Source organism: Bacillus sp. LR_5, from assembly GCF_042709275.1.
Map to the genome: position 1 here is coordinate 1 of NZ_JAVAXX010000006.1, position 57,671 is coordinate 57,671.

Here is a 57,671-nt window from a genome sequence, read left to right on the forward strand (position 1 = left end):
ATTGCCAGCATGAACAGCGCTGCGTATAATTTCAAAACATCATCTGTCATTGCTGTTGTACTGTATGTCTTAATCATGGTTTTAGCGGAAATCATGCCTATGAACAAAAATGCAAGCCAGCATTAAAAAGCCAAAAACCCAAAACATTTATTGTTTTGGGTTTTTTCTTGATCACGGCTTTCTTTTATATGTCCACAGCCGATTGTGATTTGATGTTTCAGGGAACATTTCTCCTGCTGACAGATGGATCTTTTGAGGGTTTTTAACCATGCTCCCCGTCTCGCCGATTTCTACGTAGACACCGTTATTAGGCGCTTTCTGCCCGGGCCGGAATTGATGCTGCTGTCCCACTGTTTTTCCTCCTTTTCCTTTTTGCTGTAGTATGCGCCTAAGCGGCTGTGAATATGTTGCCATCAAAAAAACTGCTGAGTCTGGCTCAGCAGTTTTTTGATGATTCCCCTTTGTATAAAATGGCCTTCAGCAATGCTTTTTGCACATGGAGACGGTTTTCCGCCTGCTGGAATACTGCAGAATTCGGTCCGTCAATAATCTCCGCAGTCACTTCTTCCTCACGGTGCGCAGGGAGGCAATGTAAAAATGTATAGTCAGGCTTGGCATGGCTGACAAGCGCCGTATTCACCTGATAAGGTGCAAAGACAGCGAGACGCTCTTGCTCTTCCGCTTCCTGTCCCATGCTGGTAAACACATCAGAATAAATCACGTCCGCCTCTTTTACAGCTTCAACCGGGTCAGCTGTAAGCGTGATAGAAGCGCCTGATTGAAGTGCAGCTGATTTTGCCGCTTCAACTGCTTCATCTAACACTTCGTACCCCTTTGGCGAAGCGATCAAGATATCACAGCCCATTTTCGCGCAGCCGATCATTAATGAGTGCGCCACGTTATTTCCGTCACCGATGTACGCGACTTTCACGCCTTTAAACTTCCCTTTCATTTCCTTAATCGTCAAAAGATCCGCCAGCGCCTGGCATGGATGGTATTTATCCGTAAGTCCGTTGATGACCGGAATGTCAGCTTCTTTGGCAAGCTCCTCTACCTTTTCATGCTCAAAGGTCCGAATCATGATGGCATCCACATAGCCTGACAGCACTCTAGCCGTATCAGCAACAGTCTCACCGCGTCCCAGCTGCAGATCTTTTTGGCTTAAGAAGAGGGCGCTCCCGCCCAGCTGCGCCATGCCGGCTTCAAATGAAACACGGGTCCGCGTTGATGACTTTTCAAAAATCATCGCCAAGGTTTTGCCTTGAAAAATAGGCTGGATTTTGTTTTGTTTCAGTTCACCGGCCTCTGCGAGCAAGGCGTTTATATCCTGTTCACTAAGATCCTTTAACGTTAATAAATCTTTTCCGTATAAACTGGTTTGCGTCACTGTGTGCATGATGCCACTTCCTTTTTATAGAGATCTTTGAGAGATACAGGCTGCGGATGGCCTGAACCGCTTTGTAAAAACGCCCGCACGGTTTCTTCTTCTGTAAAGACGGTGATGCCGTGCGTCATGGCTTCCAAACGTTCTTTGCGCGCTTCTTCAGAGCCGCACAGATTGATGTGGAGCGTTTTCCCTTCCTGTTCCATCCATGAGGTAAATGTCCCTTCATGAACCGTAAAACCGGCGTTTTCCGCTAACTCCTTCACATCGTCCGGCCCGTTTTGCAAGTAAATGCTTCCTTTTTGATTCCAGGCACGTGTATAGATTTTTTTCAAGGCGCTGTCGGCATCATATGCAACACACATGCCTTCTCCCGTTGATTTCATTTCCGGCCCTAGCTTGACATCCACATCCTGAATCGCATGAGAAGAAAAAACAGGGAACTTCACGGCAACCCCATGATGATTCTGAACTGCCGGGTTTACATCTTTTAAAGATGCCCCCGCCAGCAGACGTGTGGCGAGCGGGATCATCGGAACGCCCATTACTTTGCTGACAACGGGAACCGTGCGACTCGCTCTCGGGTTCACTTCAAGAACGAGAATGTTTCCATTGTCGATCACAAATTGGATGTTCATGATACCTTTAAATGAAAGCTTTCGGGCAATTTTTTGCGCGGCATCTTTTATGCCCTGCTTTAGCCCGCTTGTGATGGACGGTCCGGGAAGGATGGCAAAGCTGTCTCCCGAATGGACACCTGCCCGTTCAATATGCTCGGTATATGTTGGGATAAAGACATCCTCACCGTCGGAAATCAAATCAATTTCGACTTCCTTTCCTGACACATACTGATCAATTAAAATCGGGTACGGCATGCTGTCCTCACCGTTCAACAGCTGAGAAAGCTGGGCTTGCGAGCCAACAATGATCATGCCCATTCCGCCGATGACGTAAGATGGGCGGATTAACACCGGATAGCCGATCTCATCAGCTTTTTCAGCGGCCTCTTCTTTTGTATATGCGATTTCTCCTTTTGCGTGGTTCAATCCAAGCTCATCAAGAAGCTGATAGAATTGATCCCGATCCTCTAACACATCGAGCGTTTCAAACGAGGTGCCGAGAAGGGTAATGCCGGCTTTTTCAAGCGCTTCAGCAGCATTGATCGCGGTTTGGCCGCCGAATTGCACGATTGCAAAATCAATGTTTTCCTGCTCCGCTACGTTTAAAATGTGCTCCGTTGTCATCGGTTCAAAATACAGGCGGTCCGCAATTTCATAATCGGTGCTGACCGTTTCCGGGTTATTGTTGATCATGATGGTTTCGAACCCAAGCTCTTGCAGTGTCAGCACGCCGTGAACAGCACTGTAATCAAATTCAACACCTTGGCCGATCCGAATCGGGCCTGAGCCGATAATCAGCGCGCGTTTTTTCTCTTTGCGGCTGATGTCCCCATCGGTCTCTCCGAAATATGTGGAGTAAAAGTAGTTTGTTTTCGCATCAAACTCAGCCGCGCACGTATCTACAATTTTGAAGGAAGGCGTAATGCCCCTCTCCTTGCGAATCGCGCGCACCTCTTCTTCTGTTTTGCCGATCAGTGAGGCAATCGTTGCGTCTGAAAATCCCTTTTCCTTTGCTTTTTTCAATAATTCAGAGGAGAGATCGCTGCCCGCTTCCATCATGCGGTTTTCCAGTTTGATGATGTTGTCAAAGGTATGCAGGAAAAACGGATCAATTTTTGTTTTCTCATGAATGTCTTCAATCGACACGCTGCGGCTCAATAGCTCCATGACAACGAAAAATCTGCGGTCATCCGGAGTAACTGCCAAATCCCACAGCGCTTCAATTGACAAGCCGCTGAGCTCTGGAAGGTGTGTGCCGATATTTTTCAATTCTAGGGACGCGGCTGCCTTTTGTATTGCCGCTTCTAAATTCCGTTCAATCGCCATCACTTCACCGGTGGCTTTCATTTTTGTGCCAAGCTTGCGGTCTGCGTTTTTGAATTTATCAAACGGCCAGCGCGGAAATTTGACAATGACATAGTCCAGCGCCGGTTCAAAGCTTGCGTAAGTCGAGCCTGTAAGCGGATTTTTCAGCTCGTCAAGAGTATATCCTACGGCCAGTTTTGCAGCCATCTTCGCAATCGGATAACCGGTTGCTTTAGACGCGAGAGCCGATGACCGGCTTACACGCGGATTGACTTCAATGACATAATATTGCTTGCTGAATGGATCAAGCGCGAATTGAATGTTGCAGCCGCCTACAACATCAAGTGCTGAGATGATTGTCAGACTAGCTGTCCGCAGCATCTGATAGTCTTCATCCGTCAATGTTTGTGACGGCGCCACAACGATGGAGTCGCCTGTATGCACACCGACCGGATCGATGTTTTCCATGTTGCACACGGTGATGCATGTGTTATTGCTGTCACGCATGACTTCGTATTCGATTTCTTTAAAGCCGGCAATGCTTTTTTCCACAAGGCATTGATTGATCGGGCTTGCTAATAGCGCCTGCTTGATCATAGCGGTAAAGGCTTCTTTATCAGGAGCAATTCCTCCGCCCTTTCCGCCTAAAGTGTAAGCAGGTCTGATAATGACAGGAAAACCGATGGATTCCGCAAAGCGGAGGGCGTCGGTCTCGTTATCAACAATTTCACTCTCTGGCACGGGCTGATTCAATTCGTTCATTAACGAACGGAATTTTTCCCGGTCTTCACCTTTTTGTATCGTTTCAACGGATGTGCCGAGCAGTTTGACGCCGTGCTCTTTTAAAACACCCGTTTCTTCAAGCTCCACCGCTAAATTCAACGCGGTCTGCCCGCCTAAATTGGCAAGAAGCCCATCAGGCTGTTCTTTCTTAATGATGGCTGTCAGGCTTTCTGCTGTCAGCGGCTCAAAATAAATTTCATCTGCGAAGGCTTCATCGGTCATAATTGTCGCCGGATTGTTGTTGACGAGGATCACCCGATAGCCCTCCTCCTTCAGCGCGATGCACCCTTGAGTGCCCGAATAATCAAATTCTGCCGCCTGCCCGATGATGATCGGGCCTGAGCCGATTACTAATATGCTTGAAATACTGGTGTCTTTAGGCATGCGCGATTTCTCTCCTTGCTGGTATCACATTCTTTAAATAATCATCAAAAATCCATTCGCTTTCCGCCGGCCCGGGATGGGCTTCCGGGTGAAATTGAACACTCATGACAGGCAGTTTTTTATGGGAAAGCCCTTCAACTGACGTATCATTGACATGATGAAACCTGATCGTGAGCTCTTCTTCATTTATGGACTGTTCATCAACCACATAGCTGTGATTTTGGCTTGTCATGAAAACGCGTTTCGTTTCACTGTCGATGACCGGATGATTTGCGCCCCTGTGTCCGAATGGCAGCTTGAATGTATTCCCTCCGAACGCGAGCGCGATCAGCTGATGGCCGAGACAGATGCCGAGAGTCGGATAACGGCTGACGATGCTTTTGATCTTTCCTAAATACGGCTGAATCGCTTTTGGGTCTCCAGGTCCGTTCGATAACACAATGCCGTCCGGCTTTATATCGTAGACAGCTTCCATTTGCTGATACGGCACCACGGTGACCTTGCAGCCTCGTTTGACAAGTGATGACGCGATGGACTTTTTATAGCCGAAATCGATGAGGGCGATATGTTTATTTCCGTCGCCGAATGTGCTAATTTCCTGTGCGGAAACCTGTTCTGCCACGTTCTCTGGCTGAAGGGCAATCTCAGCTGCTTCTTTAGAGGCTGTGACAGTCGCACCCATCGTTCCGTTTGCACGGATTTTTTTCACGACAGCCCTCGTATCAACATGGGTCAACAGCGGAATGTTCCATTTCTGTAAATACTCCTTGAGACTGTATACCGCTTCATGATGAGAAAAATGATCACACGCCTCGTAGACAACCGCGGCTTTCACTTGAGGTTTCTTGCTTTCAAAATCCTTTTCATTAATGCCGTAGTTGCCAATCAACGGATAGGTAAATACGATAATCTGCCCTTTATATGATGGATCTGTCAGCACTTCCTGGTAACCTGTCATTCCTGTAAAAAAAACAGCTTCTCCCGTGCAGTTTTCATGACCGTCCAGCTCGCCGCTGAACGCTGTTCCATCTTCTAACACTAAATAACCTTCCATCTAACAGCCCACCTCTTGATGAATAATTAATTATAAAAATGAATTTTTATACCTTCATGTCGAAAAAAAACTACTGGCTTACAGCGGAATGATGAGCGATTGCCTGTTTCAGCTTGCTGACAGCTTCTGCTATTTCATCCTTTGTCACGGTGAGCGGCGGCAGCAGCCGAATGACGTTCGGGCCGGCCGGCAATACAAGCAAGCCTAATGTCTGCAATTCAGTAATGATGTCAGCAACAGGGCCATCACACTCAATTCCAAGCATTAATCCTTCACCGCGGATTTGTTTTACAAACGGGCTCTTTAGCTCAGCCTTGAGCTGTTCTTTTAAAAACGCCCCTTTGTCAGCAGCCTCTTGCAGAAAGTCAGGCTGGAATACAATTTGCAATGTGGCATTTACAGCAGCCATCGCCAGCATATTTCCTCCGAAAGTCGTTCCGTGAGAACCAGGGGTAAACGCTTCTCCAAGCTGTTTCTTTCCGATGACAGCGCCAACTGGAAATCCGTTTCCCAATCCTTTTGCGACTGTGATGATATCCGGTGAAAGTCCGAAGTGCTCGTATGCGAAGCCCTTTCCCGTCCGTCCGATGCCGGTCTGGATTTCATCAACGATCAGAAGAGCTTGCTTTTCCTTACAAAACGACTGTACGGCTGTTAAAAATTCAGCGCTTGCCGGATTGACTCCGCCTTCTCCCTGCACTGTCTCAAGCATCACCGCGGCAAAGCCGTCTTCCTCCCCAAGAGCCTCAAAAGCGGAAGGTTCGTTGTATGGCAGGTAGTGAAAGCCTTCCAGCATCGGGCCGAAGCCTGTTTTGATTTTTTCCTGTCCGGTCGCAGCCATCCCTGCATACGTGCGGCCATGGAACGACTGTAGGAAAGTGATGATTTTCGTTTTCCCGGTTGCTTTTCGTGCGAGCTTTATCGCGCCTTCATTCGCTTCCGCGCCGCTGTTGCAGAAAAAGACGAGATCCCCCGCACTGTGTGCCGCCAGCTTTTGTGCCGCTTGCTCCTGGAGACTGTTTTGAAACAAGTTGGATACGTGCCATACGCTGTCGAGCTGTTTTTTGACTGCTTCTGTAACCGTTTCATGGCAGTGGCCTAGGTTAGATACCGCAATTCCCTGAATGAAATCGAGGTAGGTTTTGCCGTTTTGATCCTCAACGTACGTTCCCTTTGCTTTTTTGATGTCAATATCCCAGCGTCCGTAGGTTTGAAACAAGCTGCTCATGAAACAGCCTCCTTTGCTTTAACAATTTTTGTACCTTGAAAGGTTTGTTCTGTGAAGAATGATCCTTTACCGTTTACGATCATGACTTCAGACACCTGATCCGATAAAGCTGACAAGGCTGAATTGACCTTCGGAATCATCCCCCCTGTGATCACTTCCTGCTTGATCAGCATTTGAACCTCCTCAGGGGTCAGGACGTCAAGACGCTGCTTTTCTTTCATGATCCCATCCACATCAGTGACAAACATCAGCTTATCAGCTTCAAGCGCTCCGGCGACAGCTGAAGCGGCCAGATCGGCATTCACATTCAGCGTCTTGCAGTCACTTGTCATAGACAGCGGCGCAATAACAGGAATGATGCCCTTTTCCATCAGCGCGGTTACCATGGATGCATCAACCTTTTTGATTTCTCCGACTTCCCCGTATGTTTCCGGATCGAGATAATCCGCCTCCAAAAGACCGCCGTCCTTACCAGAGATGCCTGCAGCACGCAGTCCGTGTTTGGCAAGCTCAGCAACGAAAAACTTATTCACAGAGCCCGATAAAACCATCTCCGCCACTTCGAGCACCGGCTTCGTTGTTTTCCGCTGTCCTCCTGAAAATTCTGTTTTGATATTTAACCGTTTCAGCATATTTGTGATTTCCGGGCCGCCGCCGTGAACGATCGCCAGTTTCCATCCTGACGCCATCAATTCTTTCAGATTATGAAAAAATTCCTCAGATAGCTCACGGATGACACTTCCCCCGCATTTAAAAACGATTGTTTTCTTCATAATGCTCCCCTTTATTACGTGCGATAGCTCGCGTTAATTTTGATATAGTCATAGGTCAGGTCACAGCCCCACGCTCTTCCGTTCCCGTCCCCTTCATCCATCTTGATGACAATGGTGATTTCATCTCCTTCAAGGTATTCCTTGGCGAGAGATTCAGAGAATGGCTGAGGTTCGTTATGCTTAAACAGGCATTGGCCCCCGAGATAAACCTCTACTTCTTCTGCCGTCACTTGAGCTGCGCTGTGCCCAATGGCTCCGATGATGCGCCCCCAGTTGGCATCTGTTCCGTAGACCGCCGTTTTCACTAGACTTGAGCCGACAATCTTTTTGGCAATCACGTTTGCATCAAGATTGTTTTTCGCCCCGTGCACTTGCGCTTCGATTAGTTTCGTCGCGCCTTCTCCGTCTCTGGCAATCTCTTTAGCCAAATCCTCGCAAGTAAGCAAGAGCGCTTTTTTAAAGATCGGCCATTCTGGATGATCTTCCGTCAGGCACTCGTTTTTCGCGCAGCCGTTTGCCATGACCAAGACCATATCGTTCGTGGATGTTTCACCGTCAACTGTGATTTGGTTAAATGAAACGTCGGTGATTTCACGCAGCGCCTTTTGCAGCGCTTTTTCTTCGATTGCTGCATCTGTTGTGACAAAACCCAGCATCGTGGCCATGTTCGGGTGAATCATTCCCGAGCCTTTGGCCGCTCCGCCGATCGTGACTGTTTTGCCGCCGATTGTCAGCTCATAGCACGTCTGCTTGATCACTGTATCGGTTGTTAATATCGCTTCTTCAAAATCTCCTGATCCCGCAGGTGTTTGTGTCAGCAGCTCGATGCCTGCCTGAATTTTATCCATGTCTAAATGTTCGCCGATGACGCCTGTTGATGAAACGGCGACAAGCTCCGGCTCAATGTCAAGCTGCGAAGCAAGGCTCTCACGCATTGTATATGCGTCCTTTATGCCCTGTTCTCCCGTGCAGGCATTGGCAATCGCACTGTTGACGATGACAGCTTTCAATGCTGATCCATGCTTTAAGCTGTCTTGTGTAACTTTGATTGGAGCGGCTTGAAAGTGGCTTTGGGTATAAACCGCTGCACTTACGGCTGGTGTCTCGCTGATAATGACGCCGAGATCTTTTTTCGAGTAGCGCAGCCCGCAATGCACGCCCTTTGCCTGAAAACCTTTTGGCGAGGATACATCACCTGTTACTTTTACAATTTGATCTTCACTTAACTGAATCATGGTTCGATTCTCTCCCGTTCTATGGATATATTGGCGTCATGGTGAGTCCAGTCTCTTCATTCCAGCCATTCATCAAATTAAAGTTTTGCACAGCCTGACCGGCGGCACCCTTCATTAAATTATCGATTACCGAAACGATTGTGACTCTGTTCGTTCTCTCGTCGAGGGTAACGGCGATATCACAGAAATTGCTGCCGCACACTTCCTTCGTTTGCGGATACTGCCCTTTTGGCCTTACTCTCACAAAATATGAATCTTGGTAAAATTCCGAATATAAATCATGCAGGTCATCTGCTGATAGATCAGAGGTTAATTGTGTATACATCGTCGCCATGATGCCTCTTGTCATCGGAACCAAGTGAGCCGAAAATGTAATAGGCCCGAGCCCCGGCTGCCAATCTTGCAGCGCCTGTTCAATTTCCGGCGTATGCTGATGTTCATTGACTTTATAAATTTTAAAATTGTCGTTCAGCTCAGAAAAATGAGTTCCCATGGATGCTTTTCTTCCCGCTCCGGAAACACCGGTCTTCGCGTCAACGATAACGAAAGATTCATTGAGCAGTTTCTTTTGAGCCAATGGGGCGAGGCCAAGTAAAACAGCCGTTGGAAAACAACCCGGATTGGCAATGAGTTTCGCCTGTTGAATTTGTTTTTGATTCAATTCTGCGAGACCGTATACCGCCTCATGAATCACTTCCTTCGGTGCCGCTGTCCGTTTATACCACTTTTCATATTCAGCCGGCTCTTGTATCCTCAGATCACCTGAAAGATCAATAACCGGAATCCCTGCATCTGCCAGCTGCGGAGTCAATTCACTTGATACCCCGGGCGGCGCAGCAAGAAACATGATATCTATTTCGTGTTTGATCGTATTCATATCAATCGGCTTCAGCTTTTGATCCGCTAAGCTGGCAAGATGAGGATAAACCTCGCTATAGACATTCCCTTCTCCGCTGGATGAATAAAGTATACATTCCTCTGCATGAGGGTGATGTGAGAGAATCCTGACAAGTTCGGTGCCTCCATATCCTGTAGCGCCTACAATTCCTATTTTCAAAACAAGTTCACCTTCTTGGTCTTTGTGAAATTATTTAACATTATAACATGAATAAAAATTAATTCAATCGTATATTTAATATTTTTATTCATTTATAAATTTTCTGTTCAATAAAAAATCCGCTCAAAAAAAACTGCACTGATTCATCAGAAAACGTTGATCTGACGCTTTTTTCAGCCACATAAAAAAACAAGCTGACCGCATCAGCCTGTTTTCATCATCATCAATCCGCTCAAAAAATATAGAATAGAGCTTGCATAAAAAATCATTTGTACTGTAAAAAAGTCAGCGAGAAAGCCGCCGAGCATAATGGCTGCTGCTGAAAAAACAGCTGTCCAAAAATGGTAATTCCCAATCTTCTTTCCGCGCTCTCCGCTGTCTGTAAAATTGGCGATCAGCACTTTTTCTCCGTGCTTTTGCATCGCACCAAAGAGCCCTAACAGCACTTGGACGATGTACACTTGAACGACGCTTCCAATATGCGGGACATATAAAAGCAGCACGGCCATTCCCCAAGAGTTTGCAAGCAGAAAATAACGGCTGTCAAACCTTTCAGACAGCCGTCCGAGCAGCGGATAAATGAGCGCTCCGCTCAGCCCGAACAATCCGTAGGAAAAGCCGAACTGCGTGTAGCTTGAGCCGATATTTTTCACAAACAGAATATAAAACGGAAAGATTAAGCTGCTTGCAAAAAATACGCTGCTTTGTGATAATGTCAGCCATTTTAATTTGTTTTTCCCCATTATTTATACCTCTGATAAAAGTAATTCATAAAGCGCTCATCCGGGTCATACGTTCGTTTTTTCTGAAAAAACGCTTCGCTTTTCGGGTATGCCTGTCTCATTTGCGCTTTTGTCTGGTACGTCATATACGGCAAATAATAGCTGCCGCCGTGCTTGATGGCAGCGTCTGTCATGCGCCTGATGATCCGGGCAGTATCTGCCTGGTCTTCTTTTGAAAAGCCCTCGTTTATTAAAAGCACGAGCGAAAACATATCATCCTTCGCATAGGAAAGATCGGCTTTTTCATTTTTTTGCACGTAGCGGATCGTAATGTTCAGCAGATTCAAATCCTCGTCCGACAGTGTTTGTCTCAGGTCGTCAATATAGGACGCATACTCCTTCACCGGCACAAAGTATTCTTGCAGAACATCTGTGTTGTCATTGTTTTCATATTCGAGAAATGTTGATTCAGACCGCATGACGTTATTGCGTGAGATCTTTGTGCCGTTTTGGCTCAGAAAATAGGATTGCTGTGTGTTCCACAGCCAATGTCTTCCCCATTCATATCGCCTGGACAAGCCAAGTGCAAACTTTGTGAGCCCCGTATACTCGTCTTCTTTGAGATCGCTGTATGATGACAGCTGATCCTGATGATCAGCCAATTCATAATTCGTAACATACATGTCTTCCAGAAATCCTTTTTTCGCTGTTGAAATTCGCGCCAGATGCATTCGGACATCCGGATTTCCTTTTACGTGCTTTGTAAAATAGTCTGCGTATGCACTGTAATTCATTGTTTCAGTCTGCATGACATACAGCTCATCATCCGTCAGCTCAAGCGTTACATCAAGAATCACGCCAAAAAGACCGTACCCTCCGATGACTGCCCTGAACAAATCATCTTTTGGAGTGACGGTGACGATTGATCCGTCAGCTTTTAAAAGCCGAAATGATTTGACTGTATCAATCAGCGAGCCGTAGCGGATATCACGTCCGTGGGCATTGGCGCTGAGAGATCCTCCAATTGTAAAAATGTTTTGTGACTGCATGACTTTTACAGCGAGTCCGTATGGATTCACGTATTTCTGGATGTCATTCCATGTCGCGCCGCTTTGCACTCTGATGGTTTTCTTCTCTTGATCGAACGACAGGATTTTGTTGTAGCCTGTCATGTCGAGAACGATGCCGTCCTCATAATATGTATGGCCGCCCATGGAGTGCTGGGCCCCGGCGATTGAAATCTTTATGTTTTTTCGATTAGCCTCTTTGACCGTGTCAATGAGCGTTTCCCCTTCTTGCCCTTTCACTGTCTGCTTAATTTTCACAGGCATCAGGCGGCTGACATCCGTCATCTCGCTTGTGTCTGTTTTTTGATCTGAGTGTACAGAGTACGCAAACAGGGCCGCATACGCGCCTATACAAAGCGCGAATGCAAGCAATTTCTTTTTCATGGCGCTCTCCCTGCTGTTTTTTTATGACCATTATACCATGTCTGCGCCCTCATTTTTCCAGATTATCTTCTTGCCCGTTTTTCGGCACGGCGGTCGGCGACGATAAAGCAGGCGTGAATCGCGCCCGGCAGCCAAAAGATGCAGGTCAATATGAGATTCAGCAATGCCTGAAACGGTTTTCCCGAAAACAAAACAGCAAGAGGCGGGCATAGGACAGCAAGCAGGTACATCATTTTACCTCACTCCTTTCAGTTGTAAAAAAGGACAGCCTCACAGTAAGGCTGTCCTCTTTTGTTTTGTTTTATTGAATGCCAAGCGCGATTTTCGCGTATCTGGACATTTTGTCTCTTGTCCAAGGCGGATTCCACACAATGTGAACCTCCGTCTCTTTCACTTCCGGAATGTCCGCTAATGCTTTTTTCACTTCATCAACGATAATCGGCGCTAAAGGGCAGCCCATTGATGTCAATGTCATCGTAACGTGCGTTAAGCCGTCTTCATCCATATCAACATCATATACCAAACCAAGATTCACGATATCAACGCCCAGCTCAGGATCAACAACCTGTTCCAGAGCGCCCATGATGTTTTCTTTTAATGCTTCTTCCACGTTCCCTCACTCCTTTTTTCTACAGTATAACGTAAATCCAGCCCTTCTTCACACCATTGTGCTTTATAAGTGCGTATCAAACCATTCAATCGTTTTTAACACAGCTGTCCGCGGGACTTTATGGTCAGCGTGTTCATCTCCGATAAATTGGAGGCGTTCCGGCTGTTCGCTGTAACAGGATTTGATCGTGTCATAAAATTTCCGGGTCGGCGCGTAAGGCACGACTTTATCTTTTGCGCCGTGCCAAAATAATAGCGGGCGCTGGCGCAGTTTTTCCGGCTGAAGGCTGAGATCCCGCAATTCGAGACGCTTCATCAACTCCTCTACCTTTTCTTCCGGCACGTCAATATCAATGCCCTGAGATTGAATATGGTCAATCTGCTGCTGAAACAGTTCTACGTAATTCGGGCTTCCCATCAGGCTGACGCCGGTTTTTATCCAATCATAAGCAGTCAACGCGCCAAGTGTTGTGATGCCGCCCATTGATGTGCCTGCGAGGCCGATGCGGCCGCTGTCTATCAGGCCCTCTTTTTCAAAATGGGTTTTGAGTACGCCGATCTCTTCAATCTCGTTGAGGACGATGTCCCAAAAATGGCCGGCCAGCTCTTCAACAGCCATTTCTTCTCCCCGTTCACCATGGTGCAGAGCCTCCGGCAGAACGGCTCTAAAGCCCTTCTCCGCAAGCAGATAAGCAATATGAAGGTTATGTTCCTTCGCGCTTGTAAAACCATGTATAAAGATGACAAGAGGAACAGCGCGGTGCCTGTTCTCTTCCTTTACAATATGTAAAAACGGAATACCGGAAACGGTTTGATTTTCAATTTGAATCACAATGTGCCCCTCCTTAGGATAACCATAATCATAAGTGTAACATGTAGACAATAAAGATGGTAAAAAGCTACACTGTAAGTAAGGCAAAACAAGCAAATTCTAAGGTTAAAGGAGCTTTTCATGGAGACAAAACCCTATTTAATCGCTTTAGATTTAGATGGAACCTTATTAAAGGATGACAAAACCATATCAGAAAACACTCTTCGGACGATACAGCGCCTAAAAGATGACGGGCATTATGTCTGCATCTCAACGGGCCGGCCGTACCGCTCGAGTTCCATGTATTACCAGCAGATGAAACTGACAACGCCGATTGTCAATTTTAACGGAGCGTTTGTCCATCATCCGCAGGACGACAGCTGGGGACGGTATCACACCTCGCTGCCGCTTGATGTTGTCAAACAGCTAGTGGAGATCAGCGAGAGTTATAACGTACATAATGTGCTTGCTGAAGTCATTGACGACGTGTACTTTCATTACCATGATGAGCACCTGATTGATGCCTTTAACATGAACACAACGAATGTGACGGTCGGAGACTTGCGGGAAACTCTCGGTGAGGATGTTACATCCGTGCTCATTCACGCAAAAGAAGAAGATGTACCGGCCATACGCTCCTATTTATCGGATGTGCATGCCGAGGTGATCGATCATAGAAGATGGGCCGCACCGTGGCATGTCATTGAAATTATTAAAAGCGGCATGAATAAAGCGGTCGGCCTGCAGAAAATCAGCGATTATTACGGTGTGCCGAGGGAGCGGATCATTGCTTTCGGAGATGAGGATAACGATTTGGAAATGCTTGAATTCGCAGGCTGCGGCGTTGCGATGGGAAATGGAATCGACGAGGTCAAGCAGATTGCCAACCGGACAACGGCTACAAATGAAGAGGACGGCGTGGCAAGATTTTTAAAAGAATATTTCTCACTTTAAAGACCACCCGTATTAATTTTTCCCACTCATAATCGTTACTTCGCCCCACCATACTATTGAAGACGACTCATCTCGTCAAAGTATGGAAGGGGGCAGTCTCAAAATGGGTAAACGAAGCAAATCCAGAAGGTTTATTCAGCAGGGTAAAGACTCCATCGGGCTACACGCCGCAAGATTTCCATATCGGTCTACATTAGAAGAAGCTCACCAGCATGCCGCGGCACGAGACTCGGCCGAAAGACAGGTTGAATATTAAATGAGAAACGAACTGTTTCAGCAGGCAAAATCATTTGTTCAACAGGCTGTTATGGTGACAAACGGCTTTGAGGAAGGCGATCAGGAGCAAGCGATTCTGAGAGCCAAAAATGCCGTATCTTCTGCGTATGCCAACTCGACAGATGCGGAACGTCGCCAGCTCCATCAATTTCAGGATCAGCTGGACAAACTGCAATAAAAAAAGGCTATGGCGATTCGCCATAGCCTCTTATTTGACTTCAAATTGCTGAACAGCCTGAATCTGCTTGAGATTTTCCGCTCTGCCCTTAAATGTTACCTTTACCTCGTAAGTTCCCGGCTCAGGGACTTCCTTCCACACATCAGAGAAATCATATGTTTCTCCAGGTTCCAATGTCAGGTTTTGAAAAGCCTGCGTAAACATTTTGTCTTTCGAATAACGGTATCTTTCTTTGTTGTCAGAATCATACACGACAAGTTCAAATTTTTGTCCTGTGCTGAATTGAAACTCGACAGCACGTTCGCTTTGGTTCTTCAGCGACATGTTAAACTTGATTTGTTCAGGCTCCTGAATTGCGTCAACAGATAAAACAACCTCTTGATTCTCCATTCCGCCTGATACCTCCTTATCGGGTTCTGTCTGCTCATCTTTCCCGCAGCCTATCAAAAGCAGCACGGGAAGGAGCATCACAAGCAGCCGTTTCACGACTTCCACCTGCTTTCGTCAGTCTTTTCTAAAGAAACCAAAAATCCCGGTCGTTTGAACAATGTTCGTAAATGCTTTCGGATCAACTTCTTTGACGATCTTCTCTAAATCGTACAATTCGTACCTTGTGATGACGATAATCATCATTTCTTTCTGTTCGTTCGTAAAGGCTCCTTTGGCCGGAACAGTTGTGATGCCGCGCACCATTTTCCCGTAAATGGCTTCTTTGATTTCGTCCGCTTTTTTCGTCACGATCATTGCCGTGAGCTTCATATGGCGGGTGTGAATGGCGTCGATCACCCTCGTTGTCACATACAGTGTAACCAGGGTATATAATGCTTTCTCCCAACCTTGCAATAATCCTGCCGTCAAAATGATAATCCCGTTCAGAATGAAGAAATACGTGCCGACGGGTTTATCCTTCCACTTTGCAAGCACCATGGCGACGATATCGAGACCGCCTGTTGAAGCGCCGTATTTTAATGTTAAGCCGATACCGACCGCGGAAATGACGCCGCCGAACACTGCGTTCAGCAAAATGTCATGTGACAGGCTTGTTTCCGGCAGGATCCCCATAAACAGAGTAGTGAGTGCGACACTTAAAATGCTGTACACCGTAAACGATTTGCCGACCTTCAGCCACCCTAAAATACCGACCGGAATGTTTAAGAGGAACAAGAGCGTTCCCGTCGATATGTAAAAGGGGGCATATTGAACAATGACGCTTGATAAAAGCTGGGCGACACCCGTAAATCCGCTGGCATATACATCTGCCGGTATCAAAAATAAGTTCAGCCCGGCCGCATTGAGTAAAGCGCCGATGATGACGATGAGTAATTTTTTTGTTTGATCTAGTACCATGGCATGTTCCTCCGCTCTTTCTTCTTATTATGTTTTCCCTTAAAACAAATATTTGAACACGATTTTGGCAAATTAATATGATATAGTTGGCTTAACTCTTATGATAACGAGCGATAACGGAAAGAAGGGAAGCAATATGACAGTTCATCTCATCGCTGACAGCGCCGCTGATTTGCCTCGTTCTTATTTTGAAGAAAACGGCATTGGCTTTATTCCGCTCAGAGTCTCTCTCAGCGATAAAGAATTCGAAGATGCAGTCACGATTGATGCGGATCAAATATTTGAAGCGATGCAAAATGGAGAAACGCCTAAGACGTCCCAAGCCTCACCGCAAACGATTAAAAATGTGTTTTTGCAATATGCCGAAACAGGTGATCCCGCTCTTTACATTGCCTTTTCCTCAGGCCTCTCCGGCACGTATCAGACAGCTGTGATGATGGCCAATGAAGTGAAGGAGGAATTCCCCGATTTCGATTTACGGGTCATTGATTCCAAATGTGCTTCATTAGGATACGGCCTGGCTGTCCGGCATGCTGCCGATCTCTGTATCAACGGGAATACAATACAAGAAATTGAAACGTCTGTAAAGAACTTTTGCGAACAGCTTGAGCACATTTTTACCGTTGATGACCTCACATATCTTGCAAGAGGCGGCCGCATCTCCAAAACATCCGCTTTTGTCGGCGGCCTGCTGAATATTAAGCCGCTGCTTCAGATGGAGGACGGCAAGCTTGTGCCTCTGGAAAAAATTCGCGGACAGAAAAAACTTTTCAAACGGATCATCGAACTGATGAAAGAACGCGGTGGTGATTGGGGCAATCAAACCGTGGGGATCAGCTACGCTGCGAACGAAGAAAAAGCCATTGACATGAAAAATTTGATTGAAGATACGTTCAAGCCGAAAGAGATCATCATGCATTCAATCGGTTCTACAATCGGCTCACACGCCGGTCCCGGCACATTGGCGATTTTCTTTTTGAAAAAGTGAGCAAACAAAAACCTCCAGATATTTGATATATGCTGGAGGTTTTATATTAATTTTTTATTTACATAAATGATGACTCCAGCTCCATATGCCAAAATCATTGGCGGAATCAACTGATCTTGTCCCTGAAATGAAATAAAACCGTTTAAAAGAATAAATATCCCTGAATTCAGAAAAAAGTATCCCGCAATACTAGCCAGGCGGTCTTTGTCACGTATCCGAGACTCACGGAAACCGGACAATATCCATGTTTGCTTTTTTATTCCTGCCATATAAGCAATCCAAAAGAAAAGCATCGCAATCAAGATCAATAAAAAATCGATGCGAATTTCCACGAACTCTCCCCCTGTCTTTTAACTGACAAAACACTCTGTCTCCCCTAATGATACGTAACAAAATTTTATTTGTGAAGTTCTTATATAAAAAATAGAAGGCCTGTGCGGCCTTCTATTTTTTCTCGTATGTCCATCCGTCTTCCTGATACACTTTTCCGTTTTTCATCAAATGGCCGAGCGCGCGTTTAAAGGCGGCTTTGCTCATATTAAAACGTTCTCTGATATCGTCAGGCTGGCTTTTGTCGCCATACGGCATAGCGCCGTTTCTTGTTCTCATATACGTCAGAATGTACTCGGCATCTACAGACAATGCATCCTGTTTTCTCGGAAGCAGCGACATGTTGACTGAACCGTCTTCTTTTACTTGAATCACCCGTCCCGTGATTCTTGAGCCGAGTCTTGGCTCCTCTTTTCTTTCTGACGGATGGATAAAACCGCGGATACCGTCGTCTGTGATGATGAATGAACCCGTTGCGATTAATCTGTAAACCGTACCTGTCAGCTCTTTATTCATCAGATCTTCTGAAGCGTCGGTAAACAGTTCGCTGATGATATCTTCAGGCGCTGGTTTCGCAAACATGCGCCCCCGGTTCGTCACTTTCAGCATACAGTAGAGCTTATCCCCTTTTTGCGGCCAGACATCCTCGTATGGCGGCAAATGCTCAGTTGCAACAAGCGCATCCTTAGATAAGCCGACATCAACGAAAACGCCCATATCTTCCACTTTATCCACCACTTCGACCCAGCCGTACTCATCAGCGCTGATGACCGGAATTTTCATCGTGGCCGCAAGTCTTTCCTGCTGGTCCACGTATATAAAGACCTCTACCTCATCTCGGTCTTCAATATCCTCAGTTATTTCACTGTTATGTAAGAGAATCGTATCTTCTCCGTCGGTTAAAAAGTAACCGAAGTCAGTTTGGTGATCTATACTCAAGGTTAATTGCTGCCCTGGTCTCATGCTATCGTCCTTCCTGTTCCGCTTATTTTTCTGCGGATTCTGTTAACATTTTTTCCAATCATCACAAATTGATTCTTTGTTCTGTTGGAAGTTTCTCTTTATTCTACTATAATCAACACATAAGTTAAATGTTATGGAGGTTTTCATATGGCAAAAGAAAGTTCATTTGATATTGTATCAAAGGTGGAATTGCCCGAAGTGCAAAATGCGATTCAAATCGCACTGAAAGAAATCAGCACACGCTATGACTTTAAAGGAAGCAAAAGCGACATTTCTTTAGATAAAGAGGAGCTTGTCCTCGTTTCTGATGACGAATTTAAATTAAGCCAGCTGAAAGATGTACTGGTCAGTAAATTAATTAAACGAAACGTGCCGACAAAAAACATTGATTACGGCAAGGTTGAAAGCGCGTCAGGCGGAACAGTGCGCCAGCGTGCAAAACTTGTTCAAGGCATTGACAAGGACAACGCCAAAAAAATCAATACCATCATCAAAAACTCCGGACTGAAAATAAAGTCTCAAGTGCAGGATGATCAAGTGCGCGTCACCGGAAAAAACAAGGATGACCTGCAGCAGATTATCACAGCAGTGCGGGGCGCGGATCTGCCAATTGACGTTCAATTTATAAATTTCAGATAAATTTTCTGAATCCTATTGATTATTGTCTTTATTTTCGGTAAATTTGGAGAAAGGGAAAATGCCAGGCATCTTTAGGGCACTTCCTGAACACGAAAATTTTATATCCGTTCTTATCAAGAGAAGCAGAGGGACTGGCCCGACGAAGCTTCAGCAACCGGTGTAATGGCGATCAGCCATGACCAAGGTGCTAAATCCAGCAAGCTCAAACAGCTTGGAAGATAAGAAGAGACAAAATCACTGACAAAGTCTTCTTCTTAAGAGGACTTTTTTTATTTCTCTTTTTTCCTTGCTGAATGTGAATAAAGGAGGCAAACAATGGGACTTTTAGAAGATTTGCAAAAACAGGTGTTAATTGGCGACGGCGCCATGGGGACGCTCCTCTACTCCTATGGCATTGACAGGTGCTTTGAGGAGCTCAACATTTCAAAGCCGGAGGAAATTCAGCGCATACATAAAGCGTACGTTGAGGCTGGAGCCAACATCATTCAAACAAATACGTACGGGGCCAATTATATTAAATTATCCAGACACGGGCTTGAGGATGACATCAAAAAAATGAATCAGGAGGCGGTAAAAATCGCGCGGGCTTCAGCAGGCGATGCGTACGTGCTGGGGACGATGGGCGGCATCCGTACCTTTAATAAAAACGCGTACAGCCTTGACGAAATCAAACGCAGCTTTCGCGAGCAGCTGTACCTGCTGCTGCATGAAGAGCCAGATGGCTTGCTGTTAGAAACGTATTATGATTTGGAAGAAGCACGTGAAGTGCTAAAAATCGCGCGCAAAGAGACTGGCCTTCCGATTATGCTGAATGTCTCCATGCATGAGCAAGGCGTACTGCAGGACGGAACACCGCTTTCTGAAGCATTGCGATCGATCGCGGATCTCGGAGCTGATATCGTCGGCATTAACTGCCGGCTCGGTCCTTATCACATGATTGAAGCGCTTAGCGAAGTGCCGATTTTTGATGACGTGTTCTTATCAGTTTATCCGAACAGCAGTCTTCCCTCGCTTGAAGAAGGCCGGCTCGTCTATGAAACAGACGACACGTATTTTCAAAACAGCGCGTCAGAATTCCGCAAGCAAGGCGCGCGGATTATCGGCGGTTGCTGCGGCACCACGCCGAATCACATCCAGGCGATGGCAGAAGCGGTTGGCGGGCTTGCTCCGATTACGGAAAAAGAAGTCAAAACCCGGGCGAAGGAATTCATTTCTGTTCAGCATGAGCGGACAGAACCCGGCCTGAATGAGATCGCAGCGGAAAAACGCTCCATTATCGTAGAGCTGGACCCGCCGAAAAAATTGAGTTTCGACAAATTTCTGTCTGCTGCTGCTGAATTAAAAGAAGCGGGAATCGACGCCCTGACCCTCGCTGACAATTCCCTGGCTACTCCGCGGATCAGCAATGTTGCCTGCGGCGCCCTTGTGAAGCAACAGCTCGATATGCGCTCTCTTGTCCATATTACATGCCGTGACCGAAATATTATCGGCTTGCAGTCACATTTAATGGGTCTGGATACGTTAGGGCTGAATGACGTGCTGGCCATTACGGGCGATCCTTCTAAAATCGGGGATTTTCCGGGTGCGACGTCTGTGTATGATTTAACATCCTTTGATTTAATCAGGCTGATCAAACAATTCAACGAAGGACTGTCCCTGTCTGGAAAACCGCTTGGCAAGAAAACGAATTTCTCAGTCGCCGCCGCATTTAATCCTAACGTCCGCCATCTGGATAAAGCGGTAAAACGGCTGGAGAAAAAAATAGATTGCGGCGCCGATTATTTTGTTTCACAGCCTGTCTATTCCGAGCAGCAGCTTGTCGATATCCATAACGAAACAAAGCATCTGAAGACACCGATCTATATCGGCATTATGCCACTCACAAGCAGCCGAAATGCGGAATTCATCCACAATGAAATTCCGGGCATTAAGCTATCTGACTCTATTCGCGAAAAAATGGCCCTCGCCGGCGAGGATAAAGAGAAACAAAAAGCGGAAGGCCTTGCGATTGCACGCTCCCTGTTGGATACGGCATGTGAACTGTTTAACGGCATCTACTTGATTACGCCTTTTCTCAGATCTGACTTAACCGCCGAGCTCACTTCGTACATTCAGCAAAAAGATGAGCAGCGCCAAAATATCTATTTGCATTAATACCTTGAAGACTGCCTGAGCCAATCGGGCGGTCTTTTTCAACGTAATTCGTGTTACGATAAAGAAAATCAGTTTATGAGGAGGATCATCATGCTCGAAGTTAAAACCATTTCTGCGGAAGATACATACGACATCAGGCACCGCATCCTACGTCCCCATCAATCCATCGAACAATGCAAATATGAACAGGATCATGCGGAAGGCGCCTTTCATCTCGGTGTGTTTTATGAAGGAACCCTGATCAGCATCGCTTCTTTTTCCCCTCAAAATCAGCCATTATTAACGGAATCCCCTGCATATCGGCTGAGAGGCATGGCGACGCTTGAAGGATATCGTGATCAAAAAGCCGGAAGCACGCTGATCAAATATGCGGAACAAAAACTGGCAGACAGAGGCGTACAGGCGGTCTGGTGCAATGCAAGACAACATGTCAAAGGCTACTACGCAAAGCTTGGCTGGGAGGAACTTGGCGAACCGTTTGAGATTCCCGGCATTGGCACTCATATTGTCATGTACAAAACATTCGGAACAAGCAGGTGACCCGTATGAAGGTAATGGATGAGCTGATTGAGCTTCATGAAGAACATACCTCCGGACTATTGCGGCTTTGCAGGCAAGCCGGGTGGCCGGATTATGGCGAACAAGAGCTGGCACTGCTTGTCCAACAAGGGCGTTTTTTCGGTTATCAAAATGTCCGGGGAGACATTATTTCCTGCATCGGCTTGTTTTTGTTTGGCCGTCTTGCCTCTATCGGACTCGTCATCGTAGACAAGGAATACAAACGGCTCGGTCTCGGGCGGCGGATGGTAAACGCGTGTATCAGTAAAACGGATGAAAGCACCGCCATCAGGCTTTGCGCCACAAAAGAAGGTTTGCCGCTTTATGAGAAAGCGGGTTTTCATACAGCGGGTTCAGTCCGAAAGTACAGCTGTCACAGTTTTCAACCGATTGAAAAGCAAGATCATCTTGATGCTAAACTGACAGCCTTTAGAAAACAAGACTTTCAAGAATTAGCCACGGCCGATCTGGCAGCCTTTGGCGGAGATCGATCAAATCTTCTGCAGCAGCTTATTTCCACTTCAGAGGAATGCGTCATCGCCAGAAACAATGAGGGACAGCTGATTGGCTACGGCCTATCTGTACAGACACCTGCCAATTTGAAATTCGGCCCCATCATTGCCCCATCATCAGACGTGGCTGCACAATTCATCAACAGGCTGGCCGCCGGCAAACAAGGTCCGATGCGCATCGATATACCGGGTGAACACACATCTTTACATGACAGGCTGATAGAAATGGGGTTTCAAGCGGACGAAGAGCCACCGCTTATGCTTTACCAGATAAAGATGCTTCCTGACCAAAATGGACACTTATATGCGTTGATTTCGCAGGCACTCGGTTAACCCTCCTTTTTCCCGAACAGGTATTTTCTGTTCGGTTTTTTGCTGTCTGAACGTTGAATAAACGAAGCCAGCAGGGACATTCTAAGCAGAAGAAAAGGAGTGTGCTCTGAGATGGAATCATCAAAACAAAATAACGGAATGACGATTGTTGCAATCGGTTCAATCCCTTTAATATTAACACTTGGAAACTCGATGCTTATTCCGATTTTGCCAAAAATGAAATCTGAACTTCATTTATCACAATTTCAAGTCAGTCTCGTGATCACAGTATTTTCCTTGATTGCGGCGTTTGCCATTCCGATTGTCGGTTATCTCGCTGACAGATTCTCAAGGAAAATCATCATTATCCCTTGCTTATTTTTGTATGGTGCCGGCGGCTTATTAGCCGGGTTTGCGGCAGGTTTTTTTGACAATGCATACCCTTGGGTCATGGCAGGACGGGCGCTTCAGGGAATCGGGGCAGCCGGGACAGGCCCGATTGCCATGGCACTGACGGGAGATCTGTTTAAAGGCGCCCAGGAAAGCAAGGTGCTCGGTCTCGTTGAAGCTTCAAACGGCATGGGGAAAGTGCTTTCGCCGATCATCGGCTCGCTTATCGCCCTTCTTGTCTGGTATGGCGCGTTTTTTGCCTTCCCGGTATTTTGTATCATTTCGATCGTGCTGACTTGGATTTTTATTAAAGAAAAGAAAAAGGAAAAAGAACCGCCCCCAATCGGAAAATATGCGAAAGGGCTGTTAAGTGTTTTTAAACATGAAGGCAGATGGCTGTTTACCGCTTATTTAGCCGGGGCGACCTGCCTGTTTACTTTATTCGGCATCCTGTTTTATCTATCAGATGTCTTGGAAAAAACATACGATACCGACGGCGTCAAAAAAGGCTTGATTTTGGCGATCCCGCTTTTGGTCATGTGTGTGACGTCTTATACAACCGGGAGCAAAATCGGCCAAAAGCAATCGTTAATGAAAAAGCTGATCGTACTCGGATTGGCGTTCATGACCGTGTCTTACGCGGCACTGTCATTCATTGAGAACCTTGTCCTTTTTATCAGTGTTCTCGTGCTGAGCAGTATCGGTTCAGGCCTTGTTCTTCCTTGTGTGAACAGCTTTATAACCGGAGCTGTCGGGAAAGAAAGACGTGGATTTGTGACTTCGCTCTACGGATCGGTTCGTTTCTTAGGGGTTGCCATCGGGCCTCCGATTTTCGGCCGCCTGATGGAATGGTCCAGACCCGGCATGTTTTTGAGCATTGCGGGATTGACGCTTGTTGTCGGCATTCTCGTGATTTTGCTGATCCATGTGAATCAAAACAAAGAAGAAACAAAAGAAAAAGAAGATCCTAAAATGGCTGGCAATCGGCTTCAGCCAGCTGAGGAAAGGTAGCATCCAATTTGAAAATCGAACGGGTTGAGACTTTTCCGCTTTTGCATCGATTAGAAGAGCCGTACGGCGACGCAAACGGGTTTAAACAATATCGAACTTGCTATCTCATCAGAATTGTAACAGAAAGCGGGATTGACGGCTGGGGAGAATGCGTTGATTGGCTCCCGGCTTTGCATATCGGTTTTACCAAACGGATCATTCCCTATCTTTTAGGAAAACAGGCCAGCAGCCGCCTGCCATTAGTGAGCACGATTCAAAAATGGCATCAGCGGGCGGCCTCCGCCGTGAGCATGGCGCTGACAGAAATTGCGGCCAAAGCTTTTGATTGCTCGGTTTGCGAACTATGGGGCGGGTGGTACAGAGAAGAGATCCCTGTATATGCCTCATTCCAATCGTATTCAGACCAGCCGCAATGGATCAGCCGTTCGGTTTCCAACGTTGAAGCCCAGGTAAAAAAGGGCTTTAAGCAAATCAAAGTCAAAATCGGCGGGACTTCATTCGAGGAAGATGTCCGGCACATCAGTGCGCTACAGCATACGGCCGGCAGCTCCATTACGTTGATTCTGGACGCAAACCAAAGCTACGATGCAGCAACAGCTATGAGTTGGGAACGCTATTTCTCAGCATGGACGAATATCGGCTGGTTCGAGGAGCCTTTGCCCTTTGATCAGCCGCAGGATTACGCTTTGCTGCGCAGCCGTTTATCTGTTCCTGTTGCCGGTGGAGAAAATATGAAAAGCGCGGCGAAATTTGCCCCCCTCCTCTCACAGCGCTGCTTGGATATCATTCAGCCCGATGTTATGCATGTCAACGGGATCGATGAGTTTCGGGACTGCCTCCAGCTCGCGCGTTATTTCGGCGTCAGAGCGTCCGCCCATGCATATGACGGATCACTTTCACGGCTCTATGCTTTATTTTCGCAAGCCTGTCTGCCTCCATGGTCCAAAATGGAAAAAGATCAAATTGAACCGATTGAGTGGGACGTCATGGAGAATCCTTTTACAGATCTCGTCAGCCTTCAGCCTTCAAAAGGAATGGTCCACATTCCGAAAGGAAAAGGCATTGGAACAGAGATCAATATGGAGATCATTCATCGATACAAGTGGGATGGTTCAGCATATTAAGCTGGGCCATTTCTATATTTGCAGACATAAATGATGGACAGCCTCATAAAATGAAAACAGCGGACAAGTCTTTTCATAAAGGAGCAAATGACTTAATGGCTGAACTGCTGATGAAAGCAAAACTCACGTTTATGATTGTCGTAGGCGGCGTATTACAGGGACTCGGCATGTCCTTGTTTTTATTTCCCCATGATATTCCGACAGGCGGGGCAGCAGGTATTGCGGTGCTGCTGCATTATCTGTTTCAAATTCCTCATGGCTTTTCAGTGTGGGCAGTGAATGTTTCGATGCTTTTTACTGCTTTAAAATGGCTGGAGATGAGAACCTTCACCGGCACCCTCGCTTCGATTACCGTCACCTCTGTCTCGGTATTGATATTTGATGTCGTTTTTCCGGATATCACATCAAACCTGTGGCTTGATTTGGCCAGTGGCGCTGTGTTATTGGGACTCGGCATCGGACTTTTATACAAATACAAAATTTCGAACGGAGGATTCGGGGCTCTTGCTCTTATGATTTCGATCTACCGCGGCGGGAGTCCCGGAACGATCCTGCTCATCATGAATTGCATTATTTTTATGGTTACTGCGTCTATTATTGCCTGGGGCATCGTCATTCAAGCCCTGATATGCCAAGTCATATCGACAAGAGTCATCGACTTCATCTATAACATCCGTCTGACTTCACTCCCCTATCTCACGCCTATGTACCGCCATAAAAAATAATAGGCAGAGGCTCTCTTCATAGCGAGAGCCCCGCAGCCGCTGTTTTACAAATAAAAGGTATCGGATCTTAGCCCTAAGCGCAGTGTCTCTAACGCGATGGCATCATGAAAGGGGATATTGGCCAGATTCACATTCGGTCCAATCCTTTGAATAAACCCTTGCTGGAGCGTTTTGTTCGGCGCTTCAAAAATCAGCCTGGTGATATCAATATTTGAGGAAATGATGTCATCAACAATTTGAAACCGGACATCGCCGCTGCTGGAACAGATCCCTCCTGTCCCGCTTTCCCTGGCCTCCGTAATCACTTTTTCCGCGCCCGCTTCCATATCCTCAACGATATACTCAAGCCATTCCTCAGAGCTTTGCCGGCTTGATAATTCCGCATCCTTGCTGCCCACCTCGCTGAGCACAAGAAATTCATCAGAAAAATCGGCAATGTAAGCCGCTTTCTCTTTATTCGTCATCGGGAGCGTACCGTTTGAAATCTCAATATATTCACAGCCGAAGTAGGTGCAGTACCGATGAAATTCATTCACTTTTTTCTGGCTTACATATTTCTCAAACAATGTGCCGCCAAAGAAAAATTTAATGTCATGCTCTTTCAGCGAGCTGATTTTTCCCTCAAGATCTTTCGTAAGTAATGATGTGCCCCAGCCGAATTTCACAAAATCAATATAGTCGGACGCCCCGGCTATTACATCTTTGAAAAATTGCAAGGGGTAGCCGTTATCAATTAAAATGGTCTGCCCGGTTTCTCTCGGCTTGCTTGTTCTCACTGGCAATTCTAGTGAAAAATCATTCATATTATGACCCTCTCTATCGTTGGAACTTCTCTTTCTTGTTTCACTTTCATCACGAAATCGCCTGTCAGTTCTTTTGTACAGTATGATATGTCTTCCGGATCAAACAATGGCTGGCTGCGGTCAAAAAATTTCTCTGCAACAGAAGAGCGTTTTATTCTTTCAATTACCTCCGCAGCCGTAACCGCATTTGTCCCTTCAATGATGCCTTTGATATACTCCGCACACGCCATGTCGTCATCACCTGACGGGTGGGAAGCCACAATGTTCATGACACAATCCGTTACGGCGAGTGTTTTCACATGCTCTGCCGTTGTTTTGGCGTTAGAAAATCCAGTTACAAACAGGTGCTTAGCCTTCAGCGCCCCTAACGCCGCTGTGACGCCGTTTGTTGTTTTCTGGATCAAGCGCTTATCCGCCATATCCTGCATCGCCATGCGTTTTGGAGAATTATCTAAATCAAATCCGCTGATACCGACCCCCTTTTCCTCTCCCGTCAACACGTAATCCGGATAAGTGTCTTTCAGCGCAAAGGCTTCCTCTGCTGTTCCGACCAATAAAATCTCTTTCGCTCCGCCGATAAACGCATAATGGGCGACCGTAAAGGCTCTGATGACATCAATGACGATGTTAATATCCGCCGGGGCAAGCGAATGATGATGCCCCTGATAAATGGTAACCGGCATAATACCTCTCCTTGGGCATAAAACCATTTTGCTTAAAAGCATATTCAGCCGGCCTCTTAATGGTTCCGTTCCCCATTTTAGGCGCTGCCGCACCTAAAAACCCTGAACCTTTATGCAAAAAATGAATAGTCTGCCTATAACTCGATCAATAGATAGAAACAGACAGATGCAAACGGGGGGAAAACGTTGAACAAACAAATCATCACATATGACACATGGAACGACACGCTGTCCAAACAGATAACGGATCAATTGATCGATGAGCTCGATGTGTTGAAATGGGCTTACCGAATATACGGGGAAAAGATTGTGTACGCGTGCAGCTTTGGCGCAGAAGGGATGGTGCTTCTTGACCTCATATCAAAAATCAACAACAACGCGCACATCATCTTTTTGGATACAGGGCTGCATTTTCAGGAAACATATGAGCTGATCGAGACCGTCAAAGAGCGATATCCGGGATTGACAATCCAGCTGCTCGAACCCGAGCTGAGCTTAAAAGAACAGGAGACGCAATACGGCGGAGAGTTGTGGAAGCATAACCCGAATCTATGCTGCCAATTACGGAAAATCGAGCCGCTTAAAAAACACCTGTCCGGCATGATAGCTTGGATTTCAGGACTGCGCCGGGAGCAGTCGCCTACGAGAAAGCATATTCAATACGTGAATCTGGATCAGAAGTTTAAGCTCATTAAAATTTGCCCGCTCATCCACTGGACATGGGATGACGTTTGGACGTACATCCGCCTACACAATTTGCCTTATAACAAACTGCACGATCAACATTACCCGAGCATAGGCTGTGAAATGTGTACATTGCCTTCCTCGGACCCGAACGATGAGAGGGCTGGAAGATGGGCCGGACGGGAGAAAACAGAATGCGGCCTGCATCAAGAATAATGTCCGGCATGCTCATGCAATGGGAATGAAATGATGTTGAGGCGCTGCTTTGAAGTTTTCAACCAGCGCAGAAAAGAAAAACAAAGGAAACGTAAAAATGGAGGTTGAACACGTTGAATGGAAGCGAGCCCCATGGAGGGGTGTTAATCAACCGCTGCGATCCCGCATGCCATTTTGAAGGGTGCACGTGCGAAGCGGAGCTGGATCAGCTTGCACTGAGCGACCTGGAGCTTATCGCGATCGGCGGCTACAGCCCGTTAACTGGTTTTTTGGGAGAAAAAGATTATCATACTGTTGTGAAAGAGATGAGGCTGGCAAACGGCTTGCCTTGGAGCCTGCCGATCACGCTGCCTGTCGGAGAAGAAACAGCAAACAAACTGTCTGCCGGAGATCGCGTCAAGCTTGTGAAAGACGGCATCACCTACGGCATGATCACAGTTACTGATATATACCAGCCTGATAAAACACAAGAAGCACTGTCTGTTTTTAAAACAAACGACCCTGCCCACCCAGGCGTGAAAAAAATGCTGGCACGTCCGGATTACTATATCGGAGGGCCTATCACGGTCAGCCGCCTTCCCGACAAATCCTTCGAACAGTTTTACGCAGCGCCCGCAGAAACAAGAGCAGCCTTTAAAAAGCTCGGCTGGAAAACAATTGTCGGTTTTCAAACCAGGAACCCTGTTCACAGAGCACATGAATATATTCAAAAAACAGCGTTAGAAACGGTCGACGGTCTGCTGCTTCACCCGCTTGTCGGAGAAACGAAGTCCGACGATATCCCGAGTGATATCAGAATGGAGAGCTACCAGGTTTTGCTTGAACACTATTATCCAAAGGATCGTGTCATGTTGTCGGTCTTCCCTGCCGCCATGCGGTATGCAGGTCCGCGGGAAGCGATTTTCCATGCGCTCGTCCGCAAAAATTACGGCTGCACCCATTTTATTGTAGGCCGTGATCACGCGGGGGTCGGCAGCTATTACGGAACGTACGACGCGCAAAATATTTTTCAATCATTCACAGAGGAGGAACTGGGCATCAAACCGCTGTTTTTCGAGCACAGCTTTTACTGCCGGAAATGCGGAAACATGGGCACCTCGAAAACATGTCCGCACAGCCAAAGAGACCACATCCACTTATCCGGCACAAAGGTGAGAGAGCTTCTCCGCCAAGGCAAAAAACCGCCTAAAGAATTCAGCCGGCCTGAGGTCGCAAACGTTCTGATCAAAGGTCTTCAGCAACAGCCCGTTGCCATCCAGCATAACAGCGGGGGATTGGGATGACACACAACCCAAACATCATTTGGCACCCCACTGCAATCACAAAGTCTGACAGACAGTCGTTAAACGGACACAAAAGCTGCGCCCTCTGGTTTACCGGGCTGTCCGGCTCAGGAAAATCGGTGCTGGCCAATGCCGTTGACGAAAAGCTTTACCGCATGGGGATTCAGAGTTATGTGCTCGACGGCGATAATATCCGTCACGGCTTAAACAAAGATCTTGGTTTTCAGACTGAAGACAGGATTGAAAACATCCGCCGAATCGGAGAAGTGGCGAAGCTGTTTGTCGACAGCGGGCAAATGATTTTAACGGCTTTTATTTCTCCATTCAGAGAGGACCGGGATATGGTCAGAGCGCTCTTTCCTGAAGGGGAATTCTTCGAAATTTATGTGAAGTGTCCGCTGCATGTCTGTGAACAGCGCGATCCGAAAGGACTTTATAAAAAAGCGCGAAACGGAGAAATCAAACATTTCACCGGGATCGATTCTCCGTATGAAGCGCCGCGTTCACCTGATTTCATCATTGAATCAGACCAGATATCTATTTCCGACGGGGCTGATTTGATCATTACAGAACTGCAAAGCAAAGGAATCATATAAAAAACCCGATCAATATCGGGTTTTTTTTTATAATTTGGCAAACTGCGCAATCAAACTGTTGATCTTCTCTTTTTCTTCATAAAAGGCTCCGTGCCCGCTATTTACAAACGGAACCAATTCCGACTGTTTGATGCCGCGCTTCAATTCTTTCGCAAAATCAAACGGCGCAATTTTATCCTTTCTCCCGTGCAGGATCAGCGCCGGAACCTTGATTAAGGCAAGATCCTTTCTGAGATCCTCGTCTCTTAATGCAAAGCCTGAGTGGATCGTCCCGTAGGAGGAAGCCTCCAGCATCAGATTGAGAAACCACTGCCTGAACTCTGGAGACACTTTTTTCTCAAAAAACTGTTTTCCTAAATCAGCCAGTGTTTTTGGCCGATCCGTTTCGAATTGTTCAATCATATCGTCAATATCCTGCTTCCTCATCCCGTACGGATAACCCGGGCGTTTTGTGAATGCGGGTGCCGCTGCAGACAATAAAATCAGCTTACCAATATCTGCTCCGTCATGCCTTGCCAAATAACGGATGGCAATTGCGCCGCCCATCGAAAAACCGGCAAGAACCGCGTTCTCAAGCTGCAGCGTATAAATGACTGCCTTCACATCATCGGCCATTGTATCATAATCGTACCCTTCCCACGGGCGGTCAGATTGCCCATATCCCCGTAAATCAATGCCGATAAAACGAAATCCTCTTTTCGGAAGCTCATTCATTTGATATTCAAACATCTTATGATTCAACGGCCACCCGTGCAAAAAGATGATCGGCCTACCATGCCCGATATCCTCTACAAACAGTGTCACATGCTCCTCGGTTTTGACGTAATGCCCCATTCCGCATTCCTCCTGTTCCCTTTTCTTTCCCGGCCTGTAAACGCCTTGACGCACAGGAAGCTTTCCATTTATGCTTACAAAACGAGCGGGCTGCTGTACCAAGAAAAGGCTCTTCACGATTTACTATATGTATCAACTTCCATAACGATCTATTAAATTGATCCCGGAGGCCTCTGGTTTTTCGGGCAGCAAAGGATGTCATCTCATGAATAAAGTAGTGATTCAAAAACCGCACATACCGGAAAACCTGCAAACCGCAGATTTTCATGAAACCGTGACACAGGATGACGTGGTCAGCATGCATTTGTTTGCAGATTGTACAATCTGCGGCGAAGATATAGAAAGACTTTGTGTAGAAAAAACGCTATTCAGAAATGTCGTGTTTATCGATGTGTCTTTCCGGCATATTGAACTGACCGATGTGATCTTTGAAAAATGTGATTTGTCAAACGCCGATTTCAGCGGGGCTGTCATTCACAGAACTTCCGTTAAGCAATCAAAAATGGTTGGAATGAATGTGGCAGAATCAACACTTCGGAATGTCTCATTCGAGGAGTGCCACGGACATTTCAGTTCATTTTCGTACTCAAATATGAAACAAGTTCATTTTGATCACTGTGCTCTTATGCAAAGTGAGTGCAGCAATATGGCGCTTCAGCAGACACACTTTGACGGGTGCGAACTGGAAGGCGCTAGCTTTACCGGAACGTCCCTTCAAAACATGGACATCAGCACCTGCCGTTTTGAACAGCTTCATGTCTCCCTCGACAAATTGAAAGGCTGCAAAATCGCGCCTGAGCATGCGATTGCTTTCGCCAGAGCGCTGGGAGCTGTCATTGTGTAACAAACGTTAGGACATCAGGCGGCGGGCTGTATCGGCTGCCGCTTTAATGCCTGTTTCCAAATCCGCAAGAGATGCATAGGAATATGACAGCCTGATGCTGTTTCGGTCTTCGCCGTCATAAATGGAACCGGGATTCACCAGCACCTGCTGTTTCAGCAATTCATGAAAAAAACGGCTGATAGGCAAGGCTTTGTGAAATGTCACCCAAATATAAAAGCCGCCGGCAGGAATCCGCCACGTCGCGATGTCTCCGGCATACCGCTTAAGAAAATGAACTGCCGCGTCTCTTCTTTGTTTTAGTGCCCTTCGTATCCATGTCAGATGCTCTTCATAATACCCCTGTGACAGCCATTCGGCAGCCGCCCACTGGGACAGGCCGCTCGATCCGTAGTCTGTCTGCATTTTAATGTCCGCCAGCCTTTCAATGACCGGCTCCGGTCCGGCAAGCCAGCCGATTCGAAGACCGGGGCTAACCGTTTTTGAAAAAGTGCCCAGATACAGAATATTGCCCTCATGGTCCATTGCTTTTAAAGGCTGCGGCGGTTTTTCTTCAAACCATAAATCACCGTACGCATCATCCTCAATGATTGGCAGCTGCTCTTTTTTTGACAGGCCGATGATCTTTTTCCTTCGCTGCTTTGACATGACAGTGCCTGTCGGATTATGAAACGACGGAATGGTGTAAAGCAGCTGTCCTCCGTATTGTTTTCGATAAGAAGAAACAAGCCCCGCCTTGATTCCTTCTTCATCCATCGGCAAGCCGCGAAGCCGCATCCCCGCTGATTGAAACACATGCAAAGATTGAAGGTAGGAGGGCTTTTCCGTCAAAATAACAGAACCTCGTTTTAAAAGCCCGATCGAGATGAGCTGAAGTGCCTGAAGTGCGCCAGACACAATTAAAATCGATGACGGAGATACATGGATCTGCTTGCCTTTTAAATGGTCCGCCACCGCCTCCCGCAGCTTAGGATTTCCTTTCGGCTGCTCGTATCCTAAAGACAGGGCGTGCGGATTGATCTGCTGAAACATCCGGCGCATTGTGTCAACTGGGAGCAGATCCGGTGAAAGTTCTCCTGTGCCTAATCTGATGATATCCGCTCTTGGTTCGTTTTGATTAATATCCTGAATGATAGAAGAATTAGGGTGATGAATGCCTGAACGGACATAATCGCTCCAATCGAGCGGAGGCTCAGCCGCCAGCACGCTCCACGTACTGTTTGCAACCTTCGTGCCGCCTCCTCTTCTCCCCTCTAACAGGCCTTGAGACGTGAGTTCATCAATGGCTGCTGTCACGGTGCTGCGGTTGACTTGAAACATGTCGGCCAGCGTTCTCTGTGAAGGGATTTTCGTCCCCACAGCCCACTCTCCGTGAAGAATTTTGTCCTTCATGTATTGTTCAATCTGCCGATGCAGCGGAATATCCGAATCTCGGCTTGGCTGCCATTGCGACATAGTCGTGCCCCCTTTTTTCACATTATACATTTGGCTGGTTCTAAACCCAACCAAATGGCCGGAGACATGATAGAAAATCTCTCTTATGATTAAAAAAACAGATGTGAAGGGAGTTTTTTCAGCATGAATGCAATCATTCACGGAGTTGTGCTTGCTTTTGGCTTAATTTTGCCGCTGGGAGCGCAGAATGTGTTTATTTTTCAGCAAGGAGCGTGGCAAAGGCATATTTGGCGGGCACTCCCAGCCATCATCAGCGCTTCTGTCTGCGATACTCTGTTAATTGTTTTAGCTGTTGCAGGCGTATCTGTCATCGTGCAGCAGCTGCCTGTGTTTGAGACAGTCATGATGGCCGGCGGATTTTTGTTTCTCCTCTATATGGGCTGGGTGACTTGGAACAGCCGTCCGAAAGCAAATCAAAATGAGAAAAATACGTTCACAGCTAAAAAGCAAGCTGCGTTTGCGGCCGCCGTTTCTCTTTTAAACCCACACGCTATTCTCGACACGATCGGCGTCATCGGCACGAGCTCCCTCCAATATTCTGGGCTTGAGAAATGGCTCTTTATGGCTGCCTGCATCGCTGTTTCTTGGATTTGGTTTATCAGTCTTGCGATAGCGGGCCGGCTGTTTCAGACGATAGATACGAGCGGCAGGCTTATGCTGATCGTAAACAAATGCTCTGCAGTTGTGATGTGGGCAGCAGCAGGGTATTTCGGGATATCGCTTTTCAGCAATTGAAGGAATAACGAATGAAACAGCGAATGTCTTAGAAAAGGAGGCAATGCTGATGACTGATGCAAAACAGTTTTATGACTACCATTCCTGGGCGAACAAGCGAATATGTAACCATATCGAAAACCTGCCCGAGGAAACTGCTTATCAAGAAGTAAAGAGCGTATTTCCTTCTATCAGCGACGTGCTGCTTCATATGTGCAGGGCTGACTACATTTGGCTGAACGTTCTTTCGGGAGTGGCCTACCAAGAGATTATAGTCGGCGCAGGCAAATTTGAGTCCGTGCATGGTAATATGGAAGCGATAAAACAGCACTCTTCCGAGTTGGAGTCACAGTATCATGAATTCTTCAGCCGCCAGACGGACTTAGAACAGACCGTATCAATGCAGCATCCGAAACTCGGGACACTGGAAACAACTTATGCAGACATCATCCTGCATGTCGTCAATCACGGCACTTATCACAGAGGGAACGTGACCGCAATGCTGAGGCAGCTTGGCCATACAGGTGTACCTACTGATTATGTGTACTATTTATATGAAAAGAGAGAAAGCAAGGGCTGAACTGTCCTTGCTTTTTTGATAGGAACGAGTTGCGGGAGTGCGGAAGCCGCAGGCGTATCATGATAACGTTTACAAACTAGTGTGCGCACCCTTCACATCCAGCTGTACGGGCCTGCCGCTTCGATACGAATTGGTCGCGGCGATGCCAACTTCTAAATTGATCGTCGCATCGATATCTGTCACGATCGGTGTTGTTCCATTCCGGACACACTCAACAAAATGCTGCAGCTCTAAGCAGTAGGCTTCATGAAAACGAGTTTGAAAGTCTGGGATAATATCATAGCTGCTCCCTTTCGCTGTCAGGATGGTCACATGTTGATTTCTCAAAGTCCCTATGAAAATACTGCCCTCAGTCCCGATAACTTCCGCCCGGATGTCATGTCCGTATGGAGAGGTTCTGCTTGCCTCGACATCCCCCGCTGCGCCGGAGTCAAATTCTAAATACGTCAGCGCCTGATCCACATCGCCATACTGCTCCATAAACGGGTTGTTCAGGATCCTGCCGTGTCCCGAAACAGAAGTAATCTCCGCTCCTAGCAAATAACGGGCCATATCATAGTCATGGATAGAGCAGTCAATAAAAATCCCTCCGCTGTGTTTGATAAACTCTGCGGGAGGCGCTCCCTGGTCGCGCGTAAAGCCTTTATAGTAGATGGGTTTGCCGATTTCCCCAGCGTCGATCCGCCGTTTGGCATCTGCGTATGCGGGATCGAATCGTCTCATAAAGCCGACTTGGCAAATGACTCCCGTCTCTTTCACTTTTTCAGAAACTGCCTTTGATTCCTCAAGGCTTAATGTCAGCGGTTTTTCAACGAAGATCTGCTTGCCGTTCTCCGCTGCTTTGATGATCATATCACCATGTGTGCTTGTCGGCGTTACGATAATGACAGCGTCAATGCTGGGATCTTCTAACATCTCATACGGGTCCTCTGACCATTTTTCGATACCGAATTCTCTGGCAACCTGCTCCGCTCTCCCTTTCAACGGATCACCGACACTGACCAGTTTTGCCCCCGGAACACTGGAGACGAGATTTTTCGCATGATAATAACCGAGCCTTCCTAATCCTAATACTGCGCACCTTACTTGATGTTTCACGTCCCATCCTCTCCTTTATGTCATTTTAGGATCGCCTCGAGAAAGCGCTTTCTCCTAACCAGCTAAAAAAACAGCGGTTCAATCCGCTTTAACATATTGCGCAAGCGCTTTCTCAAAAGATGGTTTCATTTTACACTGCCTGTTGTTTACACGCAATATGTTTTTTAGCTTCAACTGTCAAAATGAAAAGAGCCCGCTTATTAGCGGGCTCTTGGTTTGAGGGGTGATGTAGAATGTCTGACCACGAGCTCAGGCGGCAGCACGATTTTTTGTTTCGTCTTTCGTTTTCCTTCGATTGCTTCTGCCAGCAGTTCGATGACACTCCGCCCCATATCTTTAATCGGCTGGCCCACGGTGGTCAGGGGCGGGGCAGCCATTTCTGCAAGTATCGTGTTATCAAAACCGATGATGGAAAGGTCATCCGGCACTTTTATGCCTCTCATTCTCGCAGCTTGTATAGCGGCGCAGGCCAATACGTCGTTGAAGGCAAAAATAGCCGTTGGAGCGTTCCTGTCCAACAATTTTCCCGCTTCTTCCTTACCGCTTTCCAAAGAAAATCGCGTCGGAACGATAAGCGATTCATCGACAGGCACGCCCGCTTCCTCCATCGCCTGACGGAAGCCTTTGATTCTGTTTTTTTCACCCGTCGTTGACCCGTCTCCCACAATGCAAGCGATGTTCGTATGGCCGAGTGACAGAAGATGCTTGGCAGCCTCGTACCCGCCACGAACGTCATCCACCACGATAATATCCATCGGAAGCAGCGGCTTATCCTGAGAAATCATGGCGAGCGGAATTTGTTCGCTGGCGATTTCCTCCAAAGCAGACATGCTGTCATGATTCTCAATCCCAGTCGCAAAAATAATCCCGTCCACTTTTTTCTGCTTCAGCACCGAAAAATATTTTGTTTCTTTTTTCGGATTGTAATCAGTACTGCAAATCATCATTTGAAAACCGAGCTCATCCGCCCTTTCCTCAATGCTTTTGGCAAGTTCGCCGTAAAACGGATTTGAAATATCAGGCGCCACAAGTGCAATCATATTCGTTCGTTTTCCTGTTAACGCCGCGGCGTGGACATTGGGCGTGTACGCCATTTCCTTCATGACATTCATCACCTTCTGCCGCGTTTTCTCGCTGATTCTGCCCGTCTTGTTAATCACACGCGACACAGTTGTGATCGAGACTCCCGCCGCCCTTGCCACATCGTAAATTGTTGTTTTCATGTTCATCCCTCGTCTGGTTATTGAACTTTCCGGCTGACAATTTTCCGGTATTCAATTGGTGAAATGCCTTCTATCTGCTTAAAGAGTTTTGAAAAGTATGTCGGGTCTTCCATTCCGACCGTTTCCGCAATGACGCCCATTTTATCATTTGTAGAGGATAAAAGGCGCTTTGCTTCCGTCATTCTCACCCGGTTCGTGTATTGTGCCGGCGTAACGCCTAGCACCTGCTGCATGCAGCGGCTCACATAATCCTGATGATAGTGAAGGGCGAGCGAGAGATCCTTGATTGTCGTCTTTTCCTTATAATGTTCCTGTAAGTACCGGGCCGCCTCCCAGGCAACCCGCTCTTTCGCAGACGGAATTTGAAACGCCTCTTTTTGAAGATGCAACATCAACTCCTCAAATAAAATTTGCTTTCTAAGCGGCAAATCGGAGTTTTCCGCGGAGTAATCGATCAGCCTTTCAAACTGCTGCGCCATAAACTGCGGACGCTGCACCTTTCCTTTTCTCGGCAAAGCCAGTCCGTAGCGGGCCGGCTCCTCGAAACTTCCTTTTTCCTGCTGAAGCTCAGACCAATTGCTGCCTCCTTTTGCCGTAAATTCATATTGATGTTCATCGAAGTGAAGCCAGTAATAGGAGGTTGCTTCATCACTGCCCTTCGTCCCGTAATGTTCAAGACCGGGGGAAAGCAAGATGTACTCGCCGCCTTCAACAGAGAATGATGTTTCATTTTCCGTTATATATAACGTTCCCTGTTTGACGTATATCAGATCAAACACGGAGAATACACGTTTCACATGGGTTTCTCCCCTTTTAAAAATCCCTTCTCCAGCTGCGATAAATACCGGAAAAGGCGGTACTGTAAACAGGATGCGGGGCATTTTGATCATCCTCCTTTTTAAGTCGGATTTTTGCAAGAAGTATCGTTTCTCTCCCTTTTTATTATAAGGAAATGGAGGTACACTTTAAAACGTTGATTTTATTTACGAAAGGGGTTAGACACAATGAAACAAGCTGTCTTCAAATCAACTGCTTTGAAAAAACCCGCTGCTGACAAAACGTTCTCATTATTTTCGCTTACTTGGCCGATCTTTATTGAGGTCTCATTATATATGTTTATGGGTAATGCCGATACACTGATGCTCAGCCAATACTCAGATAACAGCGTGGCAGCAGTCGGCGTCAGCAACCAGATTTTGAATTTAATTATCGTGATGTTCAGCTTTATCGCCACAGGAACGACCGTTATCATTTCACAATTTTTAGGGTCACGGCAAAAGAAAGAAGCCATGGAAGTCGCTTATGTGTCAATCGGCGCCAACTTCTTTATCAGCCTTGCCATCAGCGCCATCGTCTTTTTCGCGGCTGTCCCTCTGCTTCATATGATGGGATTAACAAGTGACCTGATGCCTGATGCAAAAGTCTTTTTACAAGTTGTCGGAGGTCTGTCCTTTATTCAGGCTTTAATCATGACATTCAGCGCGATCTTAAAAAGCTACGGCTACACAAAGGATACAATGTTTGTCACAATCGGCATGAACGTATTAAACATTGCCGGAAACTTTGTTGTGATTTTCGGTCTGTTCGGTTTTCCTGTTCTCGGCGTTGCCGGTGTGGCCATGTCTACATCTATCGCCCGTGTCATCGGATTAATCGCGATGATTGTCATTGTCAACAAACGCATCCAGCTGAAAATGTCGCTGAAAAAAGTCTTTCATATGCATAAAGAGCATTTGCGCAAGCTGCTGAAAATCGGCATCCCTTCTGCGGGAGAACAGCTTTCATACAACCTGTCGCAAATGATTGTCACGTATTTTATCGCCATCATGGGCGCGCAGGCTTTGACAACAAAAGTGTATACGCAAAATATTACGATGTTTATTTTGCTGTTCGGCACTGCGATCAGCCAGGGCACGCAAATTTTAATCGGACGCTATATCGGCGGCAAACAGTTTGATGCCGCGTATGAGCGCTGCATGAAGAGCCTATATTGGGCACTCGGAATTGCTGCGGCTACATCGGTTTTGATGACCATTTTTTCAAAAGACCTGATCGGCATCTTTACACAAAGCCCTGACATTATTGCGACTGCGAGCCTTTTGATTGCCATGACGATTATCCTTGAACCGGGCCGCTCGTTTAATGTCATTATCATTAACTCCCTGCGTGCCGCGGGGGATGCAAAATTCCCGGTTTACATGGCAATGATTTCAATGTGGGGCATCGGTCTCCCGCTTGCTTATCTATTCGGCATCCACCTCGGTTTCGGTCTTGCCGGCATTTGGATTTCCTTTATCGCGGACGAATGGGTCCGGGGAATCTTAATGTATAGAAGATGGCGCTCACGCATCTGGATTCAAAAAGGTATGGCGTAACACCTGGCACAAACAAGGCCGGGTGTTTTTTAGATGTCAGACAGAATCTGCTTCACTTCGTTCTCTGTGAGACCGTATTGATGTTGAAATACATCGTGCTGCTTCGCCCGGATTTTTTCTAAAACAGCCCGGTACAAATGAAGAGCGGCTTTCACCGTTTTTTGAGAATACTGCGGAAATAGCGGCAAGGCATCCTGACTCTCCTCAAGGTAGGCTTCCGCTTCAAAAGCGATATACTCCCACGTCATTGTGAATGCCTTATTCACGACACCCTTCTGAAGGTCGTCCTCTGTATATCCAAATTGCTGCATCACCTGCCGGGGGATGCGGCTTTTTTGCTGTTGGCCAGTGCCGATATCTCTCAAAAGCCGAATCAGCTGAATCGCTAAACCGAGAGAACCGGCTGCATGTGTAAGCTGTTCTCGATGCCGGCGCGCCATGACCGGGAGCAGCATCAATCCGGCCGCACCTCCCGTTTGGTATGCGTGCATAAGCAGTTCATCAAGGCTTTCGTACGGTGTATCTTCCGCTTTCTGTGCGGCAATGAACTCACGGAATGGCTCGCTGTCCAATGTAAAGGTCTGATACGCATGGCTGAAAGCCTTCCATAAAAAATGATTCCCGTTATATGTCCCGGAAAAAACATGTTCCGCCTCAGCTTCAATGGCAGATAACGCGTGCTCATCCGCATTGGCTGCCGTATGGCAAAATGCCATGACCGCCCAAGCAGCCTGTCTTTGCTTCAGCGGAAGAAACGAGAATGCTTTGTAACAGGCTGGTTCACGGGCGCTGACGATCTGCCCGCACTGCTGATAGGCTTCTTTTATCTCTTTCATTTCTTTTCACTCCTATGTATCACTGCTTCTTCAAGTCTATTATGTTTTTTCCCAATTGTATATGAAGAAAAAGCCGATTCCCCTACACAGAATCGGCTTTTTCTTTAACCCTCATCAATATCAATGCGGTACGCTTCAAACCATGTATGAATTTGGGCAAGGTGGGCGATCAGCTGAGGCCCCTTCATGAGCTGCCCGAACCACGGAACCTGAAAGGAAGAGCCTTCTGTCTCTAAAAGCTGATCCAATTGTTTTCTGTCCAGCAGAGTATGAAGCACCGAGTCCTTTTGGCTTCTGATCGTTTTCAGCCATTCGCTGACGCCTTTTGTATATTCCGGATGGTGTGTTTTCGGATACGGGCTTTTTTTGCGATACAGAATGTCATCAGGCAAAATGCCCTCGAGCGCTTTACGCAAAATGCCTTTTTCCCGGTTGTCATGCATTTTCATTTCCCATGGGATATTCCAAACATATTCCACGAGCCGGTGATCGGCGAACGGCACCCGCACTTCAAGGCTCGCACCCATGCTCATGCGATCCTTCCGATCCAAAAGGTTCGTCATAAACCAAAGCATATTTAAATAGAACAGCTGTCTTCTTGCTTTGTCCACACCCGTTTCTCCGTCTAATAATGGCGTTTCCGCCAAGGTTTCTTCGTATTTGGCATTTACGTATTCTTTGAGATTCAATTTTTTCTGCCATGAATCAGAAAGCAGCTTGATCCGCTCTTCTGTCGACCTCATCCATGGGAAGCCCGACTCAACGTCTGCCATATGGAACCACGGGTACCCGCCGAAAATCTCATCCGCGCACTCTCCCGACAGGCTGACGACAAAGTCCTTTTTGATTTCCCGGCAAAACCACAGCAGAGACGAGTCGACATCAGCCATTCCCGGCAAGTCTTTGACCAGCACGGCTTCCTCCAAATGATCGACGAGATTCTTTTGGCTGATGACGCATTTGTGATGTGTTGTGCCGAAGGCCTCTGTCATTTTTTCAATCCAAGGCCCGTCGTCATTCGGCTGAAAAGCGCTCGCTTGAAAAAATTTATCGTTCTCTTCGTAATCAATCGAATAAGTATGAAGTGGTGCTTTTCCTCCCTTTTCAAAATGGCCTGCTGCAATCGCTGTAATGGCGCTTGAGTCCAGTCCGCCTGATAGGAACGTACAAACCGGCACATCCGACACAAGCTGTCGCGTCACCGCATCCTGAAACAACAATCTGACATTGGCAACCGTGTCATCAAAACTGTCCGTATGTTTTTCGCTTTCAACATTCCAATAACGCCAAATATTCAGCCCGTTTTTAGAAAACGTCAGCGCGTGAGCCGGCCGGACTTCTTTTATGCCTTTAAATACGCCAGTTCCCGGGGTTCTGGACGGTCCAAGCCCGAAAATTTCAGAAAGTCCTGTTCTGTCCACTTGCGCTTTTATATCAGGGTGTGCGAGGATCGCTTTTATTTCGGACCCGAAGAGAAAAGAAGATCCTTGCTTTGTGTAAAAAAACGGCTTCACACCGAGACGGTCTCTCGCTGCATACAGCAGATCGCGCTTTTCATCCCACACAGCAAAAGCGAATATGCCATTGAGATGGTCTACACAGTCTTCCTGCCATTCAATGTAGCTGTGCAGCAGCACCTCGGTATCTGACGTCCGCTCGAACTGATGGCCCCGCGCCCGCAATTCTTTGCGCAGATCCTCCGTGTTATACAGCTCACCATTGTAAATAATGGTGTACGTATCCCCTTTATAAGTGCATGCCATCGGCTGGCGTCCGCCTTCAATATCCACAACCGCAAGCCTTTTATGTCCGAATAAAACATGGTGCTCTCCCCAAACGTTAGAATCATCAGGCCCCCGTTTGGAAAGAGTGTCTGTCATTCTGTTGATCGTTTGTTTTTCCTGGACGAGCTGCTTTTTAAAATCGACCCAACCCGTAATTCCACACATGTGATATCAGCTCCAATCCCGTTTCTTTCGTAACAATTTCGTTTCTTTCAGCACCTTAGTAAGTTTATGCATCTATAGGCAGATAGTTGATTTGTCCACAAAAGAGTTGTATGGGACAGGCTTGAATTGGAAAGAAAGGAGAGGAAAGAAGAAAAAGGAGACAGCATGCATGAAACGGAAACAATTATTATATAAAGAGGAAAGAAAATGGGAATACGGCACCATCCTTATCGAAGATGGCATCTGTTTAATCGAAAACGGGGAAGGCGATATACTGCTGGCAGACAGTCTTCATCACAGCCCAATTTGGATCCATCATAAAGGAAAATGGGAGCAGGCCGGCTTCCAGGATAAATTGATTCTGGCATGCGGTGAAGAAAACATCTCCCTTTCAGGCGGAGAACGCATCCGCTATGAAAAATCAGTCAAGCGGCCGCTTATGGCGCTTTTGGATTCGCTTGATGACGAAACCTTTCTCGCATTTTTACAGCACTTGCACAGCTTTGGCTTATCGGTATTCGATTGCGTCTTTTCTTATAATAAAGGAGTCTTTTCGAATTCATCGGAGGAGCAGGGTGTTTCTTTCTATCACTTTTCAAACGACACCGCCCAATGCGCGATGCAGCATCACTACAGCAGCGAAGGGACAGGAGACCGGTTCGAATGGACGGCTTCAAATGGAAAGCGATCCATTATGTATTCAGCAGTCCAGCGGGGGCGCAAATAAAAAAAGCGGTGCAGTGAGCACCGCTTTTAGATTACTTTTCAACAACAACTTTTACATCCTTGCTTTCTTTTTTGTCTGTGTCAGCAGCCGTGACGTACAGTACCGTTCCGGCTTTTTGTTTTTTGATTTTCACCGTGAACGTTCCTTTCGCGTCAGCTTTGGCAGAAGCAATGACTTTCTTTGATTTGTTTTTCACTCTGATCATTGCCTTGCTGTTCGCCTTTCCTTTCACTGCCGTATCCTTCGTTTTCACTGCATTTACTTTCGGTGTGCCGGAAGGTTTCCCTTTGACGACGACAACTTTATACGATGTTTTTGCATCGCCTTTTGTCGCTTTCACATACAGTACTTGATCTTGTTTTTGAGTCGAGATATTGACCTTGAACGCACCGTCTTTTCCGGCTTTGGCGCTGCCGAGTTTTTTCTTGCCGTTCATGACCTCGATAAGCGTGCCTTCCTTCGCGCTTCCTCTGACGGCTGTTTGTGTGCTTTCAAGCTTGTTGACTTTGAGCTGTATATCAACTGCGCTGACAGCCTTCATGACATTCAGCCGCCCGTAGCCAGAGTGCCAGTCTACTCCAGGCGTCTTTGGAATGTCAATCGGATCGCCATTATCGTCATACATTTCTTCTTCCTCGCCATCCACGCTTTCAAAGGAAATATCATCTGCCGTCTTTTTCAAAATATCCTCTGCCTCTGTTCTTTTCAGCTTAGGGTTTTGAGCGAACAGCAATCCTGCAGCAGCGGCAGCATATGGCGTCGCCATAGATGTTCCGCTCATGTACGTGACATTTCCGTTCGGCACTAAGCTCGGGATATCAGACCCTGGAGCAGAGATATCCAGACCTTTTCCATAGTTAGAGAAATCAGCAGTCATATCCATGCGGTTCGTTGCCCCGACTGACATCACATATTTAGAAGAAGCAGGATAAGATAAGGAATTGGCTCCGTCATTCCCGCTGGCTGCGGCAATCAAGACATTTTTGTCAGCTGCGTATTTCAAAGCAAATTCAAGTACGCGGCTGTAGCCTCCGCCCAAACTTAAATTAATTACCTTGGCTCCTTTGTCAGCAGCATATTTGATGCCGAGGGCAATTTGTTCAGTATCTCCGTAGCCTGTGGAATCAAGCACTTTTACCGGGATAATTTTCGCTTTGGCATTCAATCCAGTCATAGAATAACCGTTATCGCTTTGAGCTGCAATAATGCCTGCGACGTGTGTCCCATGCCCCTGATCATCCATTGCGTTGTTATTCCGTCCCACAAAATTACGCCCGAGATCGGTTCTTACTTTTCCTTTTAAATCGGCAAGCGTGCTGTCCACACCTGTGTCTACTACTGCAATCAATGTATCGTTCAGCTTGCGTTTAGACAGCAATGTGCTGGCAGGCTCGTATTTCACATCGGCATTTTTGACACCGCCATTTTCACCGTTGTTTTTAAGCGGCCATTGGTAAGGGTATTGAATATCGTTTGAAAGGCTTTTGTATTCCTGCACAGGTTCCGCAAACTCTACGTTAGACATCTTGGATAATGTCGCAGCAGCGCTTTTGACCCGTTTTGCGCTAGCCGTATATGTGCCGTTCTGTTTCTCGTCTTTCGGAAGCTCAAATGAATAAAGATTGTCAAACAGTTTCTTTGCCTTTTTCACATTGGAAATGTCTTTTTTCGATTGCGCACTTGCAGAAAAGCCCTTCATTTCATTATGTACGGATGAGAGGCTTTTATTGTTCTTCACCTTGAAAATGACCTTTGTTGTCTGAACTTCACTTTTTGCCGCAATACTGTTTTCTGTTAAAATAGCTCCTGCTGTTTTGCCTTGCAGCTGCTTGATATTGAATCGTTCCGCCTGTTTCTTTATCTCCTCTTTAAGGAAAGACGGGACTGATTGTAAAGCTGTATCATACAGCCGGTTGATTGCTTTTTGATCTTTTTCAGTTATCTTATATGAAGAAGACGCACCGGTTTCTGACACATCATCAAACAACGGCTTTAATGTCACAAGATCTTGATAGATTTCATTTCTCGCAGTTTTATTGAGTGCGAGCTTTGCCACGATAAACGGTGCCGCTTTGTAGTAAAGGCTAGTCAGCTCTTTGCCTTCTGCTGTTTGGCTCAGCTGCTCATCACGAATCGCTCTCAGCTTGTCTAGGATGCTTTTTCCCGATTTTTTCTGATCGACACTCATTTCCACCGGACAAGCTTCTTCCTGTTCTAAATCTGACGGCTGCTTATTCGTGCCTTTATACCCAATCGAATACTTGGCTTCCGCAGCTGCTTCTGCCGTTCCGCCGTCCTCTGGTTCTTCTTCTCCGAGGTATTCAACTTTTACATAGTAAGGGCCGCTCCACGCGTATGGAAAAATGATTTCGCTTTTTCCATCCTCCGCCGTAAAAGAACGGTACATCTCAAACGTTTCATCTTTAAGCGCTTTTTCCATACTTGGATATACAGATACATTCAGTACTGAATCACTCTTTACGGTCAAGGCCATATGTGAGTTTTTCTGAATATCCGCTTTTCCCGGAGTCACTTTGTACCATTTCACCTGTTCCGGTTCCTTCATGGTGCCTGTCTGTTCTTTGCCGTTTTCCAGAGCCGCCGCCTGATCGATCGCTCTAGCCGCTGCCGCTTTGGTTCCCGGAGAAAAAAGGCTGAAGATCAGTGCAAAAATGAGCACTGCCGCCACAAACGAGCTGAATTTTCTGCGTTTCATGATATCCCTCCTGTAAAATAATGAATCTTCTTGAAGGTATCATAATTTCATAGGACGAGATACCGCTTATAGGGAATTTTAAGGTTATTTTAAATGATTTGGAATATAAGGGAGGAAATACCTAAAAACCCGACTCCATCTTAGGGCCGGGTTCATGCTCTTTCTATTAAAACAATTGAAAACCGATTGGCAAATGCAGACCGAGCAGCACTGTCAGCACGAGGACAATGATGAAGCCGATCCATAGGCCTCCGGTTGACTTTTCTTTTTTCTTGCGGATGAGAAGCATTTCCATCAGGCCGATGGTGATAATGCCAAGAATCATTTTGCCGGCGTATTCTCCGTTCCAGTTGGCGAAACGGACAAACAGCTCAGCTCCTGTCAAAATAATAAGGATATAGAATAACCGCAGAATCATATGAGTGATTTTTGCGCCTTTCGCACTTCTTGACGAATACAGCGAGTAGCTGACGAAAAGCAGAATCAGCGCTACCACCCATGTCGTAATATGTAGGTGTGTCATACAGGTTCCCCCTATCAGATAAATTACCCCACTTATAGTACCATGAACTTGTCCTCTGCCACAAAGATGAGTCTCAGAAAAAACGGGCGGGTTCGAGTCCGCCCCTGTTTGATTCAGCCGATTTGGTTTGACAGCGTTCCGATCGGGTCAATCGTAATGTCGATTTTGTCACCTGGCCGCAAGAATTTTGGCGGCTTAAATCCCTTTCCGACTCCAGACGGCGTACCGGTGGCAATGATGTCTCCCGCTTCAAGCGTCATCCCCTTTGAGAGGGTTTCAATTAATTCTGGAATGGAAAAGATCATATCGCTCGTCGAACCGGATTGGCGCAGCTCGCCGTTGACTCTTGTTTCAACCTTGAGGCGCTCAGGCTCCTGAATCGATGATTTATGTACAAGCGCGGGTCCCATCGGACATGTCGTATCCAGGCTTTTTCCGATAAAAAACTGCTTATGCTTTTTTTGCAGATCACGCGCCGTGATATCATTCACAATCGTATATCCGAAAATATGGTCATAGGCGTCTTCTTTTGAAATGCGAGTGCCGCTTTTTCCGATGACGACAGCAAGCTCTCCTTCATAATCAAGCTGAGAGGTGACCTCTTCATGGCTGTTAACGATATCACCATGCCCTGTAACCGTTACCGGCGATTTTGTAAATACCATCGGATGCTCCGGAATGTCAGCTTCGCTTCCCATTTCAATCGCGTGGTCCCTGTAGTTTTTGCCGATGCAGATGATATTTTTTGACGGCTTAGGAATGGGTGCATGAAGCTTCACCTCAGATAATGAATACATAAATGATCCCAGCTCATCATTCGGTTTCTTTGCCCACTCGGCCAGCTGCCTTGCATGTGCAACAAATTTATCCCCTTCTGCGATACATTCAATCAGCGATCCCGGAATCGTCTCAAGTTCAAACAGTTTTTTTTCAGCCTTTTGCAAGTCCATAATTTTCTCATCATCAATGATCAGGCCGACAAACATTCGGTTGTAAAGTTCCCCTGTCGCAAATTTCATGTTATTCCTCCATCATCTTTTAAATCAGAATGCTCCTTCTTGTATTCTCTGTCGAATGCTGAAATCCCTTTTTCTCATATCCGTTTTCATTTCGTTTCAGGACGGGCTTGCTGCACATATCATACAAATGTCGTTTTGAGGAGGAGGAAAGAATATGGAGAGCGTACATTTATTTTTTCATCGGCAGCAGCTGAATCGTAAAGGTACTGCCAAAGGGCTTCTGGTGACAAACCGATCAGTTTCTCCCATTCTTCTCACACAGCGTGACAAGGCGGAAAAGGTATCCTATGAAATCAGCTGGGAAAAGTCTCTGTTTGGTGAAAGCACACTTTTTTTGAATGCGGAACAGGATGATCCGTCCCTGATGCGTCGCAGGCTCGCTTATTGTTTTTTTAACCAGATCGGCGTCCCTGCTCCCGCTGCCTCGTACAGCTTTCTGACCATCAATGGCGAGCCAGAAGGGATTTATTTGAGCATCAAGAACCATCAGCTAGCCGATAGAACAAGTTACCGAATGAAGACAGCCGATCCGAGGGTTCCGCTGTCCGTTTTTAAACATGAATCTTCCCCGTTCTTACACGAATTTCTGACGCTGATCCGCACAGCTGAAGATGACGAATTGGCTGAACGCATTAAAATGTATCTGGATGTCAAACTGTTTTTTTTGTGGCTGATCGGCAGCGCCTGCACCAATCAAGGCTTTTATTACACATTTTGTTTAAACGAATCCGGCCGGCTTCACGTTTCCCCGATAGAGACCAGACCGCTTGCCGCACGCGGAAGATCTGACGAAGACCCTCTGCTGACAAAAGGTCGGACGCTTTCGTCAAGGCTTCTTGCCATTCCCGCCTTCCGGTCTCAATATCACACGTTAATGAAAAACGTGCTGAACCGGTCGTTTACCATTGAACGATTGTCTCCTTTCATCAGCGAATGGCATTTTGACATTTGTCAAAAAGCTTATGATGATCCTTTCATAAAAAAAAGCCCCTTGCAATTCGAAAAGGAGCAGACAAACATACTTAGAGAAATTGAGGAGCGGCAGGACTTTTTGCAAGTACACTTAGCAAGACTATAGTCCTTTCTTCCATTAAAAAGGCCGCAGCAAAAATTGTCGCTTTTTTAGTCAAATTGACGAAAGGCAACCTTTTCAGTAAAAATGGGTTATACTAACGATATCCGTGTTTATCAAAATAAATTCTAGAATTGGAGATAGTGTAATGAACAGCAAAATTGAAGAAATGAGAGTCACACTAATTGAAACAGCGCAAAAATACGGCATGAATTCCAAGGAAACGATTCAATGCAGCCAAAAGCTGGATAGCCTGCTGAACACCCGAATTAAAGAAGAGGGGATATCCCGAAAACTCCCGTATGTAAATCATTATCTATAACAATTTGAATACACCACATGTAACTCCGCTTTTTGCTCAGCACTTCTGGGATATACCTTGGGGCGAGAATATGCCCGCCCAAAAATCGGATTCCGCAGCACGACATACTCCAAAAAGCATTTCTTCACGCAAAAACACCAAAAGAGACTGAAACAAAAATCACGCAGGCGGATAGCGGCACCCATCGCCGCATTTCCGCTCAATTGATACAATACCCGCTTTTGAAATGTTTAAACATAACGGCCGAAAAATGTGATCGCTTACATTCAAAGCCGATATGCCCCATTTTAAATTTCTCTCACACATATGTGCGTTTGTCATAAGCTATCGTGAATAGCCCAATTAAAATCAAATTCTATTTTTACTTTACCTGCCTTTTTTCAATTTTTCAACAAAGGATGTGCTCGTATGCCGGCCATTGTCGGAGCGTTTAAAATTAATGCGATTGGTACGAGCGGAGTCATTCACATCGGGGACTGTATTACGATTTCTCCTCAGGCCGAGGTCAGAACGTTTGCCGGTGCGGGCAGTTTTAATACCGGTGACAGCCTCAAGGTGATGAATTACAAAAACGCGACGAATGTGTATGACAACGATGCAGTTGATCAGCCGATCGTAGGGAATGCGTAAAGGAGTGTGCTTCATGAACTTTTATATTAATCAAACCATTCAAATTAACTATCTCCGGCTGGAATCAATCAGCAACTCCTCCATTCTGCAAATCGGAAGCGCCGGGTCCATTAAATCGCTTTCTAACCTGTACAATACAGGCAGCTATGTAGAAGCGGCTCCCGAGGTTTCCGCTCAGGGACAGCCAGTCGAATTACAGGAGCCCGATACAGGTTCATTGGTTCCGCTCCAGCCTCCTGGCCGTTAATCATATGAAAGAGGTGAAAGACATGTATGATCAATCTGTTTCCTCTTACTTGCAAAACTTGAATTCCTTCGTTCAGCAGCAGGCGCTTCATATTCAGCAGCTCGAACGTCAGCTGAAAGAGATTCAAACTGAAATGAATACGATGAAACAGCGGCCGGCCACTACCATTGAGCGGGTGGAGTATAAATTTGATCAGCTGAAAATCGAAAGGCTTGACGGGACTTTGAATATCGGCTTAAATCCGACAGACCCGAACAGCCTCCAAAATTTTGAAGTCAGCCAAACAGCACCTGAAATTGGGATGATGCAGCAGGAAGAGAGTGCCCAGCTCATGCAGCAGATCCGCCAGAATGTCGACATGTACTTAACCGAGGAAATCCCAGATGTTTTGGAGCAGCTTGAAAACCAATATAACAGCAGGCTTGACGATACAAACAAGCATCATGTCATTGAAGACATCAGAAAACAAATGGACAGCCGAATTCACTATTATATGTCCCATATCAAAAAAGAAGAAAATACACCGCCTAAACAATATGCGGAACATATCGCTGAGCATGTGAAGCGTGACGTGATCCGTGCTGTAGAACATTTCCTGGAACATATTCCATCCGAAATGAAAGGAGATGAGCAAGCATGATCTTTACAGTCATCAACCGCAACCTGGAAGTCGGGGATATCCGGATGAATGGTGTATCCAGCTCCTCTGTTTTCCACATCGGAGACACTGAATCCATCTATCTGTCTTCTATTTTCGATACACCGCCAGAATCTCTTATTATCGGGCCGTTTGCTCCGCTGCCGTCAGAATAATGCTTAAGCGTATATCCCGCATTAGACTGCTTAAAATTAACTCCCTTGGAATAGCAAGTGTGTTTCAAGTCGGCGACACAAACGAAATCGATATGAGTGTAAAAGTATTTGCTGTTCAGCGCTCACTGTCCACGTTTTACAATAATGAAGGCTCATTTAACAGAAAGGAATACCAGATCTTTCAGCAGCAGGCAGTGAAGCCGATTCCCGAAACAGGTGTACAAAGCGCATTTTGCCACGAGGTGCCGGTTATTCATGTTCGCAGCATCAAAATTCAAGGGGTCTCCTCCTCTTCTGTTTTTCATGTGGGGGCGGCCTCGCTTGTTCGCGGCGATGCGAGAATCAAACATATCAGGCAGATTCAGTCTCCGCGCTCACAATCGCCAGACAAGAGCATATAATAAACAGAGACTTCGATAAAGGGTGTCGTTTATGCCAGCAATTGTCGGGCCTATAGCTATCAATTCCATATCGGGCGGAGTCGTAAACTTTGGTGATTCCTTTTACCTTTCTCCGAAAAGCTCTTCAAAATCTGCGCTCGGTTCGGGAGCAGGAAACACGGGAGATTTCCTTCTATTAAACAACGCAGTCAACGCGACAAATTATATAGACCCCGATGTCAGCGATCAGGATATGGTTGGAAACGGATAAAAGCAGCCGCTCTGCAAAGAGAGGGCTGCTTTTTAGTCATCTTTTCTTTTTTCGTTCATTTGATTTCTTTGTTTTGATCAGCTTCTCAGACGGCTGTTTTCTGATCCATTTGACAAACCGGGCAAGCTGCGGATCGCTTCGGAGTTCATCTATTCCGTTTAAGCGAACGGCAAGCTCTTGATTGGTATATAAGGCATGAATCTGTTTATGGCAAGGAATACAGAGCATCGCTGTCGGCAGAAACGTTCCGCCTTCCTCTTTCGGTGTGAGATGGTGCTCTGTCAGCTGGACATCGCTCCGGCCGCACAGCTCACATATTCCGGCAATCCGCTTTGCCATATCCGCTCCTCCCTTACATCAACTCAAGTGATACCCGTGTTCCACGGCCGCTCGGTTCAGCCGGATGGACGATCAGCTTTTTCGGAAGCCGTGCCCGCAGTTCCTGCACATGGCTGATGACACCGACAGACAGATTGTCTGACTGCAGTTTTTCCAAGGCTGTCACAACCGTATCAAGCAGATCTTGATCTAAGGTGCCGAACCCTTCATCTAAGAAAAAGAACTGGAGCGGGTATTCTCCGCGAAGCTGGATCTGCGCAGACAGCGCAAGAGCCAGAGAAAGCGAGGTGAGGAAGGTCTCTCCCCCAGATAAGCTAGATACCGGGCGTTTGACGCCTCCATTCGCGTCATCCCGCATCACGAATCCGCCTTCTGAATCCACTTCGATGGCATAGCGCTGTCTCGTCAGCATGCCGAGTCTTGCTGATGCGTCCCGCGCAACGCTTTCAAGCTGCTCCTCAGCTAAAAATTCAACAAAGGTATTGCCTTTAAACACAGCTTGCAGCTTGTCCAGCCTGTCGATATGCGTCTGCCATTTCTTCAATTCAGCTTCAATTTCGTTAAATCGTTTATGATGGTCGCGAATGACGGCCAGCGCTTTCGCTGCTGCGCCTTTTTCCTCTATAGCAGCGCCAAATGCGTCCTCAGCTTCTTGTAATGCCGTAACGGTTTCGCTCCATTCGCTCTCTGATAAGGCTCTGCCGGCAAGTATCTCTGCAACTCGTTCTAAGTTTGCAGCATTTTGCTTCAGTTTATCCATAAACTGATCTATGTCCGCTTTCATCTTGTCAAGTTCATCGGCTGGGATGAGACTTCGCTCCACCTCTTCAGTCCGGGTAAAACGGGTGCTTTTCGCATGCTCAAGCCAAGCAGCTTCCGCTTTTTCAAATCTGTCCTTCGCTTCTTTAAGAGTGAGCTCGCTTGCTGAAGCGCGGCTTTTCGCCTGATTGAGCATCGTTTGGGCGCTTTGCAGTTCTTCATACAGAGATTGCTCTTTTTCCTTTAACAGCTTTAGATCCTGCTGGACAGAGCGGAGTTTGATTTGGATCGAATCTCCTCTAGCGTAATCTCCTAGCTCGTGCTCATAATCAGCTATCAAGCTCTTGATGCGTTCAGCCGCATAATGAAGCTCCAGCTTTTCCCGTTCAAGCTGGTGTCCCGATTCCCGCAGCTTTTCCTTTTGTGCTTCATGCTCAGCAAGAAACGCGATGCTCTTCTCAATCCGTTTTTCGCATTCTTCTGCGGCCCGATCCTTTTCTTCAATGGCTCGCTGCCATTTTTCCGCTTCATTCACAGACTGATCCTGAAACGCTTCTTTAAACATGTTCAGGCGGCTGTCCATCGAGGACTGAAGCTCGGCGATGATGCTTTCAATCCGGTCAGCCTCTCTTTTTTCAAAACCGATTTTTTCATTAAGCTGATCGGCCTTTTTCAAAGACTCCTGATAGGCGCTGATCATTTGTGCCATTCGTGTTTTAACAGAAAGAATATCCTGTTTGACTCGTTTCCATTCAATTGTGGCAGTATCGAACGCCTCATGCACCGGCTGATTCTCGTAAGAAGCTGCCGCTTCAAGGTTCGGTACTTGAATCGTTTGCAAAAACGGACACTGTTCAATAAAGCGCGCAGACTGTTCTTCAAGCGTGATTTTGGCTGAAAGAATCTCCTGGCTGAGAGCTGCCGCTTCCGTCAATAACACATCCGTTTGTTTGATGTTCTCTTCAAGATTGCTGTCGAGCTCATATGTTTCATGTACTGAGGCAGACGGATCATGATGGATTGAACCGCAGACCGGACAGGGCTTTCCGGCGGTCAGCTTTTCGGCTAACTCTTTTGTGAGCAGGGCCACTCTTGCTTTTTCACGCTGCGAGTGAAGCGTTTGCTGTCTCTTTTTAGCCTGCTCAGTCATACGTGTTAATGAACGTTCTGTCTCACACACCATATGGTACACGGTTTGTACAGCCTCATATGCCTGAATGATGTTGCTTTTTTCCGCTTCCATCTTTTGAACGAGTGTACTCTTCTCCTCATTCATCTTTTGAAGCACGAGGTTCAATGCGTCACTTCGTTTTTTCTCTTTCGTGATTTGCTCTTCAGTCTGTCTGATGCGCAATGCCATTTCTGCGGCCTGCTGGCAGCTTTTTCGCTCATCTGATGTCACCTGCAGGGATTTGAGCTGCTGCTTCAATTCCGTCTGTCTGTTTTGCCCTCGTGTGAGACGGTCTGTTACAGTCTCCAATTCATTCATGACAGATTGAAGGGCCTCTTCTTTCTGCTGGAGTTCAGCTTTTTTGCGCTCTTCCTCTTGCTTGGCCTCACTCAGTTTGATTTCGATCTCCTGCAAACGGGAAAGCTGTTCCTGCTCAGTTAAAAGCTCAGGCTCTTTCTCGCTTTTATGCTGGCGCCACTCTTCATACTCTTCATGTTTTTGATGAAAGAAAGCGGTCCGGTCTGCTAAATCCTTTTGAGCAAGCGTTTGTTCCTTTTCAGCTTTTTCCTCATGCTGGATCGCTTCTGCATACCGGTCCGCATAGGGTTTCAGAGCGGCGGCTGTTTCGGCTTCCAGCAGACGCTTTTGCATGCTGTCTACTTGCGGCTGTTCTTCTTCGAGACGTTTTTTCTCTTCCTCATAAGCGGCTTTTTCCTTTTGGACATTCCAAATCTCCTGATACTCCGTAAACCGCGCTTTTGCCTGGTCACGATTCTTTCTCATCGCTTCCAGCCGTGCTTCTGCTTGTTCGAGAGCCTTTTCCGCCTGCTCAACCGCTTCTGAACTCGCCTCACCGAGACCGGACTGTTCAGCAAGCATTTCATTTTTTCTCGCATTGGCTTCCTGTGCCTGCCGTCTCAGCTTTTTCACAAGCCGGTCTCCATACTGCTCCAAATTAAATAAACGCTGAAGCATATGCCTGCGCTCCGCCCCTTTTAAAGACAGAAATTCAGCAAATTTCCCTTGCGGCAGGACCACTGCTCTCGTAAAGTCGTCGATTGTCAGCCCCAAGAGTTCCTCTACTCTTTTATTGACTTCGCTGGCTTTATCCGCCAGCACCGTATGCTCGTCCCTGATTTCGATGAAGCGGCAAAGTGCCGTTTTCACCTTCATTTCATCCGTTCTCTTAAAAACGCGCTCGACTTTGTAAGAGATTTGATGATTTGTCTGAAGCGCAAAGGTAAAGGAAACAGACAGCGTATCTTCCGCATGGTTTAAAATCCCGTGCGTATTATTCGCTGCCCGCTCCACCTTTCCGTATAAAGCAAGCGTCATTGCGTCGAGGATAGAGGATTTACCGCTTCCTGTCGGGCCGAAAATGCCGAAAACACCGGCACCGGAAAGACCTTCAAAATCTATCGTCTGCTCCTCTCTAAAGCTGTGGAGCCCCTTAATGCTTAAGGCGACCGGCTTCATTTCGCATCCTCCTCTTCAACGCCTGATGCAAGCTCTAAAAACAGCTTCACCATTTCTTCATCCGGCACCGCGCCGCCAGTTTGTTTTTCATAAAATTTCTTAAAGCGGTCTTCGATCGACACATGCTTTACCTCGATCCGTTCCCGGTCTTTGTTCTGTTCTTCGAAAACCGGCCTGATATGGATAAAGCCCGGGTGCGCCTTTCGCAGCCTGTGAATTTCTTCAAGTGACAGCTGGTCCGAGACACGGATTTCAAGGTCAATCCAAGCATTCTGATCCCTGCCTTCATCCAGCCAGCTGTACACCTCGCTTAAGCCATTTGCGGCTTTCCACTTCACAAGTGGCTTGCCGCTTGATAATAACACCTCACGCCAAGAGGCCTCTTCCCCCGGTTTTGCGTCCATGATCGTCACTGATTTGGCATAGCCCGCTTCAGAAAAGCTGTAAGCGAGCGGAGAGCCTGAATAACGCGCAAGCGTCCGCGCCCGCTTGATCGTTTGCGGACGATGCAAATGGCCGAGCGCAACATAAGCGGCATCCGCCGGCAGGCTTTCAGCAGCCACCGTATAAGCGCCGCCGACTTCAATCGGCCGCTCTGAATCCGTTTGGTTGCCGCCTGCCACATAAATATGGCTGGCGGCAACCTTTACTGCATCCTTGCGGAACCGGCTTGTCATATGCTCAAACGCCTGCCTGATTTTCACGTCATAATGATCACGGAGCAGCTTTTCATCAAATGTATCGGAAAGCACTTCATTTAACCGCGCTTCAGATGGGTACGCCAGCGCTCCGACAGCCAAAAGCTCCCCTGCTGAAGGCACTTCAATATGCAGCGGTTCTGTCGTCGGATAGCCAATTAAATAAATGCCGTTTTCATGTGTCAGCGGTGAAGCGGCGGACAAACGGTCAGGATTATCATGGTTTCCGGCAATGACAACAATCGGGCGCTTTCCTCTGTCGCTAAGCGCAGACAAGCTTTCATAAAACAGCTGCTCGGCTAAAGCCGGCGGGTTCACGGTGTCAAACGCGTCCCCAGCCATTACAATGGCATCGATCTGCTCTTCCTTTACAATCGTATTCAATTCATCAAGCACATCTGCCTGTTCACTCAGCCTGCTTCTTCCTTCTAGCGTTTTTCCAAGATGCCAGTCAGCCGTATGTAAAATCCGCAAATGCTTTCACCTCACTTTTGTATAGAAAACGAGATCCGCTCCTTCTGAATTCCCGGAGCTTACGGATCTCGCTATAATGTCAGAATGTGCCCTCCGTCAAAGAAATAAAGCGCACATCCCTTTACCTTTGTTTTTGCAATTTGCTCAACTGCCTTCGTGTACAGCTGAATTTGCGTTTCATATCGTTTCTTCAAGATCGGGGCTGCTCCTTCAAAGCCGTGCTGGAATTTGCCCTCAATCCGGTCTGATTTATAGTCCAAAAGATATAAGCCGTCCTCAGTTTCATAGAGACAGTCGATGATTCCCTGCACTAAAAGCGGTTCATCCGCCTCCTGTGAATCAGGATAGATCTCCTTGGCCGGAAGCGCTAAACTAAATGGCACTTCCCGGTCCTTCCATTTAGCGCCGATCAGCTGTCCGCCGATTTCTGTATGGAAAAATTGCACGATTTCTTCTATATCAATAGCGTTTTTTTGTTCTTCAGTGAGCAGTTCTTTTTCATAAAGCTTGTGAACCGTCTGCTCCGCTTCTTCTATCGTTGGGATATGGGTAAGCGGGATATGCTGCATAACCGTATGCATGGCCGTCCCTTTCTCCGCCGCTGTCAGGCCTTTTTTCATCATAAAAGCGGGACGCCTGTACAGAATGCTTCCGTCAGCAGGTTTAACGGGGGCCCGGCCGCTGTATTCATCCTCGTACTCTCTTTTTCTCTTGATCTCAGAAACCGACTGCTTTGTACGAATTTGTGTGACCTCGTGATGTGGGTATGTCCAGCTCAGCTGCTCGCGGGCTTTTTCATCAAATGCAAACGAGCCGGGAACTGGTTCACCTTTGCGGATCGCTTCTAAGCGCTCGCTTTTTTCTTCCGTTCTTTCTTCCAGATCATCATCCAGCAAATCATAGGAATGAATCATTCGAACGGCAAAACGAGCCGGGTGTCCTGATATATCAGCATGCATAGCCGCATCGTTTTCAGCCAAAACCTCCATATCTCTGTGTCTGGCAAGAGCCGGTCCGATGAAATCTAAATACGTTTTTGCCTGATAACGGTCAAATTCCGGAAGAAGCCAGTCAGTTTGAGACGCGGATGCCTGCCATTTTGCGAGCTGTTTCTGATGATCCTTGCACGAGCCAATCAGAAACAGTTTTTCTTTCGCTCTCGTTAATGCAACATAGAGAACACGCAATTCCTCTGACAGCAGCTCCCTGCGCATTTTTTTCTTCATCGCAATGAGAGGCAGCGTCGGGTAGCTGATGCGCAATTGCGGATGAATATACTTCGTGCCGAACCCAAGCTCCTTGTCCAGCAGGTACGATTTGTTCAAGTCCATCATGTTGAAATTCCGGCCGAGACCTGCTGCAAACACGACGGGAAATTCGAGCCCTTTGCTGCTGTGGATCGTCATTAAGCGGACAACATCCTCCTGCTCGCTGAGCGCTCGCGCCGTTCCAAGATCATCGCCCCGCTCCTGCATGCGTTCGATAAACCGCAGGAAACGGAACAGGCCGCGAAATGCCGTCGATTCATATTGGCGCGCACGGTCATAGAGAACACGCAAATTGGCCTGGCGCTGTTTTCCGCCCGGCATCCCGCCGACATAATCCATGTATTTCGTGTCGCGGTACACTTCCCAAATCAGCTCAGATACTGAGTGGTTTTTCGAAAACGCACGCCATTTTTGAAGATGTCCGTAGAACGTTTCCAGCTTTTGATAAAGCTCGTTGTTCCGGTCGCCGGCAGCCAAATAGTCTTTCATCGCTTCATAGTACGGCGCTTTTTTATTTTCAAGCCGGATCAAAGAGAGCTCGTTTTCATCCGCTCCGACAATTGGTGAGCGCAGAACAGAGGCAAGCGGTATATCCTGATACGGGTTATCGATTACCTTCAGCACAGAAAGCGCGACGGCAACTTCGACCGCTTCAAAATAGCCTGACGTTAAATTGGCGTAAACCGGTATGCCCTGAGCTCTCAGCTCCTCCATGATTT

Annotated in this window: 57 protein-coding genes, 4 pseudogenes and 1 riboswitch (1 of these 62 running past the window's edge); of the genes and pseudogenes, 28 read left to right on the top strand and 33 right to left on the bottom strand. The window is 46.8% G+C overall.

Features of this window, described 5'->3' with window-relative positions; all coding sequences use genetic code 11:
• A partial coding sequence (locus RAC86_RS02490; protein WP_377885370.1) for a DUF2929 family protein occupies positions 1-126 on the top strand: 126 nt, incomplete at its 5' end.
• 45 nt (positions 127-171) lie between these two features.
• Here the strand turns inward: RAC86_RS02490 and RAC86_RS02495 are convergent.
• The 13 genes from RAC86_RS02495 to RAC86_RS02555 form a co-directional block, all read right to left on the bottom strand.
• A complete protein-coding gene (locus tag RAC86_RS02495) occupies positions 172-351 on the bottom strand; it encodes a YjzC family protein (RefSeq protein ID WP_003224549.1) in 180 nt (59 codons plus the stop codon).
• Between the two features lie 85 nt (positions 352-436).
• A complete protein-coding gene (argF, locus tag RAC86_RS02500) occupies positions 437-1,396 on the bottom strand; it encodes an ornithine carbamoyltransferase (protein ID WP_072566087.1) in 960 nt (319 codons plus the stop codon).
• On the bottom strand, positions 1,384-4,476 hold the full coding sequence (locus tag RAC86_RS02505; protein WP_072566086.1) for a carbamoyl-phosphate synthase (glutamine-hydrolyzing) large subunit: 3,093 nt from the start codon (positions 4,474-4,476) through the stop codon (positions 1,384-1,386). The genes argF and RAC86_RS02505 overlap by 13 nt, the downstream gene beginning before the upstream one ends.
• A complete protein-coding gene (locus RAC86_RS02510; protein WP_072566085.1) occupies positions 4,469-5,530 on the bottom strand; it encodes a carbamoyl phosphate synthase small subunit in 1,062 nt (353 codons plus the stop codon). The genes RAC86_RS02505 and RAC86_RS02510 overlap by 8 nt, the downstream gene beginning before the upstream one ends.
• 70 nt (positions 5,531-5,600) lie before the next feature.
• Positions 5,601-6,758 (bottom strand): acetylornithine transaminase, encoded by a 1,158-nt coding sequence (locus RAC86_RS02515; protein WP_072566084.1) that lies wholly within the window; start codon positions 6,756-6,758, stop codon positions 5,601-5,603.
• Complete coding sequence (gene argB / locus RAC86_RS02520; RefSeq protein WP_072566083.1) at positions 6,755-7,531, bottom strand: acetylglutamate kinase; 777 nt, start codon at positions 7,529-7,531, stop codon at positions 6,755-6,757. Before argB ends, RAC86_RS02515 begins: the two co-directional genes overlap by 4 nt.
• Before the next feature lie 14 nt (positions 7,532-7,545).
• Entirely contained in the window at positions 7,546-8,766 is a 1,221-nt protein-coding gene (gene argJ / locus RAC86_RS02525; protein WP_061188349.1) for a bifunctional ornithine acetyltransferase/N-acetylglutamate synthase, read from the bottom strand.
• Between the two features lie 19 nt (positions 8,767-8,785).
• A complete protein-coding gene (gene argC / locus RAC86_RS02530) occupies positions 8,786-9,823 on the bottom strand; it encodes an N-acetyl-gamma-glutamyl-phosphate reductase (RefSeq protein ID WP_072566082.1) in 1,038 nt (345 codons plus the stop codon).
• Between the two features lie 203 nt (positions 9,824-10,026).
• Positions 10,027-10,566, bottom strand: a complete 540-nt coding sequence (locus tag RAC86_RS02535; protein ID WP_061188348.1) for an MFS transporter — start codon at positions 10,564-10,566, stop codon at positions 10,027-10,029.
• Positions 10,566-11,996 carry an FAD-binding oxidoreductase gene (locus RAC86_RS02540; RefSeq protein WP_072566081.1) on the bottom strand — a complete coding sequence of 477 codons (1,431 nt, stop codon included), beginning with the start codon at positions 11,994-11,996 and terminating at the stop codon, positions 10,566-10,568. Before RAC86_RS02540 ends, RAC86_RS02535 begins: the two co-directional genes overlap by 1 nt.
• 62 nt (positions 11,997-12,058) lie before the next feature.
• Positions 12,059-12,229 (bottom strand): YqaE/Pmp3 family membrane protein, encoded by a 171-nt coding sequence (locus tag RAC86_RS02545; RefSeq protein ID WP_003232996.1) that lies wholly within the window; start codon positions 12,227-12,229, stop codon positions 12,059-12,061.
• 68 nt (positions 12,230-12,297) lie between these two features.
• On the bottom strand, positions 12,298-12,606 hold the full coding sequence (locus RAC86_RS02550) for a metal-sulfur cluster assembly factor (protein WP_003224525.1): 309 nt from the start codon (positions 12,604-12,606) through the stop codon (positions 12,298-12,300).
• A 63-nt stretch (positions 12,607-12,669) separates the two neighbouring features.
• Complete coding sequence (locus RAC86_RS02555; protein WP_072566080.1) at positions 12,670-13,437, bottom strand: prolyl oligopeptidase family serine peptidase; 768 nt, start codon at positions 13,435-13,437, stop codon at positions 12,670-12,672.
• A gap of 120 nt (positions 13,438-13,557) precedes the next feature.
• Here RAC86_RS02555 and yitU point away from each other — a divergent pair, with 120 nt between their 5' ends.
• The 3 genes from yitU to RAC86_RS02570 all read left to right on the top strand — a co-directional run bounded on the left by yitU (position 13,558) and on the right by RAC86_RS02570 (position 14,824).
• Positions 13,558-14,370 carry a 5-amino-6-(5-phospho-D-ribitylamino)uracil phosphatase YitU gene (gene yitU, locus RAC86_RS02560; protein ID WP_061188346.1) on the top strand — a complete coding sequence of 271 codons (813 nt, stop codon included), beginning with the start codon at positions 13,558-13,560 and terminating at the stop codon, positions 14,368-14,370.
• A 103-nt stretch (positions 14,371-14,473) separates the two neighbouring features.
• Complete coding sequence (locus RAC86_RS02565; protein WP_003239346.1) at positions 14,474-14,626, top strand: hypothetical protein; 153 nt, start codon at positions 14,474-14,476, stop codon at positions 14,624-14,626.
• On the top strand, positions 14,627-14,824 hold the full coding sequence (locus RAC86_RS02570) for a DUF3813 domain-containing protein (protein ID WP_003239348.1): 198 nt from the start codon (positions 14,627-14,629) through the stop codon (positions 14,822-14,824).
• Between the two features lie 30 nt (positions 14,825-14,854).
• Here RAC86_RS02570 and RAC86_RS02575 read toward each other — a convergent pair whose 3' ends face one another.
• Positions 14,855-15,310, bottom strand: coding sequence for a BsuPI-related putative proteinase inhibitor (locus RAC86_RS02575; RefSeq protein WP_061188345.1), 456 nt, complete (start codon positions 15,308-15,310; stop codon positions 14,855-14,857).
• A gap of 18 nt (positions 15,311-15,328) precedes the next feature.
• On the bottom strand, positions 15,329-16,171 hold the full coding sequence (locus tag RAC86_RS02580; RefSeq protein WP_041520917.1) for a YitT family protein: 843 nt from the start codon (positions 16,169-16,171) through the stop codon (positions 15,329-15,331).
• Positions 16,172-16,307: 136 nt separating this feature from the next.
• Here RAC86_RS02580 and RAC86_RS02585 point away from each other — a divergent pair, with 136 nt between their 5' ends.
• Positions 16,308-17,159: a DegV family protein gene (locus tag RAC86_RS02585; protein ID WP_014113341.1), complete on the top strand. Its 852-nt coding sequence runs from the start codon at positions 16,308-16,310 to the stop codon at positions 17,157-17,159.
• Positions 17,160-17,200: 41 nt separating this feature from the next.
• On the opposite strand, the gene RAC86_RS02590 is transcribed toward RAC86_RS02585, so the two are convergent.
• On the bottom strand, positions 17,201-17,491 hold the full coding sequence (locus tag RAC86_RS02590; RefSeq protein ID WP_014113340.1) for a DUF3784 domain-containing protein: 291 nt from the start codon (positions 17,489-17,491) through the stop codon (positions 17,201-17,203).
• 112 nt (positions 17,492-17,603) lie between these two features.
• Positions 17,604-18,501 (bottom strand): annotated as a pseudogene (locus tag RAC86_RS02595) (CvfB family protein).
• Between the two features lie 98 nt (positions 18,502-18,599).
• Between RAC86_RS02595 and RAC86_RS02600 the strand changes: the two are divergent.
• From RAC86_RS02600 to RAC86_RS02630, 7 genes are all read left to right on the top strand, one after another.
• Positions 18,600-19,091, top strand: a complete 492-nt coding sequence (locus RAC86_RS02600; protein WP_014113338.1) for a YajQ family cyclic di-GMP-binding protein — start codon at positions 18,600-18,602, stop codon at positions 19,089-19,091.
• A 107-nt stretch (positions 19,092-19,198) separates the two neighbouring features.
• A riboswitch (SAM riboswitch) is annotated at positions 19,199-19,316 on the top strand.
• 90 nt (positions 19,317-19,406) lie between these two features.
• A complete protein-coding gene (locus RAC86_RS02605; RefSeq protein ID WP_041520916.1) occupies positions 19,407-21,245 on the top strand; it encodes a bifunctional homocysteine S-methyltransferase/methylenetetrahydrofolate reductase in 1,839 nt (612 codons plus the stop codon).
• 90 nt (positions 21,246-21,335) lie between these two features.
• The gene (locus tag RAC86_RS02610) at positions 21,336-21,785 is read left to right on the top strand and encodes a GNAT family N-acetyltransferase (protein ID WP_014113337.1); all 450 of its coding nucleotides are present in this window, start codon (positions 21,336-21,338) and stop codon (positions 21,783-21,785) included.
• Positions 21,786-21,790: 5 nt separating this feature from the next.
• Complete coding sequence (locus RAC86_RS02615; RefSeq protein ID WP_014113336.1) at positions 21,791-22,648, top strand: GNAT family N-acetyltransferase; 858 nt, start codon at positions 21,791-21,793, stop codon at positions 22,646-22,648.
• A 111-nt stretch (positions 22,649-22,759) separates the two neighbouring features.
• Entirely contained in the window at positions 22,760-24,028 is a 1,269-nt protein-coding gene (locus RAC86_RS02620; RefSeq protein ID WP_014113335.1) for an MFS transporter, read from the top strand.
• Positions 24,029-24,036: 8 nt separating this feature from the next.
• Positions 24,037-25,152: a mandelate racemase/muconate lactonizing enzyme family protein gene (locus RAC86_RS02625; protein WP_072566077.1), complete on the top strand. Its 1,116-nt coding sequence runs from the start codon at positions 24,037-24,039 to the stop codon at positions 25,150-25,152.
• Positions 25,153-25,247: 95 nt separating this feature from the next.
• A complete protein-coding gene (locus tag RAC86_RS02630; protein WP_041521155.1) occupies positions 25,248-25,877 on the top strand; it encodes a YitT family protein in 630 nt (209 codons plus the stop codon).
• A 44-nt stretch (positions 25,878-25,921) separates the two neighbouring features.
• Here the strand turns inward: RAC86_RS02630 and RAC86_RS02635 are convergent, their stop codons facing one another.
• Both RAC86_RS02635 and RAC86_RS02640 read right to left on the bottom strand, forming a co-directional pair.
• Positions 25,922-26,680: a phosphosulfolactate synthase gene (locus RAC86_RS02635; RefSeq protein WP_072566076.1), complete on the bottom strand. Its 759-nt coding sequence runs from the start codon at positions 26,678-26,680 to the stop codon at positions 25,922-25,924.
• The gene (locus RAC86_RS02640) at positions 26,677-27,363 is read right to left on the bottom strand and encodes a 2-phosphosulfolactate phosphatase (RefSeq protein WP_072566075.1); all 687 of its coding nucleotides are present in this window, start codon (positions 27,361-27,363) and stop codon (positions 26,677-26,679) included. Before RAC86_RS02640 ends, RAC86_RS02635 begins: the two co-directional genes overlap by 4 nt.
• A gap of 186 nt (positions 27,364-27,549) precedes the next feature.
• On the opposite strand from RAC86_RS02640, the gene RAC86_RS02645 reads away from it, so the two are divergent.
• The 3 genes from RAC86_RS02645 (at position 27,550) to cysC (ending at position 30,142) form a co-directional block, all read left to right on the top strand.
• Complete coding sequence (locus tag RAC86_RS02645; RefSeq protein ID WP_080490483.1) at positions 27,550-28,263, top strand: phosphoadenylyl-sulfate reductase; 714 nt, start codon at positions 27,550-27,552, stop codon at positions 28,261-28,263.
• Between the two features lie 113 nt (positions 28,264-28,376).
• The gene (gene sat / locus RAC86_RS02650) at positions 28,377-29,546 is read left to right on the top strand and encodes a sulfate adenylyltransferase (protein ID WP_014113330.1); all 1,170 of its coding nucleotides are present in this window, start codon (positions 28,377-28,379) and stop codon (positions 29,544-29,546) included.
• Positions 29,543-30,142, top strand: a complete 600-nt coding sequence (gene cysC / locus RAC86_RS02655) for an adenylyl-sulfate kinase (protein ID WP_072566074.1) — start codon at positions 29,543-29,545, stop codon at positions 30,140-30,142. The genes sat and cysC overlap by 4 nt, the downstream gene beginning before the upstream one ends.
• 27 nt (positions 30,143-30,169) lie before the next feature.
• Here cysC and RAC86_RS02660 read toward each other — a convergent pair whose 3' ends face one another.
• Positions 30,170-30,976, bottom strand: coding sequence for an alpha/beta fold hydrolase (locus RAC86_RS02660; protein ID WP_014113328.1), 807 nt, complete (start codon positions 30,974-30,976; stop codon positions 30,170-30,172).
• Between the two features lie 205 nt (positions 30,977-31,181).
• Between RAC86_RS02660 and RAC86_RS02665 the strand changes: the two genes are divergently transcribed.
• Positions 31,182-31,820, top strand: coding sequence for a pentapeptide repeat-containing protein (locus tag RAC86_RS02665; protein WP_072566073.1), 639 nt, complete (start codon positions 31,182-31,184; stop codon positions 31,818-31,820).
• 6 nt (positions 31,821-31,826) lie between these two features.
• Here RAC86_RS02665 and pdxR read toward each other — a convergent pair whose 3' ends face one another.
• Positions 31,827-33,302 (bottom strand): MocR-like pyridoxine biosynthesis transcription factor PdxR, encoded by a 1,476-nt coding sequence (gene pdxR / locus RAC86_RS02670; protein WP_080490502.1) that lies wholly within the window; start codon positions 33,300-33,302, stop codon positions 31,827-31,829.
• Positions 33,303-33,357: 55 nt separating this feature from the next.
• On the opposite strand from pdxR, the pseudogene RAC86_RS02675 reads away from it, so the two are divergent.
• Positions 33,358-34,007, top strand: a pseudogene (locus tag RAC86_RS02675) (LysE family transporter).
• Between the two features lie 49 nt (positions 34,008-34,056).
• Complete coding sequence (locus tag RAC86_RS02680; RefSeq protein ID WP_072566070.1) at positions 34,057-34,566, top strand: DinB family protein; 510 nt, start codon at positions 34,057-34,059, stop codon at positions 34,564-34,566.
• Positions 34,567-34,635: 69 nt separating this feature from the next.
• On the opposite strand, the gene iolX is transcribed toward RAC86_RS02680, so the two are convergent.
• From iolX to RAC86_RS02695, 3 genes are all read right to left on the bottom strand, one after another.
• On the bottom strand, positions 34,636-35,664 hold the full coding sequence (gene iolX / locus RAC86_RS02685) for a scyllo-inositol 2-dehydrogenase (protein ID WP_072566069.1): 1,029 nt from the start codon (positions 35,662-35,664) through the stop codon (positions 34,636-34,638).
• Between the two features lie 200 nt (positions 35,665-35,864).
• Positions 35,865-36,887 (bottom strand): transcriptional regulator DegA, encoded by a 1,023-nt coding sequence (gene degA, locus RAC86_RS02690; RefSeq protein WP_061188332.1) that lies wholly within the window; start codon positions 36,885-36,887, stop codon positions 35,865-35,867.
• A 17-nt stretch (positions 36,888-36,904) separates the two neighbouring features.
• Positions 36,905-37,768, bottom strand: coding sequence for an AraC family transcriptional regulator (locus RAC86_RS02695; RefSeq protein ID WP_072566068.1), 864 nt, complete (start codon positions 37,766-37,768; stop codon positions 36,905-36,907).
• A gap of 123 nt (positions 37,769-37,891) precedes the next feature.
• Between RAC86_RS02695 and RAC86_RS02700 the strand changes: the two genes are divergently transcribed.
• Positions 37,892-39,262 (top strand): MATE family efflux transporter, encoded by a 1,371-nt coding sequence (locus RAC86_RS02700; protein WP_072566067.1) that lies wholly within the window; start codon positions 37,892-37,894, stop codon positions 39,260-39,262.
• Between the two features lie 29 nt (positions 39,263-39,291).
• Here RAC86_RS02700 and RAC86_RS02705 read toward each other — a convergent pair.
• Positions 39,292-40,121, bottom strand: a pseudogene (locus tag RAC86_RS02705) (phytoene/squalene synthase family protein).
• Between the two features lie 81 nt (positions 40,122-40,202).
• The gene (gene asnB / locus RAC86_RS02710; RefSeq protein ID WP_072566065.1) at positions 40,203-42,047 is read right to left on the bottom strand and encodes an asparagine synthase (glutamine-hydrolyzing); all 1,845 of its coding nucleotides are present in this window, start codon (positions 42,045-42,047) and stop codon (positions 40,203-40,205) included.
• Between the two features lie 169 nt (positions 42,048-42,216).
• Between asnB and RAC86_RS02715 the strand changes: the two genes are divergently transcribed.
• The gene (locus tag RAC86_RS02715; protein WP_014113315.1) at positions 42,217-42,774 is read left to right on the top strand and encodes a DUF2777 domain-containing protein; all 558 of its coding nucleotides are present in this window, start codon (positions 42,217-42,219) and stop codon (positions 42,772-42,774) included.
• A gap of 31 nt (positions 42,775-42,805) precedes the next feature.
• On the opposite strand, the gene wprA is transcribed toward RAC86_RS02715, so the two are convergent.
• The 3 genes from wprA to RAC86_RS02730 form a co-directional block, all read right to left on the bottom strand.
• Positions 42,806-45,490 carry a cell wall-associated protease WprA gene (wprA, locus tag RAC86_RS02720; protein ID WP_072566064.1) on the bottom strand — a complete coding sequence of 895 codons (2,685 nt, stop codon included), beginning with the start codon at positions 45,488-45,490 and terminating at the stop codon, positions 42,806-42,808.
• A 166-nt stretch (positions 45,491-45,656) separates the two neighbouring features.
• On the bottom strand, positions 45,657-46,013 hold the full coding sequence (locus RAC86_RS02725; protein WP_014113313.1) for a YisL family protein: 357 nt from the start codon (positions 46,011-46,013) through the stop codon (positions 45,657-45,659).
• Positions 46,014-46,126: 113 nt separating this feature from the next.
• Entirely contained in the window at positions 46,127-47,032 is a 906-nt protein-coding gene (locus RAC86_RS02730; protein ID WP_072566063.1) for a fumarylacetoacetate hydrolase family protein, read from the bottom strand.
• 154 nt (positions 47,033-47,186) lie between these two features.
• Between RAC86_RS02730 and RAC86_RS02735 the strand changes: the two genes are divergently transcribed.
• The 8 genes and pseudogenes from RAC86_RS02735 to RAC86_RS02770 all read left to right on the top strand — a co-directional run bounded on the left by RAC86_RS02735 (position 47,187) and on the right by RAC86_RS02770 (position 50,767).
• Positions 47,187-48,110 (top strand): CotH kinase family protein, encoded by a 924-nt coding sequence (locus RAC86_RS02735; RefSeq protein WP_072566062.1) that lies wholly within the window; start codon positions 47,187-47,189, stop codon positions 48,108-48,110.
• Between the two features lie 142 nt (positions 48,111-48,252).
• Positions 48,253-48,412, top strand: a pseudogene (locus tag RAC86_RS02740) (aspartyl-phosphate phosphatase Spo0E family protein).
• Positions 48,413-48,834: 422 nt separating this feature from the next.
• Positions 48,835-49,056, top strand: a complete 222-nt coding sequence (locus tag RAC86_RS02745; RefSeq protein WP_003239409.1) for a spore germination protein — start codon at positions 48,835-48,837, stop codon at positions 49,054-49,056.
• 13 nt (positions 49,057-49,069) lie between these two features.
• A complete protein-coding gene (locus RAC86_RS02750; RefSeq protein ID WP_003224438.1) occupies positions 49,070-49,303 on the top strand; it encodes a spore germination protein GerPB in 234 nt (77 codons plus the stop codon).
• Positions 49,304-49,325: 22 nt separating this feature from the next.
• Positions 49,326-49,943, top strand: a complete 618-nt coding sequence (gene gerPC / locus RAC86_RS02755) for a spore germination protein GerPC (RefSeq protein ID WP_061188323.1) — start codon at positions 49,326-49,328, stop codon at positions 49,941-49,943.
• Positions 49,940-50,116, top strand: a complete 177-nt coding sequence (gerPD, locus tag RAC86_RS02760) for a spore germination protein GerPD (protein WP_014113307.1) — start codon at positions 49,940-49,942, stop codon at positions 50,114-50,116. Before gerPC ends, gerPD begins: the two co-directional genes overlap by 4 nt.
• Positions 50,116-50,517: a spore germination protein GerPE gene (locus RAC86_RS02765; RefSeq protein WP_041520914.1), complete on the top strand. Its 402-nt coding sequence runs from the start codon at positions 50,116-50,118 to the stop codon at positions 50,515-50,517. Before gerPD ends, RAC86_RS02765 begins: the two co-directional genes overlap by 1 nt.
• Positions 50,518-50,548: 31 nt before the next feature.
• Positions 50,549-50,767, top strand: coding sequence for a spore germination protein (locus RAC86_RS02770; protein WP_010333667.1), 219 nt, complete (start codon positions 50,549-50,551; stop codon positions 50,765-50,767).
• Between the two features lie 36 nt (positions 50,768-50,803).
• Here the strand turns inward: RAC86_RS02770 and hlpB are convergent, their stop codons facing one another.
• From hlpB to addA, 4 genes are all read right to left on the bottom strand, one after another.
• Positions 50,804-51,106, bottom strand: coding sequence for an HNH nuclease-like protein HlpB (gene hlpB, locus RAC86_RS02775; RefSeq protein WP_014113305.1), 303 nt, complete (start codon positions 51,104-51,106; stop codon positions 50,804-50,806).
• Positions 51,107-51,119: 13 nt separating this feature from the next.
• Positions 51,120-54,512: an exonuclease subunit SbcC gene (sbcC, locus tag RAC86_RS02780; RefSeq protein ID WP_072566061.1), complete on the bottom strand. Its 3,393-nt coding sequence runs from the start codon at positions 54,510-54,512 to the stop codon at positions 51,120-51,122.
• On the bottom strand, positions 54,509-55,684 hold the full coding sequence (gene sbcD / locus RAC86_RS02785) for an exonuclease subunit SbcD (RefSeq protein ID WP_072566060.1): 1,176 nt from the start codon (positions 55,682-55,684) through the stop codon (positions 54,509-54,511). Before sbcD ends, sbcC begins: the two co-directional genes overlap by 4 nt.
• Before the next feature lie 71 nt (positions 55,685-55,755).
• On the bottom strand, positions 55,756-57,671 hold the 3' portion of the coding sequence (gene addA, locus RAC86_RS02790; protein ID WP_072566059.1) for a helicase-exonuclease AddAB subunit AddA. The gene runs 1,789 nt beyond the window's last position; the window shows 1,916 of its 3,705 coding nt (coding positions 1,790-3,705); its start codon lies off the right edge, out of view; it ends in the stop codon at positions 55,756-55,758.

Excerpts from the sequence above, each read along its gene's own strand:
- argF (WP_072566087.1), bottom strand. The coding sequence starts at position 1,396 with ATGCACACAGTGACGCAAACCAGTTTATACGGAAAAGATTTATTAACG.
- RAC86_RS02505 (WP_072566086.1), bottom strand. The coding sequence starts at position 4,476 with ATGCCTAAAGACACCAGTATTTCAAGCATATTAGTAATCGGCTCAGGC.
- RAC86_RS02510 (WP_072566085.1), bottom strand. The coding sequence starts at position 5,530 with ATGGAAGGTTATTTAGTGTTAGAAGATGGAACAGCGTTCAGCGGCGAG.
- RAC86_RS02515 (WP_072566084.1), bottom strand. The coding sequence starts at position 6,758 with ATGAGCAGCTTGTTTCAAACCTACGGACGCTGGGATATTGACATCAAA.
- argB (WP_072566083.1), bottom strand. The coding sequence starts at position 7,531 with ATGAAGAAAACAATCGTTTTTAAATGCGGGGGAAGTGTCATCCGTGAG.
- argJ (WP_061188349.1), bottom strand. The coding sequence starts at position 8,766 with ATGATTCAGTTAAGTGAAGATCAAATTGTAAAAGTAACAGGTGATGTA.
- RAC86_RS02535 (WP_061188348.1), bottom strand. The coding sequence starts at position 10,566 with ATGGGGAAAAACAAATTAAAATGGCTGACATTATCACAAAGCAGCGTA.
- RAC86_RS02540 (WP_072566081.1), bottom strand. The coding sequence starts at position 11,996 with ATGAAAAAGAAATTGCTTGCATTCGCGCTTTGTATAGGCGCGTATGCG.
- RAC86_RS02545 (WP_003232996.1), bottom strand. The coding sequence starts at position 12,229 with ATGATGTACCTGCTTGCTGTCCTATGCCCGCCTCTTGCTGTTTTGTTT.
- yitU (WP_061188346.1), top strand. The coding sequence starts at position 13,558 with ATGGAGACAAAACCCTATTTAATCGCTTTAGATTTAGATGGAACCTTA.
- RAC86_RS02565 (WP_003239346.1), top strand. The coding sequence starts at position 14,474 with ATGGGTAAACGAAGCAAATCCAGAAGGTTTATTCAGCAGGGTAAAGAC.
- RAC86_RS02570 (WP_003239348.1), top strand. The coding sequence starts at position 14,627 with ATGAGAAACGAACTGTTTCAGCAGGCAAAATCATTTGTTCAACAGGCT.
- RAC86_RS02580 (WP_041520917.1), bottom strand. The coding sequence starts at position 16,171 with ATGGTACTAGATCAAACAAAAAAATTACTCATCGTCATCATCGGCGCT.
- RAC86_RS02585 (WP_014113341.1), top strand. The coding sequence starts at position 16,308 with ATGACAGTTCATCTCATCGCTGACAGCGCCGCTGATTTGCCTCGTTCT.
- RAC86_RS02600 (WP_014113338.1), top strand. The coding sequence starts at position 18,600 with ATGGCAAAAGAAAGTTCATTTGATATTGTATCAAAGGTGGAATTGCCC.
- RAC86_RS02605 (WP_041520916.1), top strand. The coding sequence starts at position 19,407 with ATGGGACTTTTAGAAGATTTGCAAAAACAGGTGTTAATTGGCGACGGC.
- RAC86_RS02610 (WP_014113337.1), top strand. The coding sequence starts at position 21,336 with ATGCTCGAAGTTAAAACCATTTCTGCGGAAGATACATACGACATCAGG.
- RAC86_RS02615 (WP_014113336.1), top strand. The coding sequence starts at position 21,791 with ATGAAGGTAATGGATGAGCTGATTGAGCTTCATGAAGAACATACCTCC.
- RAC86_RS02620 (WP_014113335.1), top strand. The coding sequence starts at position 22,760 with ATGGAATCATCAAAACAAAATAACGGAATGACGATTGTTGCAATCGGT.
- RAC86_RS02630 (WP_041521155.1), top strand. The coding sequence starts at position 25,248 with ATGGCTGAACTGCTGATGAAAGCAAAACTCACGTTTATGATTGTCGTA.
- RAC86_RS02635 (WP_072566076.1), bottom strand. The coding sequence starts at position 26,680 with ATGAATGATTTTTCACTAGAATTGCCAGTGAGAACAAGCAAGCCGAGA.
- RAC86_RS02640 (WP_072566075.1), bottom strand. The coding sequence starts at position 27,363 with ATGCCGGTTACCATTTATCAGGGGCATCATCATTCGCTTGCCCCGGCG.
- cysC (WP_072566074.1), top strand. The coding sequence starts at position 29,543 with ATGACACACAACCCAAACATCATTTGGCACCCCACTGCAATCACAAAG.
- RAC86_RS02660 (WP_014113328.1), bottom strand. The coding sequence starts at position 30,976 with ATGGGGCATTACGTCAAAACCGAGGAGCATGTGACACTGTTTGTAGAG.
- RAC86_RS02665 (WP_072566073.1), top strand. The coding sequence starts at position 31,182 with ATGAATAAAGTAGTGATTCAAAAACCGCACATACCGGAAAACCTGCAA.
- pdxR (WP_080490502.1), bottom strand. The coding sequence starts at position 33,302 with ATGTATAATGTGAAAAAAGGGGGCACGACTATGTCGCAATGGCAGCCA.
- RAC86_RS02680 (WP_072566070.1), top strand. The coding sequence starts at position 34,057 with ATGACTGATGCAAAACAGTTTTATGACTACCATTCCTGGGCGAACAAG.
- degA (WP_061188332.1), bottom strand. The coding sequence starts at position 36,887 with ATGAAAACAACAATTTACGATGTGGCAAGGGCGGCGGGAGTCTCGATC.
- RAC86_RS02695 (WP_072566068.1), bottom strand. The coding sequence starts at position 37,768 with ATGCCCCGCATCCTGTTTACAGTACCGCCTTTTCCGGTATTTATCGCA.
- RAC86_RS02700 (WP_072566067.1), top strand. The coding sequence starts at position 37,892 with ATGAAACAAGCTGTCTTCAAATCAACTGCTTTGAAAAAACCCGCTGCT.
- asnB (WP_072566065.1), bottom strand. The coding sequence starts at position 42,047 with ATGTGTGGAATTACGGGTTGGGTCGATTTTAAAAAGCAGCTCGTCCAG.
- RAC86_RS02715 (WP_014113315.1), top strand. The coding sequence starts at position 42,217 with ATGAAACGGAAACAATTATTATATAAAGAGGAAAGAAAATGGGAATAC.
- wprA (WP_072566064.1), bottom strand. The coding sequence starts at position 45,490 with ATGAAACGCAGAAAATTCAGCTCGTTTGTGGCGGCAGTGCTCATTTTT.
- RAC86_RS02725 (WP_014113313.1), bottom strand. The coding sequence starts at position 46,013 with ATGACACACCTACATATTACGACATGGGTGGTAGCGCTGATTCTGCTT.
- RAC86_RS02730 (WP_072566063.1), bottom strand. The coding sequence starts at position 47,032 with ATGAAATTTGCGACAGGGGAACTTTACAACCGAATGTTTGTCGGCCTG.
- RAC86_RS02735 (WP_072566062.1), top strand. The coding sequence starts at position 47,187 with ATGGAGAGCGTACATTTATTTTTTCATCGGCAGCAGCTGAATCGTAAA.
- RAC86_RS02745 (WP_003239409.1), top strand. The coding sequence starts at position 48,835 with ATGCCGGCCATTGTCGGAGCGTTTAAAATTAATGCGATTGGTACGAGC.
- RAC86_RS02750 (WP_003224438.1), top strand. The coding sequence starts at position 49,070 with ATGAACTTTTATATTAATCAAACCATTCAAATTAACTATCTCCGGCTG.
- gerPC (WP_061188323.1), top strand. The coding sequence starts at position 49,326 with ATGTATGATCAATCTGTTTCCTCTTACTTGCAAAACTTGAATTCCTTC.
- gerPD (WP_014113307.1), top strand. The coding sequence starts at position 49,940 with ATGATCTTTACAGTCATCAACCGCAACCTGGAAGTCGGGGATATCCGG.
- RAC86_RS02765 (WP_041520914.1), top strand. The coding sequence starts at position 50,116 with ATGCTTAAGCGTATATCCCGCATTAGACTGCTTAAAATTAACTCCCTT.
- RAC86_RS02770 (WP_010333667.1), top strand. The coding sequence starts at position 50,549 with ATGCCAGCAATTGTCGGGCCTATAGCTATCAATTCCATATCGGGCGGA.
- hlpB (WP_014113305.1), bottom strand. The coding sequence starts at position 51,106 with ATGGCAAAGCGGATTGCCGGAATATGTGAGCTGTGCGGCCGGAGCGAT.
- sbcC (WP_072566061.1), bottom strand. The coding sequence starts at position 54,512 with ATGAAGCCGGTCGCCTTAAGCATTAAGGGGCTCCACAGCTTTAGAGAG.